Here is a 57,671-nt window from a genome sequence, read left to right on the forward strand (position 1 = left end):
AAGCCACGGGATGATAATAGTCTTAAGGAGTTAATTAGTGGATATTAAGTTAGGAAAATATAAGCCGACAAAGGAAGAATATATAAAAAGCTTTAAAGATATGCTCTTACTGCGTCGTTTTGAAGAAAAATGCGGTCAGTTATACGGAATGGGAGAAATCGGTGGTTTTTGTCATTTATATATAGGGCAAGAAGCAGTAATTTCTGCGGTAGATATGGTTAAACAAAAAGGTGATAGCACTATTACTAGCTATCGTGACCATGCTCATATTATTTTAGCAGGAACTGAACCTAAGTATGTTCTTGCCGAGCTTATGGGGCGTGCTACAGGTTGCTCAAAAGGTAAGGGTGGCTCGATGCATTTATTTAGTGTACCAAACAAATTTTACGGTGGACACGGTATAGTAGGGGCCCAAGTACCGATAGGCACAGGGCTTGCGTTTGCTGAAAAATATAACGATACGCATAATATCTGTTTTACTTTTTTAGGTGACGGTGCCGTTAATCAAGGTCAGGTATATGAAGCTTTTAATATGGCTGCTTTATGGGGTTTGCCGGTAGTTTATATTATTGAAAATAACGAATATTCGATGGGGACGTCTGTAGCACGTTCTACCTTTATGCGTGATTTATATAAGAAAGGGGCATCGTTTGGGATTAAAGGATTTCAGCTAGACGGTATGGATTTTGAAGAAATGTATGACGGCTCTAAGCAAGCAGCCGAGTATGTTAGAGAAAATAGCTTCCCGCTGATATTAGAGGTAAAAACTTATCGTTATCGTGGGCATTCGATGTCCGACCCAGCAAAATATCGCAGTAAAGAAGAAGTTGAGCAATATAAAGAGCGTGATCCGTTGGTAATAATAAGAAAAACGATACTCGACAATAAATATGTAACCGAAGCGGATTTAAAAGAAATAGAACAGTCGGTAAAAGAAATTGTGAAAGAAGCAGTAGAATTCTCAGAAAATTCACCGCTACCTGATGAAGGGGAGTTGTATACACAGGTGTACTGTTAAGGCGTCATTGCGAGGAAAAACTGTAAGTTTTGACGAAGCAATCTCAGAAATTTGTTATTATTTCGTGAGATTGCCACGCAGCCTACGGCTGCTTACAATGATGTTCACGCAGGCAAGCCTCCTTGCAATAACGTTTAATTTAATCAAATAAAAAAGAAAAATGCAAATAACGGTACGTGAAGCGTTGCGTGATGCAATGCAAGAAGAGATGATAAGAGACGACAAGGTTTTTGTCATAGGCGAGGAAGTTGCAGAATATCAAGGAGCTTACAAGGTAACTCAAGGATTACTCGAGCGATTTGGTCCTAAGAGGGTAATTGATACACCGATAACGGAATATGGTTTTGCAGGGCTTGCAGTCGGAGCAGCTTTTGCAGGACTTCGCCCGATCGTGGAGTTTATGACCTTTAACTTTGCTATGCAAGCATTCGATCACATAGTTAATTCAGCTGCAAAAACGCATTACATGTCAGGCGGGCAGGTCAAATGTCCGATAGTATTTAGAGGACCAAATGGAGCAGCAAGTAGAGTAGCTGCACAACATAGCCAAAATTATACAGCTTGCTATTCCCACATTCCGGGATTAAAAGTAGTAGCTCCTTATAGTGCAGAAGATCATAAAGGACTTATGCTTACAGCTATTAGGGACGATAATCCCGTTGTTTTTTTAGAAAATGAAATTTTATACGGTCATAGTTTTGACGTGCCGGAAATAATCGAGCCTATACCCTTTGGTCAGGCAAAAATTTTAAGAGAGGGTAGTAGTGTCACTATAGTAACTTTCTCGATTCAAGCAAAACTTGCCTTAGATGCTGCAAATGTTTTGCAGAATGATAATATTGATTGCGAAGTTATTGATCTTCGCACTATTAAACCGCTTGATACTGAGACAATAATAGAATCAGTGAAAAAAACTAATCGTTTAGTTGCAGTGGAAGAAGGGTGGTTTTTTGCAGGTGTTGGTGCAAGTATAGCTTCTATTGTTATGAAAGAAGCATTTGATTATTTAGATGCTCCGATAGAGATTGTAAGCGGTAAAGATCTTCCCCTTCCTTATGCTGTTAATTTAGAAACACTAGCTCTGCCGAGTGAGAGCGATGTAATAGAAGCCGTTAAAAAGGTTTGTTATTATAGTATTTAATGTATTAGCTTAGTTTTTTCGTCATTGCGAGCAATTGAAAGGAGCGTGGCAATCTCATAAAGCAAGATTCCAGAGATTGCTTCGTCAAAACTTATAGTTTTTCCTTACAATGACGATGTCAACGTTTTTAGGTATATCTACTTTGCAGCTCTTTTACGGTCGTTAGGGTCAAGTAGAGCTTTACGTAAACGAATAGATTTTGGTGTTATTTCAACTCGCTCGTCATCTTGTATATAGCTGATTGCCTGCTCTAACGTTAAAAGCATGGGCGGAGTTAGCCTTATGGCTTCGTCTTTACCTGCTGCTCTAACGTTGCTCAGTTGTTTCACTTTTAGTGGGTTTACCTCTAAATCATTATCACGATTATGTTCGCCGATAATCATGCCTCTATATACTTTGTCACTAGGGTTTATAAACATTTTCCCCCTTCCTTCTAGATGCCATAGAGCATATGCAACCGCTGTTCCGTCACCGTTAGAGATAAGCACGCCGTTACGTCTTCCCTCGATATTCCCTTTATAATCAGCATATCCGTGGAAAATACGATTCATAATCCCTGTGCCTCGTGTTTCAGTTAAAAACTGGTTGTGATAACCGATTAACCCTCTAGACGGTCCGATAAATGTAACACGGCTTTTACCGCCGCCTGACGGCCTCATATCAATCATTTCGGCTTTTCTCAGTGCTAAAGATTTTACGACTACTCCAACATAATCATCATCAACGTCAACTTGGATTTCTTCCATTGGTTCTTGTTTATTACCTTTCTCATCAGTTTGGAATAATACTTCGGGTCTGCTAATAGATAGCTCAAACCCTTCACGACGCATAGTTTCAATTAAGATACCAAGTTGTAATTCACCACGCCCTGCAACTTGGAAAGCATTTTTTTCGGCAGCTTCAGTAACTTTTAAGGCAATGTTACTTTCAAGCTCACGCATTAACCTAGCTCCAATTAAGCTCAACGTAACTTTTGTCCCTTCGCTTCCTGCCAGCGGTGAGTCATTAACGCTAAAAGTCATGGATAAAGTCGGCGGGTCAATAGGTAGAGATGGTATGGCCTCGGTTACCTCAGGGGAGCAGATAGTATCAGCAACATTGGCGTTTTCAACGCCTGCTACGGCAATAATATCGCCGGCTGTAGCATCATTTATAGCAATTCGCTCTAAGCCTCTAAAGGCTAATATTTTAGTGATACGTCCGGTTTCAAGTACCTTATTCTCACGATTTAATACTTTTACGTTTTGGTTAATTTTAACAGTGCCGCTTTGTACACGACCTGTTAAAACCCTACCGAAGAAAGAATTATATTCTCTAGTAGTAACAAGCATAGAAAACGGTGCTTTGTCATCGGCTAAGGGTTTTGGTACATGCTGTACTATAAGGTCAAAAAGCGGTGCTAAATCATCTGCTAAATTGTCTAAAGGATTAATTTTATCATCAAAGGTTAAAGATGCTCTACCTGCTCTACCTGATGCATAAACTATAGGGAAGTCAAGCTGACCGTTGTTTGCTTCAAGTGCCACAAATAGCTCAAATACTTCATCGATAACTTCTTTAATTCTTTGGTCATCTCTATCGATTTTATTAATAACGACAATAGGTTTTAAGCCGAGATTTAACGCTTTAGAAAGCACGAATTTTGTTTGCGGCATTGGTCCTTCTGATGCATCGACAAGTAGCACTACACCGTCAACCATGCTAAGGATGCGTTCTACTTCACCGCCAAAATCGGCATGTCCTGGCGTATCAACTATATTGATACGGATATCGTTCCACATAAGAGCAGTGCACTTGGCAAGTATCGTTATTCCACGCTCACGCTCAAGATCGTTAGAGTCCATAGCACGCTCAGCAACTGCTTGGTTAGCTCTAAATGTTCCACTTTGTTTAAGCATGTTATCAACAAGCGTAGTTTTTCCATGATCAACGTGGGCAATAATTGCTATATTACGAATAGATGTCATCTTTAAAAATTCTCACAAGTTTACAATAGTTTTTCGTATTATACACTAAAATACCAAAAATTGGAATATAAGTTCTTGAAAAAGAAACTGATTTAACTGTAGAATAAAAATTACTAAGAATTTTTAAACTTTAAAATAAGAGAAATTAATAAACGATAATACAGCTTTATTTATATTTGATTGTGACAATACTTGAGTTGGACATTCGCATAATTATATCGGAGAGAGGTTAGGAGGTTTAATAGCACATAATATACAAAATCGCTTTTTTAGCTCCTATAAAGAACGAGAGCAAGAAAAAGTTAGGCTTGAGCAAAAATTTTCTATAGAGTTGATGGAGAAATTCCTAGATAATGAAAATTTAGATTGGAAGAATGAAGAGCAAATAGCACGCCTTTTTAAGAATATTATATTATCCGATCATAAATAGCTATAGCATTATTTAATGATTATCCTCATGCTGTAAAATATGCATTAGAAAGGTTACTAGGAAAGGAAGATGCAGCAAAAATTTATATAAAATCAGCTTTACCTTCTAATAATTTTGAAGAAATACAAAAATTGTACTAAAAAAGAATATATAAGAGCAATAATTAATAATACCGAAATAACTAATAAAAAAACGTATTTTTCATGGATGATGATATTAAACATGTCAATGCTGCAAAAGACTATGGTATTACAGTAGTTTTGGTTAAGAACAAAGGAACAGAGCATATTCATGAAGCTTTTAATTTTTTATATGAATTTAATGAACAGCATGAAATTTATGTTGAGCTAGAAGAACCGGCTACTGAATCTTTACTTAGTGATGAAGAGAGTACCTATTTCAGTCCTGAAGCAATAAAAGCTATTTCGTTTGAACCTATTTCTAGTGATTATTATTCGGATGGCGAATATACCCCATGCATGGGGAGACGGGAATGTGCCAATGTTAGGTAAAGGTTAAGTTTTTAATTATAGACAAATTGCTTGATGTTATTTATTCTTAGATTAATAAGGGTGTTGCGCCAGTGTCATTCCCGCGTAGGCGGGACTCCAGTCATCTTGAATGTCATCCCGCGACTTGATCGCGGGATCTCAGGATACTGCCTGTGGTACAAGATCCTGTGGTCAAGCCACGGGATGACAATCCTAGCCGACACCGTTTAACCTAAAAGGGATCAAAGATGATATACCGAATATTATGTTTATGCATATTCATAATAAATTTCTCAACGATTACGGAGGCACAAAATGTGCCAATTAAAGAAGATAATTTTAAAGTTAGAGTAGCTGTTGCTGATGTACAATCTATATTGGAAGGTTCGATCGCTATAAAAGATTTGCGTAATAAAATCGAAAAGCTTAATCATAAAATTCAAGAGGATATTGCTGTAAAAGAAGCAGAATTTAAACCGCTGGAAGAGAAGTTGTTAAATGAGCGTTCTCATTTAAGTGAAACCGAATTTGAGCATAAAGTAAATGAATTTAATGCAAAAGTTAGCTACGTTAGAAAAGAAATTCAGATTAAGAAAACAAAGCTTGAACAAGCCCACGCTGAGGCTATGAGTAGAATCCATGAAACAACTATTACAATAATTAGTGAACTTGCCGAGAAATATAACCTTAATTTGGTAATTCCAAGTGCTCAAGTCTTATATGCCAAAAATAATTTGAATATAACTTCCGAAGTGACTTTTCTGTTGAATGAGAGATTAAAAGGAGTAACGATAAACTATTGATAGTGTTGTATGGAAAAATAACTTCAATATTGATACAGAAGTTACATATCTGATAAAATAAATCTATAAAAACTAGTTTTTATAGGTTTTACTGGATTCCCGCCTACGTGGGAATGATATAAACAATAGAGTATTGAATATGGCAGAATTTACACCGATTACAATTGCATACGGGGACGGTATAGGTCCTGAAATAATGGAGGCAGTGCTTTATATATTACGTAAAGCTGAGGCTCGTATTCGTTTAGAAACCATTGAAGTAGGTGAAAAGCTTTACAAGAAGCATTATACTTCAGGCATAAGCGAGGAAAGCTGGGAATCAATACAACGCACTGGTATTATACTTAAAGCCCCGATTACTACTCCGCAAGGTGGAGGATATAAAAGTTTAAATGTCACGATTCGTAAAACATTACAGCTCTTTGCTAATATTCGTCCTTCCGTTTCGTTTCATCCTTTTACTAGAACATTACATCCAAATTTGAACCTAACTATTATACGTGAGAATGAGGAAGATTTATACGCAGGTATAGAATACCGCCAAACGCATAATATGTATGAGTCAATGAAGTTGATAAGTCATACAGGATGTGAGAAGATTATTAGATATGCTTTTGAATATGCAGTAAAAAATAACCGTAAAAAAGTCACGTGTTTAAGCAAAGATAATATTATGAAATTTTCTGATGGGGTTTTACATAAAGTATTTAATGAGATTGCAAAAGAATACCCGCAAATTAATAACGCGCATTATATTATCGATATCGGGATGGCAAGGCTTGCTACCAAACCGGAAATATTTGACGTTATCGTAACTTCTAATTTATACGGTGATATCATATCTGACGTAGCTGCTGAAATGTCAGGCTCGGTAGGTCTTGCAGGTTCTGCAAATATTGGGCAGCATTATGCGATGTTTGAAGCGGTACATGGAAGTGCTCCCGATATTGCCGGTAAAGATATCGCAAATCCGTCAGGGCTTTTAAATGCTGCAATAATGATGCTAGTACATATAGGGCAGGGTGATATCGCTACATTAATCGAAAATGCTTGGAAAAAAACTATAGAGGATGGCGTTCATACAGCCGATATATATAACGAGCAGAGTTCTAGTAAAAAAGTCGGTACAAAAGAATTTGTCAAAGAAGTAACGAAAAGATTAGGAAAGTTACCGACAAAGCTACCTAAAGCAGATTATCCCTTAATTGCTGAGAAGCAAGAAAGCAATATAGATTATAAAATTGATACTAAAGAAGTTAAGAAATTGGTCGGTACGGATATATTTGTGAATATGAATGTATCTTCCGCTCACGATATAGCAAATAAAATTAATAAACTTGATCTTGGTAATTTTGAGTTAAAAACAATCTCGTCAAAAGGATTAAAGCTGTGGCCTCGTGATACAAGGTTTGAAACTGTTTCCGATCATTGGTGTTGTCGTTTTATGAATAAAGACGGCACAGAAATAAAGCATTTAGATATAACAAGATTGCTTGAAGCTTTAAGCACAGCAAATATCGATTTTATCAAAGTAGAGAATCTGTGTGAATTTGACGGGGTTGCAGGTTATAGCTTGGCTCAAGGTGAGTAAAAACGTCATTGCGAGTGAACTTTAGTTCGTGCGGCAATCTCAGGACTTTTGCATGAGATTGCTTCGTCAATTATTTCATAATTTCCTCGTAATGACGAAAAAAGGATAAACACAATGACACTATACTATATAGGAATTTTATTAGTAATTATTGGATTATTTGCTATATTTTCAGGAATAATCGGTTTTTTTAGATTTCCTGATTTTTATACTAAATTACATGCAGCGAGTGTTATTGAGAGTTTTGGTGTGCCTATTTGCTTAATAGGTTTTGCATGCATTGAAGCAGATATTGTGAACTCTGTTAAATTAATTTTAGCGGCTTTATTGATTTTTATACTAAATCCGGTAGCAACTCATGCACTTGGTAAAGCATCTTTATTTATGAAAATTAGAGCTGATAGTACCGTCATTGCGAAGAAAATTACGAAGTAATTGACGAAGAAATCTCAGGATGCTTGATAAGATTGCCACGTCGAAATTACGTTGCTCATCGCAATGACGTTAAATTTTAACAACCATATGACAAAGACAGCTTTAAATTTTGATCTCAGCAATTACCTACTTAACTTAATTGCTTTTTTATTGATCTTAATCTCGATAAAAATAATTTTTGCTAAAGATTTACTAAATGCAGTGATTGCTGCTTCTATATTTAGCTTATTAATTGGTGTATCCTATCTTATTATGGATGCTCCTGATGTCGCAATGACTGAGGCAGCACTTGGAGCTTGCTTATCAACATGCGTATATTTGAATTTGTTGCGTAAATTACCTTCGGATTTAAAGAATATTGAGAGAACTAATATTATTCCAGCAAGTTTAATATGTTTATTGTTTGTAGTAACTCTTGCTTATATGGGGCTCGAATTACCGAATTACGGTGATGATAATGCTCCTATTCATATGCATTCAAGTAAATATTATATCGAAAATACCTCTAGAGATATAGGTGTACCTTCTTTTGTTGCGGCTATTCTTGCAAGTTATCGTGGATATGATACTTTAGGTGAAACTAGCGTAATTTTAATTGCAGGAATTGCCGTGCTATTGATATTTTCAAGAAAGTCTGATGATGTCATACCGCGACTTGATCGTGGTATCTCAGGACACAGCAGGCGATACAAAATCCCGTGGTCAAGCCATGGGATGACAAATCCAATAATAAAATATATTACTAGTTTTATAATACCTTATATAATTTTATATAGTATATATATTCAGCTTAACGGTGAGTCTTCGCCGGGTGGTGGGTTTCAAGCAGGTGTTATATTTGCATCTAGCCTTATTGCTTATGATTTAGTTTACGGTAATCGAAAATTAAGCCGATATTTTCCTCCTAACGTGCTAGTTTGTATTGCGGTTTTAGGTGTAGCAATATATGCAATTGTAGGAATAATATCACTCTTTTTTAACGATAATTATTTAAATTATTATTCACTAACAAATTTTATCAATGATAAGCTACTTGTTCAGCATATTGCGATAGTTATTGTTGAAATTGGTATAGGTTTAACTGTTGCAGCTATTATGTACTTAATTTATAACGTATTTAATAATTATGAATAGTCTATTTGTACTAATTAAGCGTGAATTGATAGTGCAGAATCGCATTAATAATATAATTAAATATCTAGTTATATTTTTTTTATTTTGCATAATTAGTACTGTTTTAATTAACAGTGAAAGGGATATTAACAAATTCGGTTTAATTTTTTCGGTAATTTGTTTATTAATTTCATTAATCGGTTTTTCTTCGGTTATATTTAAATCTGATTTGGAAGACGGAAGTTTAGAGTTATTATTATCAATTGTTAGTCATGAAAAAATTATATTGGCTAAATTTTTTGCTATATTTATCAGCAGTACGATAGGGCTGGTTTTTGTTTTACCCATTATTTATGTTTTTTTTGATCAAACTTTGCTTGAGATAATATTTTTCTTTATTAGTGTATGGATGATATTAGTGTTATCAAGTAGTTTAGTAGTGTTATCCGGTAGCGTGCAATGTTATTTTAAGAAGAATGCTAATTTTGTCGGTACGTTTATCATGCCGTTATTAATTCCGAATATTATAATGACAGGTTTAATATTACAAGATAATAACTTACAATTAATTTTTATTATGATAGGAATTAATTTAGTATTTTTACCAATTTCATTCTTCTTGAGTTCCTGTTTAATTAAAAATATTTATAATATTACGTGATTTTGCTTTATTTTTACTAATGTAGTGATATAAAATAAGATGAATATTATTAATAAATTTTTTTGAGCAAAATATATGTGGTATGCTTTACGAAGGTTAATGGCAGCAAATCCTATGGGATTTTTTCTGTGGTCTATTATCACTAAATGGTATTTAATTATAGCGGTTGCTTCCTTAATTACTTTATATTATACAGTATTGGGCTTAAAAAAAATTGGGTTTATAGATTATTTTACTGAAACTACAGTCGAGATATTAGATACAACTAAAGCAGTTGCTCAAAATTGTACTACAAAACTCGGTCCTAATTGGGATCATTTAGTTAGTTTTTGGAGTTGCTTAAGTGATCCTGGCAAATATAAGCATGAAGCAGGGACAGGAGCAAAAGTGTTAGAAGATGAAATAAATAAGCTGACGCCAAAACAAGCAGATAGTGCTGCAGACCCTGAACGTCCTATAATAAATCCTTATGAAGAACTAGAAAATCCAAATCATCTTAATAATACCCCAAGCGGTAGTAATAATAATCGTTAATTTATGTCACTTTAATATTATATGTCGGATACTGAAGATAATAAAAACAAACAAACAACACGTCGTGATTTTATGGTTCTAACGGCTAGTAGTGTTGCAGCAGTTGGGGCAGTATGTACTCTTTGGCCTCTTGTTGATTCTTTAAACCCTTCTGCGGACGTGCTAGCTTTATCATCAATTGAGGTTGATTTATCAAATATTGTGGTAGGTCAAACAGTGACGGTTAAATGGCAAGGTAAACCAGTTTTTATCACTAACCGTACGCCTGACAAAATAGCTGAAGCAAGAGCCGTTAAAATGTCAGAGCTGCTTGATCCTGAAGCAGATGAAGCACGTGTGAAAGCAGGGCATGATAATTGGCTGGTGACGATCGGGATCTGCACGCATTTAGGTTGTGTGCCGCTTGCTAATCAAGGTGAATATGATGGATGGTTCTGTCCGTGCCATGGTTCACAATATGATTCTTCAGGTAGAGTTAGAAGAGGTCCTGCTCCTTTAAATTTAGCTGTGCCGCCTTACACTTTTATTAGCGACAAAAAAATTAGAATCGGGTAATTAATTTATGAATGAAGATATTACCCCTAAAAAGCCTAATGCTATTATAGAATGGATAGATTATCGTCTTCCTATTTTTGCGTTCCTAAAGCATTTTAGTCATTATCAAACTCCGAAAAATCTTAACTATTTGTGGAATTTAGGCTCTATTGCCGGTATTGCGTTAGTGATTCAGATAATCACCGGCGTCATACTTGCTATGCACTATACTCCGCATGTTGATCATGCTTTCGATAGTGTTGAGCGAATCATGCGTAACGTGAATTACGGTTGGTTACTGCGTTATACTCATGCGGTAGGTGCATCGATGTTTTTTGCTGCCGTATACTTACACATAGCAAGAGGTTTGTATTACGGCTCTTATAAAGCGCCTAGAGAACTGCTTTGGCATATCGGTATCATCATTTTTCTAACCATGATGGCTACTGCTTTCATGGGTTACGTGCTTCCTTGGGGGCAGATGAGCTACTGGGGAGCAACGGTTATTACTAATTTATTTTCTGCTATCCCGTTAATAGGGGAATGTATAGTTACGTGGTTATGGGGTGGTTTTTCTGTTGATAATCCGACATTAAATAGGTTCTTCTCACTGCATTATTTATTGCCGTTTATTATTGTTGCTTTAGTGATGCTGCATTTAGTGGCCTTGCATCAGCATGGTTCAAATAACCCAAAAGGTATAGATGTTAAAAGCCCTAAAGATACTATTCCGTTTCACCCTTATTATACCGTAAAGGATTTTGTCGGTTTCGGAGTTTATTTCATAATATTTGCCTATTTTATTTTTTACGAACCTAATTATTTAGGACATCCCGATAATTACATTCCGGCAAATCCGTTAGTTACGCCTGCCCACATTGTCCCTGAATGGTATTTTCTGCCGTTTTATGCAATACTTAGAGCCGTGCCGTCTAAGCTCGGTGGGGTGCTATTAATGTTCGGAAGTATATTTGTGTTATTCTTGCTACCTTGGCTTGATACTTCAAAAGTTAGAAGTAGTAATTATAGACCGATATACCGAATTGCTTTTTGGATATTTATGGCAGATTGTTTATTGCTTGGTTATTTAGGCGGGCAGCCGGCAGAAGAGCCGTATATTACCATTAGCCGTTTTGCTGCTTGTTATTACTTTTTTCATGTCTTAGTAGCTTTGCCGCTGATAGGTAAATATGAAAAACCGCTGCCATTGCCGGAGGAGTTATAAGAGTTAAGTCATTGCGAAGAGATGTCATTGCGAGGAAATTGCATAGCAATTGACGAAGCAATCTCAGGAGTTTGTTATTATTTCATGAGATTGCCGTGCAGCCTATGGCTGCTCGCAATGACGTTTTTTGTATTATACAAATTTATGAAGTAACCAATAGTATATATAGTAACTAACAAGAAAAATGGTATATACACTCTATACTGGTGTTACTTTTAATTTAATAAAAAGAATATATCAACACAAAAATGATACAGTTAAGGGGTTTAGTAAAAAGTATAATTGCAAAATTTTAGTATTTTATGAGATTCATCCACTATGAATTCAGTAATAAATAGAGAAAAACAAATATAAATTGGGATGATTTGTATAATGAAATTATTCTGTAATAAAAACATCCTTGCAAGGCAAGACAAAATCTCAACACGACAATCTTATAAAATAATATATAAACTCCTGAGATTGCTTCGTCAACATTTTCAATTTTCCCTTGCAATGACGACTCAAAAAAAATTATGAAAACTAAACTACTTATCTCTATCATCATACTACTAGCTTCGTGCTTAAGTTTAGCCAACGAAGCAGTATTACATCCAAAAAAGATGAAATGGTCATTTGACGGCGTATTTGGTACAGTTAATCGTGAAGTAGCACAAAGAGGTTTTCAGGTCTATAAAGAAGTTTGTAGTGTTTGCCACGGTTTAAACAATTTATATTACCGTAATCTTAAAGATATCGGCTTTTCGGATGACGAGATAAAAGAGATTGCCAAAGGCTATACGATAAAAGACGGACCTAATGATGAAGGTGAGATGTTTGACCGCCCCGCTCTTCCCTCTGATCGTTTTGTACCTCCTTACCCTAATGAGCAAGCAGCAAGAGCAGCTAATAATGGTGCTCATCCTCCTGATTTATCGTTGATAATAAAAGCACGTCATGATGGAGCTAATTATATATATTCGCTACTTACCAGCTATACCGAACCGCCGGTAGATTTTAAGCTGATGCAGGGAACTCATTATAATCCCTATTTCCCTGGCAAGCAAATAGCAATGCCGCCGCCGCTTACAGACGGGCAGGTAACCTATATGGACGGTACTAACGCAAGTGTAGAGCAGATGTCGCAAGACGTTGTGGTATTTCTACAATGGGCAGCTGAGCCGGAAATGGAACATCGTAAATCTATGGGTCTTAAAGTTATGATGTTTTTAGCAGTATTTACTATCTTTTTCTATATTGCAAAAAACCGCATTTGGTCTAATTTAAAGTAATTGTTGAGTGGATCAGTTTCCTATTATTGGCGTTGTTGCATGGATCATTAAACATGTTCGATGTTATTTCTACGAAAGCAGGAATCCAGTTTTTTAATCTAATTATATACTAAATTTTTATAGTAGTTTGCTGTGTTTTTATCATTTTTGACCGAATTCCTGCTTTCTAGAAATGACATAAATAATCAGTCCATGCTGCCCCTTTTTGCCTCTTTCTTAGTATAATGACTTATCTTTGCTATACTTATCCTAAAATTTATATAGATAGCTATTTATGATTACTTTACTTACGGCGATCACAGGATTTATTAGTTCAATAATTCCTGAAATTTTGAAAATATATAAAGATATTAACGACAAAAAACACGAGATAAATATTTTAGATCGTCAAATTGCTAATAACAAACTTAATCAGTCTAAAACTTTTACAGAGCTTACCATATCACAAGAAATGGCAGAGCAATATTCTCTTTACTCCACTTATAAATCTTATAAATCAGATGTTAGTTGGGTTGATGCTTTAAAATGGTTCGGTAAGACCCGTGCTTGCCTATAGCTTTTTTGCAATGTATAGAGGAGTTAAATATGTTCAATATAAATCGTTAAAAAGTTCTGCTCTGCTAGTTGAATATCTAGATATATTATGGAGCATAGAAGATCAAACTATTTTTGCGGAGATTATTAGTTTTTATTTGGGGCAGCGTATTTTCAGCAAATTATGGAAATATAAGACTTGAATTTTAAATAGATAATTTTATATATTTAAATATATAACTAACAAAATTAATGGTGGTTTTATGTTAAAGAGTGTAAGATTATATATTCCGTCTATAGCAGCTATGATTTTATCTAGTAATATTGCAATAGCTAATAAGAATTATGATTCCGGTAATGCAACGCCACTGCGTCAGGTAGCAGATTTAATAGATAATCAAATTACAAATATTGATAATTTATTTAAAAATAGATTGCCGCTTTATGAATCTAATAGCATAAAAAGCAATTTTATTACTAAAGATAAGCAGTATATTATTGTTATGGAAGTACCTGGCTTTGATAAAAGTCAAATTAAGGTTAAAGTAAACGGTAATAAATTATTTATTACAGGGAATATAGAAGAAAAAAATAAAGCTGATGATTCAGATAATTATATGAATAAAAATTTTAATTATGTAATATCATTATATGAAGATGTAGATCAGGCAAATATCTCTTCAAGCCTTAAGAATGGAATACTTACTATTATTCTACCTCGTATTGAGATTAAAGAACAAGAAGCAAGAGAGATAGTAATTGATTAATCAAGCATTGCTAAATATTAGCATTTAATTTTTCTGAAATAAAACCTTTCTCTATATAGTTAGGTAATTTTATTAGCTCCTGTTTTAGTTCATTATCTACTCCTATGGTTTCAAATTTTCGATCGACTAAGAAAATTATAGGTTTAGTGTTATGAATAAAGAAGAAGTCAAAATTCGGTTTGTTATCAAAATATCGATTAACACGAGGGAAATGATAAGCATGAGTGATAATAGCAATTTTGGCGTTACTTAAAAATAACTTTTAGTCATTTATTCGCTTTTTAGCTTTGCTAGATCTTGAGAGGTAGGCAGAAATTTTTCAAGCTTTTTAGGTAATGTTGTTGTAAGCTTAAATTGTGATACTCCTATTAGTTTTTGGATGCCTTCTATAGCGTATTCTACAGTAATACCTTGTTTTTCTTCGCACAAAATTAACCCAATTGTAGGATTATCCGCATTATCTTTAATTGTGCGATCCATTAAATTAAGATAAAAATTTAGTTTACCGGCATATCCCGGCTTAAACTTGCCAGTTTTTAATTCAATAACAACATAGCATTTGAGTTTTATGTGATAAAAAACTAAATCCAAATAATAATCTTCTCCCTCAAGTTCTATGATTGCCAACAAATGCAAAACCTTGTCCTAACTCTAATAAAAAGTTTTTAATATTATCTATCAATTTATTTTCTAAATCTCGTTCTATTATTTTACCTTGAATATCTAAAAATTCTAAGTTATACGGGTCTTTTATAATCGACCTTGCAAAAGTTATTTATACCTTTCGCTGACCTTTCATGTAAATTACTTTTAATTTGCAAAGATAATACATTTCTGGACCAACCGTTTTCAATGGTTTATTGTGCATACCAAATTCTTTGATTTATATTTTTTAGTTTTGAAAAAATAATAATATTATGACTCTATGGGATTTCTCCAACTGCCTGTTGGAGAATTTGGTCATTATTATATTCTGCAAAAAACTGATGCATATAAGAAAGGTTTTGATATGATAATCCTTTCATTTCAGGAAATTCTTTACGCAAATCATCAGAAATATTTTGAATAATTTTTGATCCCCATTTTTCTTTATTCTGACGTTCTAAAATTAATTTTCCTATATTCCAATAAAGAACTATCAATTCTTTATTTACTGCTAAATGGGCTCTAATGCGAGCTTTGCTAATTTCTTGTTTTAAATTTTTAATTAAATCAGTATATGATTCATTACTTAAAGTATTGTTCATTGATTTTCACTACTTCTTACCACCTGCATTCATAGCAAGGTTTGCGGAAACAAATTCTTCAAGGTCACCGTCAAGCACTCCTTTAGTATCGGAAGTTTCATAATCGGTACGTAAATCTTTTACCATTTGATAAGGTTGCAAAACATATGATCTAATTTGATGTCCCCAGCTATTATCGGTTTTAGTGGCATTCTGCTCGTTAACGCTATCGGTACGTTTTTGCATTTCAAGCTCATAGAGTTTGGCTTGAAGCATTTTCATAGCTTGAGCTTTATTTTTATGCTGCGATCTATCGCTTTGGCATTGTGTTACCGTACCGGTCGGTATATGAGTAATACGTACAGCTGAATCGGTAGTATTAACGTGCTGCCCGCCGGCTCCCGATGCTCTAAAAGTATCGATTCTTAAATCTTTATCCTCAATAGTAATTGCTATATTATCATCAATTTCGGGATATACCCAGCTACTTGCAAAGCTAGTCATTCTTTTACCGGCTGCATTAAACGGAGAAATACGCACTAATCTGTGAACGCCAGCTTCGGTCTTAAACCAGCCGTAAGCACGCTTTCCTATTATCCTAATCGTGCATGATTTAATGCCTGCCTCTTCGCCGTTAATCATATTGATTATTTCGGTTTTAAAGCCGAGTCGTTCGGCAAAACGCAAATACATACGCATCATAATAGACGCCCAGTCATAGCTTTCAGTCCCCCCGGCTCCAGCATTAATCTCTAAAAAGCAATTATTACCGTCTGCTTCACCTGAAAACAAACATTCCGTTTCAAATTTGGCAGTAATGATGCTTAAATTTTTTAAGTCCTGTTCAATTTGTGCAAGTGTTTCTAAATCGTTTTCGGCTTCAGCCATTTCTTCAAGTTCTAAAGCATCTTTTAAATTGGATTTGAGTTTATTAAAAACGTTTAGTTTTTCTTCTAGATTACTTTTTTCTCGCAGTAATTTTTGAGCATTAGCCTGATCATTCCATAAACTAGGATCGGCTGTTAACTCTTCTAGCGCGTTCAGTCTTTCAGTTGATGCTTCAACGTCAAAGTGACCTCCAAAGTAGTTCTAAAGACTGCTCAATTTTTTTTACATAATTTTCTATTTCAGCTCGCATTATTTTTTCCTGTTATAAATTTCGATTGTGTTATATATTATCGTGGTTTAGTGTTATCCCGCGACTTGATCGCGGGATAACAGACAATAAACAAATGCAAATTATATCACAATAATTATGAATCATCAAAAATATATAAGGAACTTCTCAATAATCGCCCATATTGATCACGGTAAATCTACGTTAGCCGATAGGTTAATTGAACATTGCGGCGGCTTGCAGGCTAGGGAAATGAGCCAGCAAGTGTTAGATTCGATGGATATTGAAAAAGAGAGAGGCATAACTATTAAGGCACAAACCGTGCGGCTTGTATATAAAGCTAAAGACGGTAATACCTACTATTTGAATCTAATGGACACTCCCGGGCATGTCGATTTTGCTTATGAAGTTAGTAGGTCACTTGCTGCTTGTGAAGGCTCGTTATTGGTAGTTGATAGTACGCAAGGAGTAGAAGCACAAACGCTTGCCAATGTTTACCAAGCAATCGAGAATGATCATGAGATTGTACTAGTGCTTAACAAGCTTGACCTCCCGGCTTCAGAACCTGAACAGGTTAAGCAGCAAATAGAGGATATAATCGGAATCGATGCAAGTGAGGCTGTGCTAATCTCTGCTAAAAGCGGTATAGGGATTGATTTAGTTTTAGAGGCTATAGTCAATAAATTACCTCCGCCAAGAGAAAGTAGTTCTGATATTTTGAAAGCTTTGCTTGTTGATAGTTGGTATGACCCATATCTTGGCGTGGTTATTTTAGTACGTGTTATTGATGGCTACTTACGTAAGAATATGCGTATTAAAATGATGGCTACTAACTCGGTTTATACCGTTGAGAATGTTGGCTATTTTACTCCGAAAAAACATATTTCGGATGTTCTGCATGCAGGAGAAATCGGCTTCTTTACTGCGGCTATAAAGCAAGTAGCGGATTGTAAAGTTGGGGATACTATCATTGATGAAAAAAAGCCTTGTGAGCAAGCTCTACCGGGTTTTAAACCAAACTTACCCGTAGTGTTTTGTGGTCTTTATCCAACGGATAGCTCGGAATTTGAGCATCTAAAGGATTCACTAGCTAAATTACGCCTTAATGATGCTAGTTTTGAGTATGAAATGGAAAGCTCTTCGGCACTCGGAGTAGGTTTTAGATGCGGCTTTTTAGGGTTGTTACATTTAGAGATAATCCAAGAACGTTTAAGTAGGGAATTCGATTTAGATTTAATCACTACCGCTCCAAGTGTGGTATATAAAATTCATATGCGGGACGGTGAGAACTTAGAGATACATAACCCGGCAGATTTGCCTGATTTACAAAAAATCGAATCAATGGAAGAGCCTTGGATTAAGGCAACTATAATGGTACCTGATGAGTTTTTAGGTGCGGTACTATCGCTTTGTACAGAAAAGAGAGGGGTGCAGCTTGATCATAGCTATATAGCAAATAGGGCTAAAATAATTTATAAATTACCGCTAAATGAGATAGTTTACGATTTCTACGATCGTTTAAAAAGCTGTTCTAAAGGTTATGCAAGTTTTGAATGGCAAATGGATGTTTATGAACCTGCTGAACTTGTTAAGCTGGGGATTTTGGTTAACGCAGAGGCGGTTGATGCACTATCCACAATCGTACACCGCTCACGTGCCGAGCAAAGGGGAAGGGCCTTATGCGTAAGGTTAAAGGATTTAATACCAAGACAGCAGATTGATATAGCAATTCAAGCAAGTATAGGTAGTCGTATTATCGCTCGTGAGACTATTAAAGCCCTACGTAAAGATGTTTTATCTAAATGTTACGGTGGTGATATAAGTCGTAAACGTAAATTACTTGAGAAACAAAAAGCAGGTAAAAAGAGAATGAGACAGTACGGTAATATCGAAATTCCGCAATCTGCGTTTATTGCAGCTTTAAAAATAGGTGATGAATAAAACTTTTTTATTTTATATAAAGAAAACGCTAGACGTTATAATAAAGATTTGTTATAAGGAAGTATCTGAATCTTCCAGATGCTTCTAATGTTCCTCGGTAGCTTAGTGGTAGAGCAAACGGCTGTTAACCGTTCGGTCGCTGGTTCGAGTCCGGCCCGGGGAGCCATTCCTCGATTTTTGACAAATTTACGAATGAATCAAACGGCGAGTGCAGCATAAAGTCAAGCTTTGTGCCTGTTAATTTAATTGTCGAACACACAGTTTTTATTAGGCGTCTTTTTCCCTCAGCATTCGACAAAACAAAATATTTTGCTCAATAAATCAGGCTCAATATACATTGATGCAAAAACTTTTTCTATTTGTTCTATAATTCTTTAGTAACAATAGGTTTGTAAATATGATGGTAGTATTTGTTGCCTTTTTTATAATGTATTACTCCGTGATAAAAAGTATTATTTAATTTATGTCAGGCAATGGGGGGCGTATTAGACGTGTTAGTTAATCCTTATGCACTTGGTACAAGCGACAGTATAAGAATAAGCTTTATGCAGGATATCGATATTGCCATAAGACATCCTAAATCTTTTGCCGTTGCTAGGAAATAATCAACTAGCTTTTCTTGCTACTTCCATAGTACGAAACGGATACTGGGCTGAAGTGTGAAAATATTTACCTAATCTCAGTGCCGTATCAGTCGTAAGAGTTCGTTTGCCATGCACTATAGCGTGAATACGGCTAGGTGGTACATCAATATCACGAGCTAGCTGGTTTTGACTTATATTCAAAGGCTTTATAAATTCTTCATATAAGATATCACTAGGGGTTATAAGGTCAAGTAATTGGGGCATAAATATTCTCCTAATGATCATTAACAGCTATGGTTAATGGGTATCTGTATGATACATGAAATCATAATCAGAATAGCAGGCCCCAGTTTACTCTTACTGAAGTTTTATATAAGACAGTTGCAGAAGTAGAGCAAATAACAGTAGATGAATGGTATCATTGGCTTGCTTATTTTTTTAGACTGCAAAAATCTAGAAAACAGAACAACCTAAGAAAATAAAGGTCAAAATATTTAATTATTTTTTATTTAATAAGCTTTAATAAGCGTTTTTGGTTATTTTGTATCTCAGAATTTATTGAATCAAGTTCAAGTGCCTTATTATAAGCATCAAGTGCTAACCTATATTGACATAGCTTTTCTAAAGTTAGACCTTTATTATTATATATTTTTGAAAATTTAGGATTGAACTCAATAGCTAATTCATATTTTCCTAAAATAGCTAAATTAGTACCTTTATTATGATAATATACTGAAGAGTCTCTCTTATCCTCTAATGCTACAGCTGGATTAATGTGAATAAAGATTAATATAAGACTTAAAATTAAATATTGTCGGTAGTTTTGCATATTTTTCTTGTGAATTAAATTTTAGTATAAAAATACACTGAAAATAAACTATTAGAAAGAATAAAAATTCTTGTAAGTAAATAAGACTATTAAAGAAGTTAGAGTAACTTTTCGGGGGATCTTTATATATAAACTGTGATGATATATTGAATGAAAAAAACGATATATTTTTTAGAAGAAGATAATATAAAGAAGAAAGTTTTTGGCAGATAAGCTTTATACGGGATAAGCAATAACAGCACTAATAAAACATAATGAAGCTGCTTAAAGACCAAAAGGTTAAAATTATTATGCTTCTTTAGGGCTAAAAAGCTATTTATTATTGCAATTTTTTAATTTTTATTTTAATTGTAATCAACTATTATTAATAAAAAATGTATATAGAGGCACATGAAATAAAACAACAATTAATTAAACTGTGCTACAAATAAATTCTGATGAATAATTTCTACAGGGCTATAATTAAAAGTATTTTTTAATATATTAGCACAATAAATATATGATATATAAAATGCTACAGGACCTGTACAATCTAATAAAAAAAACATAGTTTTAATATTACTTTTATCTTTTTAGGATCAATATTAGCTTGTTCTAAAGTTTTTCTTAAATATCGTTTAGCATTCACAAATTCCGGTGTCTCTCTAAGTGAAGTTCTTCCAATGATTCCTACTATAGTGATTCCAGCACCGATTAAAAAAAAGCTATAAGCCAACTAAAACCAAATGAAGTAACTAAAGAAGCTAAGTATAATGCTCCAAAACCACCTAATATACAAAAACTATCTAAAGTTGCTACAGTTGGATATTGTATAGGTGGTTTAATAAATTCAGTTAAATATACATCTGCTCCTATTACTTTTCCCATTGAGGACATGCCTTGTGCTATACGGCATGCTATCGTAACCCATGTAGCTACAATTCCTATTTCATCATAAGTTGAAGATTTGCCATAATAAAACAAGCTATAGCCATAAGCAACGTAGTTATTATTATAGTTGATTTTCTTCCTATATTATCACCAAGCCAACCAAAGATTAATGCTCCTATCGGTCTAAATACATATGTTGAACATAATGCAGCTGCTTCATAGATTAGAGCAGTCTGAGGATCAGCTTGAGGCAAAGCTCGTTGAGAAGCACTGCCATATGTACATATCAATATAAATCAAAATATTCAAGCAAAGTTCCAATAGTACCTCATGCTTGTTTTTGTTCTCTATTTAAACTTGTTTGGGCTTTCGCATACTCGAGCATAAATTCTTTATAAAAAATTAAATTGTAGAGAAATCTATACTGTTTTATATAAAAGTCAACAAGAAATTTCGCTTTATACGATAAATGAAATATAATGCAACTTATTATTAATTTATGTTATCCATTTTGTAAATATAATTGTACTAGTTTAAAGCGGTATGTCCGTGTACCTGAGCATTCATCACAAGCCCAAAGCCGATTAGCATGGATGCGATCATTGTTCCGCCGTAAGAAATAAACGGTAGCGGTACGCCTACTACGGGAAGTAAGCCCATAACCATAGCTATATTAATAAATACGTGACTAAATAAGATTGAAGTAATACCTATTACCATTAATTTACTAAAAATCTCTCGGCAATTTGCGGCAATTAATAAAGAAATAGTTATAAGTGCCAAATATAATATTAGTAAAAACATTCCTCCTATAAAGCCGAACTCTTCAGCGAAGGTAGCAAAGATAAAGTCAGTTTGATGTTCGGGAAGAAAAGCCAAATGGCTTTGGCTACCTTGATTTAAACCGCGTCCAAATAGGCTACCTGAACCTATAGCGATTTTAGACTGAATAATATTATAACTAGCACCGAGCGGATCATGTTCGGGATCTAAAAAAACCATTACCCGTTTTTTTTGATAATCATACATCATATTCCAAGCAATAGGTAGGCTAATAAGAACAGCAAGACCTAGTATTATAAAATATTTTATTCTAAAACCTGCCGCAAAAAATATAATTGCTGAAACAATTAAAACAATCATTCCCGTACCTAAATCTGGTTCTCTAATTATTAGCAAAGCCGGTATTAAAACTCCTATAATCGGTATAATAACTTTATGAAATTTTGTAAGATCATCAATTGTTAGTGAATGGAAGTATCTAGCAAGCATTAGTACAACGGCGATTTTTATCGGTTCGGAAGGTTGAAGCTTAACTATACCGATATCAATCCATCTTTTACCGCCCATGGCAGTTGAGCCGAAAAGCTCCACGGCTACTAGTAAAGCGAGTATGCACAAATAAAAGATATACGATAACCTAAATATTATGCGTAAATCAATTAATGCAATAATAATAGCTAAAGGCAAGAATATACAAAAATTTATAATTTGTTTGTAAGCCCAGGGCTGCAAATTGCTATTTGCTGCAGAATAAAGCACAATGAAACCAATACAGCAAATTAAGCTAATTAGTAAAATTAAAGTAATCGGTAATTTTTGTAATTGTTCTAGATAATTTTTATGCATTGTTTTTGTATTCAGTAGAGGTGTTGTATGTCATTCCTGCGAAAGCAGGAATGACATAACAGGATTCCAGCAACAAATCTGCTAACTACACCCCAACATCAAACACCTTAAAAATAAATACTAATTCGTCAGCTATCTCTTTCAGATAATCAAAACGACCGGTAGAACCTTTATGTCCTGTATCCATATTTGTTTTTAATAATAAGGGATTATTGTCCATTTTTAGTTCTCGTAATTTTGCTACCCATTTAGCAGGTTCCCAGTAACCTACACGTGGGTCGGATATACCGCAAGTAACGAATAGAGCAGGGTAGTTTTGTGCTTTTACGTTATCATAAGGGGAATATGATTTAATATATTCAAAATATTCTTTCTCTTTCGGATTACCCCACTCATTATATTCCAAGAGAGTTAATGGTAAGCTTTCGTCAAGCATGGTACTCAACACATCAACAAACGGTACATGCGCGATTGCTGCTTTATAGATTTCCGGTTTTTCGTTGAGTACGTAACCGATTAACATACCGCCGGCACTACCGCCCATTATTACTATATTGTTATTACTTGTATATTGCTCGTTAATTAAAGCTCTACTACAGGCTATGAAGTCTTCAAATGTTCTTTTTTTTGTTAAAAACTTAGCAGCTTCATACCAATCATGACCTAGATCATCGCCACCTCTAATATGGGCAACTGCGTAAATAAAACCGCGATCGGCAAGTGTCACTGCTATATTTCTAAAATTGACGGGCATAGCGATGCCATAAGCACCGTAACCCATTAGATATAAAGGATTTGAACCGTCTTTTTTAAATAAAGATTTTTTATAAAACAAGGTTATAGGTACTTTTGCATCTTCATTATCTGCAAATATTCTCTCTACTTTATATTCCTCCGGGTTAAAGCCTGAAGGTATTTCGTGGCGCTTTAATATCGTTAATTTATCGCTATTAAAATCGTAGCTATAAGTGGTATTGGGTCTTGCTAGAGAAGAGTAATCTATTCTGATATCGTCTTCCTCAAAGTTTGTAGAAAAACTACTTGCTTGGAAACTTTCGTCAGGAAAATGAATTGTGTTTTCTTGTAAATCTTTAAATCGCTTTATTTTAATTAGCGGTAAACCTTGGTCACGATAGTTTAAGATTAAATAATTATTTGTAACATTAAAGCTTTTTAAATATTTGTCTTGTGCTTCCTTAATATAAATATCATCCCAATCATCCCAGCTAGTATTTTCAAAATTATTTACCGGCAGTTTTATAATATGGAAATTTTTAGCTTTATAATTAGTTTTAATATAAAAATAATCGCCATTATGTTCTATTGCATAGAATATTTTGTTTTCTGCAGCTCGTACTAATTTAGGCGTAAAACTATCATCCTGCATAGAAATTACGTAAATTTCATTTTCATTATGATCGCCTGAATTTATAAAAATATATTCATGACTTGCTGATTTCTCACAGCTGATAAAATGAAGAGGGTTTTTTACCTCGAATATTAATTTATCCTGAGTGACCTCTTCACCTAGAAGGTGAAACATTACCTTATCCCAGCGTTGATTCTCATTAATAGTAATATAGAAAAAGCCGTTTAAGTGTTCATGCCAAATTATAGTAGGAGCTACAGCTGCTAAATCTCGATCGCTTGATACAAGCGAATTTTGCGGTATTCGCCTATGCTCACGTACATTTGTACGTTCCGCAGGCTCTTCCTGAAATGCATCTTGTCTGAAGCGATCGAGATTTAGCTGTACATTGCCTAATTCATCAGGTAAGTATTTTTGCTCTTTAAGGTTGTATATTTTGATATTGTATTGTTCATTACCTGTAAAATTAACACTATAAGCCATTAAATTGTGATCAGGTGACATTGCAATTGTAGCAACATCAGTAAAACCGCTATTTGGCGCAAAAAGGTTGACATCTAATATTACTTCTTCCGCTGAATCCATATTATTATGCTTTCTGCAATATATCGGATAATTTTTATTCTCCTCTACTCTATGGTAATAGTAATAATTTTTGTTCTTAACATAAACCGATTCATCGTCTAATTTAATCCGTCCTTTTAATTCTTTAAAAATTTGTTCCTTATCATTTTGCAGATCGGCAAAGAAATTTTCGGTATATTGATTCTCAGCTTTTAAATAATCTAAAATTTTAGAGTCTTCTACATTTGGCCACTTAGGATCACGCAGCCAGTGATAATCATCGTTTATTGTTGCTTCGTGAACTTCAAAGCTATAATTTTGTTTGTCTGTTATTGGTGGTTTCATGTTTTTTATTTTTTTGTGTTGTTATGCCTAAAGTCGTCATTGCTAGGAGCCGTAGGCGACGCGGCAATCTAGTAAAATAATAAAAAAAATTCTGTAATCAGAATTGTTTACTGGATTGCTGCGTCGAAACTTACAGTTTCTTCTCGCAATGACGATTTTGGTATCTATACAACAATGACATCGAATTATTGTAGTGTTAAAATCAAACTAATTAATAGGAATAATACAATCAATATAGCAGTTTGCTGATTATGCCAAGCAGATATTTTACTTAAAATATTATCCCAAATAACCTTAAAATTAAGATATTCTGCCGTATCTTCTTTATTGTCTGCCGTTTCTTTATATTTATCGATACTGAAATATATAAATTTTTCAATATATTGGTATAGGTCAAGGTTTATGTTTTCTGTCGAAATGCGTGGTATTTTTCTAAAAATTACAGCCAATAACAGTGAGATTGCAAGGATAACTAGCTTAAAGTTAGCAGTATGTGATATTTGAATAGGGTAGAATAAACATATGCATAAAGTTATGATGCAGAAAGAGAGGTAGGTTATAGTTCTTATCTCATTCCCGCGAAAGCGGGAATCCAGAAATATTATAAGGCTTTTATTTTTGAGGTTTTTACTGGATTCCTGCTTTCGCAGGAATGACGTAGAACTCTCCATCAACAACCCAAATAATACGGTACAAGTCGTTATCTTGGAAAATAGCATTACACTATTCTCGTTTAAAATATTAGCTATTTCATCTTTAATATAAGAAGAACTAATAGGCAGTATAGATGTATAGATCAATATACTAATAACAAATCCGCTTAATAAAATAAAATTAATTTGAGTATTCTGAAGATCTTGGTAATTTTTAATATCATATTCATCTTCTATATAAGCGAAATATAAAGCAAATAACCCGTTATATAATATATGTATGAATATAAAGCTTGTAATAAGATAAGCTATATTTGGAGAGTTTATGCTAATAGCCGTTAATATAAAACCAAGCTGTGATACGGTAAGATAACATATTAATCGTTTAAGTTTTTTTTCAATTAGAGAAAATACTAATCCGTAAATGATCATTGATATCCCAAAAAACTTTAATATCTCAAGACCGCTAAATAATTTTAACATGATAATTAAAATAACTTTAGTAGTAAAACTAATTAAATATACAATACCGCTACTTGAAGCTATAGGATAGCAATGAACCACCCAGCCGTTTACAAAAATAGCCGAGGCATTAATTAAACAGCCTGCAAGTATGAATATTGCTGGTAACTCAAAATTATTTACTGATTCCGTTAAAGAAGTAAAAGTCGTATTACTTGTTGTTTGGATTAGAAGAGTCATACCGATTAAGATTAGCCCGCTGCTGAATAAATGAGTGAGGAAATATTGACGTGCCGGTTTTATCTTTAATTGGTCACAAAAAATAATTATGCAGGCAAAAATCGTCATGAATTCAAGCGAGATTATCATGGAAATAAAATCAGCTGCAAATACGCATATAATAGAGGATAAACAGTATAAACTACCTATTAAGCATTCTAATTTTCTATTTTGGGAAATTGTATAAAGATTTAAGATAGTAGTAACAATTAGAAATGCTAGAGCTATTAGCTGATTTTGTGGGTGAAAATCAAACATAAGCTCAAAATTAGTAAGCGGAAATGTACACTTGGTATTTTGAATAAACATTTTAATCGTTAGAAGACACTGTTAACACCTCTAGTCCCGGGATTCTTTTAAAGTCTTTTACATTTAGAGTTAATATCGGAAAACCTTTTGTAATAGCCGTTGCTGCAATAAGTATATCGTGAGTTCCTATAGTTATACGTTGTGTGTATAAAGCATGAGTAATACGTGCATATGTATATACTTCTTCAATACCGAAAGGTAATATAGTAAACAGACTTTTTACGTATTCTATAAAAGCTAAACATTTTATACGTTTATTCTCATTCTTGACTCTATCTACTCCTATTAATAGTTCAGTTAACACAATAGGGCTAATATAAGCCTGACCGTAATGTGACCATTGCTTAGTACTTACCTTCCCTCTTTCTAAAGCTATGATTATAGCAGTATCAATAATTAATCCCATCTTTCTAACCAATTTTTTAATATCTTGTTTAGTATTGCGTCTTATTTCTTCAGATTTTTCATGAATTGATCAGCATCTTCAGGATCAAGATGTGGACCATTTTTAAAAGCTTCCTCTAAGTCTCTTACTGCTACAGAAGGCTTGATTTCTGCAGGCGTAATCCTTGCTACGATATGATTACCTTTTTGAACGTCAAAGCTTTCGCCTTTATAGTAAACTCTATTCATAATATTTGAAAAAGATCGTACAAATTCTGTGGCTCTAATAATTTGTGCCATATTTATCCTCAAAAATAATTACCATATTTATACATTTGATACTTCAAGATTTGGTACGTCAAATTTCAGGATTCGCCTGTGCTCAGGTACTATTGTACGCTGTGCAGGCGCACTGCTTATTTGACTTCCAACTTTTGAAGTATCTGCGGTATACATATTATATGATTATGTGTAGATTATGTAAATATGTTTATGTAATATAAGCTAAAAATTCTTTGATTAAGATTTGAATAAAATAGAAAAGAGTTACGGCACAGCAGCACATTATTATACTAATTTGCATAGAGTAGGGGAGTGGTTTTATTACGCTAGATTCTACTAAAGAAGGTTTATAAATAGAGCTTAATATTTTGAGCAGGTAAAGGCTTGAGAATATACTACTAGCTATTATGACAATCATAACAATGATTTGATTCTGTTCGCTTGCGGCAAGTAATATTGAGAATTTGCTAATAAATCCGCTAAAGATAGGTATACCGATTAATGATAGTGAAGCGATAGATATAATAAAAGAAATTAAAGGAAATTCTTTGGATGTACCATGTAAATTCTGTACTTGATCAGCCTTCTTTAAACTGTAAATACTTCCCATACTATAAAATAAGCAGATTTTTGTAACAGAATGTGAAACTAAATGGAGTATTGCGGCTCCAAGTGCCTTAGGTGTTAACATGAAAGCACTAAGCAATGCAAGGCTTAATTGGTTCATAGTGGAGTAGGCGAGTATTTTTTTGATATTATCCGTGTCTAGGGCTTTGATTGAGCTATAAAATATGCTTACTATCGGTATAAAAATTAACCAGTTAAACTCGGCAAATATCATTTGTAAATACGATAAACTGAATATATATAATAGGATTTTGTAAATACAAAATAATCCAGTTTTAACCACTATTACGGCATGCAGCAAACTACTAATGGGGTAATGTGCAACCATTGCAGCAGGAAGCCATGAATGCACCGGAAAAATTGCAGTTTTAGCAATACCGCAAATAAACATTAACAATAAAATAATTGACTGGTTTTTGGAAAAATAATTTTCTACTAAACTCCCACTTGCAAAATCTCCGTTACCGGCTTTAGTATAAATAATTATCACTGCCGGTAAAAATAATATTGTGGCAGAAATCATCAGAATTTTTAGATATTTATATAACCCGCTAAGTACTATATTATTTTTAGTATGTCCTATTAAAAAAGCTGTAGAAATAGTTAAAAGCTCATAGCAAATAAACATCGTGAATAAGTTGCTAGATAAAGCAATTAAAACACCGATTAGAATAGTTAAGTTAAAGAAAAATAAGAATCTAGAAGAATAGTCTATATTATTAATAGCAAGATATTTAGGAGTGTAAAGTAAAGCACAAATCCATAAAAAGCCTATTAAGCTTAAGAAAACAAGTCCTAAAGGTTCAAGATGGAATCCTATAGAGTAATTACCGAATATATTAAATTCAAATCCTGCTCTAATACCTTTTAAAAACAACCAGTCTATAATTAAAATATTACCGAAGAAAAAAATAGCGATAGTAATAAGTAAAAAATTACGTATAAAGCTATCTTTTTGAGTGGCATATGGGCTAGTTAAGTTTAATGCACTAACTAGCAAAGTTGATAGAATCAAAAGATTCGGAGTAGTAAATTGTGTAATCATGATAAGCTATTATACTTTTTTTGATAGTATGGTTAGAGCATTACCTGTATGGTTTTCTATGTCATGCCTAGCTAAAAGTGGGAATCCAGAAAAAGCGAGATAAATCGTGCTTTTAGTTTTAAAAACTTACTGTGTTTATATTTTTTAATTACTGGATTCCCGCTTTCGCGGGAATGACAATAGTACCATTTTATAATGGTAAAATAACGATCCTACGGAGCTAAGTAAAATTATAATAAAATCTAATAGTAGATTTTGTGTTAATAATAATTCAAGAATATTTACTTTGATAAAAAATAATGGACTGATAGGTAAGCCACAGCTGCAAATAATAGCAATTATTATTAAAACTTTGTTAGGCTCTCTTTTATAGCTTTCATTATAAGCATCTATCAAGAAAAGAGCTATTTTATTTATACTATCCGCAAGTAATAAACTTGGTAAAACTATTATACCGTTTTCGGTTACGTATAATAAAAATACGTAACCTATTTGAGTGAAACATGAATAAATTATAATATTCTTGAAATCTTTTGCTTGGTAAGCAAAATACGGGGCTATAATAAGAGTAGCTAAAACGATAGGTTTTATAAAATTTGTAATAGCCGTTTTAATTGTCTCATAGCCTATAATAATATAAGTAAATTTATATATTATATATATTCCTATTATAGTAGAAATCCCTGCTAAATATACTAGAATAACTGAAGTCGTGTTATTATAAGCTCTCATCATCCAAAAATGCATAGGGAAAAAAGCTGTTTTTAAAATAGCACCTATTAAGAAAAAACCGATAGCTATAGTGATTATACGGGAATTAGTATGTTCTTGTAAAGACGCTGCAATTTCTGCCATATTCAAACGACCTGTAATGTTTAGCAAAAATCCTATAGATATAAGAATAAGAGTTGCACCGATATTACCTATTATCAAATAATCAAAAGCTCCGATTAAAGATTTTGGATTATTACCTGAGGCTATCAGGACATAGCTACTAAGTGCTGAAATCTCTATAAATATATATAGATTAAAAAAATCGTGAGTAGCAATCATCCCTAAATAGCCTGTATGAGCGAATAATAATATACCGTAAAATAAAGATTTTCTATTATTGTTTATATATTTTAAGATAGTTTGATTAGTAATCTTATGACAAAAAACTAAAAAGAATAATAAAACCAAGTTAAGATAAATAATAATAGCTTGGTTTAGTGCATTTAGCCGATATTCTATTCCTATTGTTGAAGCCCATCCTCCCATGGTGTAAGATAGCTCCGTATTTTGTATAATGCTATATCCATAAACACTGACCAAAAGGCTAGATAAAATGCAAATCGTAGTAATTATTCGTGCAAAGGTAATAAAGCGAAAAGATATTATTGAGAGTAAAGCCCCAAATAAAGGGAATAATATTTGTATGATAGGGACATGGTTAGCTAGAATCATTTATCAAAATTAATTTCATTTTCTGATATTGTACCAAAATGTTTATAAATTTGATATATTAAACTTAAAGCTACGCTAAGAGTAGCAAACCCAACTACTATAGCAGTTAGCATTAATACATGCGGCAAAGGGTTAGTGTAAGTAGTGACGCCCTCTTGTAAAATAGGTACACCGCCTGTTTTAATTTTTCCGATACTTAAATAAAATACTAACACCGAACTTTGAAAGATTCCAAGCCCGATAATTTTATGAATATAATTACGACTTGTAAGCATTATAAATAAGCCGCTAGTTAGTAAGATCAAGGCAAAGAAATATATTAAATGATGCATAATTATATCGTTATTGTAAGAAAAACATTGTTACGTGAATCAGTTTCATCGTCATTGCCACAATGACGTTGGTAGACATTAATACGCTTTGAAAGACTGATTAAATACGCATGTGACTTTTTTGCCCTTACGTATAGCAAGCTTAGGAAAAACCTGTTCAAGGATCACCATATTAGGATTATCTTGAGCAAGGCGATAATTTACTAAAGATTCTCGAAGTGAATCATCTACAGCAAAAATACCAGAAATTTCAGCGTTTTTATCTCTAAATTGCAGATAAGTAAACTCGCCGTCATCAAAAATTTTAATAGGAGCTATTTCTTCGCTACCGCTAATATAGTAATTAAAGTTATATTTTTCAGGATGAGTCAGGTCGGGACTTGCTAGGGCAGCAGAAAAAGTTTGCATATGACCGCTCATATTGTCATTTTCGTCATCCGGATAAAGAAACTTTACGTTAAAGACCATTTCAGGATCACGCATATCAAGAGTTTCAGCAGCATATAGTTCAAAGAAGTAAGTCCGTTTATTAGTAATTAAAGTCATATTAGTAGTAGCATCCGGTTCCATCGGTTTAATAAAAATCCTATGACCAGCAGGTACTATTTGCCATGAAGTAGTATCTCCCATAGAAATACTTACTATTTCCTCGTCTCTTGCTAGTTCTATACTTGCTTGATAGCCGTAATATCCTGTGAATTTGAAAACATCATCAGGGTTATAAGTCATAACTCTTAGACGTGGGTCTCGACCTAGAGGTCGTGATATAGTCAGAGCAAATACATCTAATGTAAGTATTATAAAAGTACAAAATATTATTAGTTGCTTCATATTATTTCTGATTTTTATTCCTTAATAACTTTAGCTTGTAACTAGTAACGGTAAAATTGAATGGCATATTAGGTGATATATTTGTACTGATAGAATCCATTATAAATCCGATTCTTGCTTCCCATACCATATTTTCTAAAATTGCACCCGTACTATTTTTTGCCAATGATTCAAAAGTAACAACTGCCTCGTTATCGTTTATATTGTTAATTGATAATATATTAATTGAGCGTCTATATAGTTTTTGATATCTTATGACCGGTGATAATGGGTTATCAATATTCATAAAATGAGCAAATTGCATATAAACAATACTTGTAGAAGTATTTTTGATAAAGGTAAATTGTTCTTTTAATATATCGTAATTGTATTCTTCTCGTTGGTTTACATAATTCTGAAGCATAATATTTGCAATAGAGATATAAGGACTTGCTAATGTTGAATGTTTAGTATTAGTAACGGTAGCTTGTTTTTCGGCATCATCTTTTATTAAGTAACTTACTTTTTTGTTTATAGGTAGTAATATGTAGATATTTATACAAATTAAGGTTAATAACAAGGTAAAAATCGTGCATATTAAAAGCAGAAGACTTCTATGACTTAACGGTAAGATATACTTAAAATTATACCATTTTCTTGCATCAATAAAATATTCGCCGGATTTTATATATTCTTGTATTGTGTTGGTTAATGGGTCCATAATTACTAGCTTAATATCTAATTTTATTCTATTTTAACTCTATCATTATTATAATATGATTATGATTTGTTAATTTAATGTTATTTAAGCTATAAAATAAGTTTATTAAGTTTATATTGTTGCTACAATATCAAATATTGTTTAACTTTAAAATTAAAATAAATTATAAATTAAAATTATACAATAACAATTATTGATGGTAGTTATTATGTTATACTCGTCCTACTTGAAAAATTGGCGACAATGTCTTTATAAGTCCGCAGGTAGCCACGTATTAAGTATACGTTCTGCTCCCAAGCTGAATTTCGTATAACTACTCTTTATTTACTTCAGAGTATAATAGTTTACAATCTTTTTAATATTTTTTTATATTTATAAATAGATTTTTTCAAAAAATGCTTGTGAACTATTGTATAGTAAGGTAATTTTAAAATAGTAACAAGATTATTTAATAATGTATAATTAGAATGTTAAAATCATTAAAGCTTCTATTAGTATTAATTATGCTGGCTCAATTGTTGTCGTGTACCCCTTCAGCTCCTTATGAAATTAAAAGCCCGTGCGTTTCTGCTGATATAGATGATGGTTCGAGTGTAAGCGTAAATCCTTGTATAAGAAGACCTGTTAATTCAGTAAATTTAGTATAAAAGTAATAGTTTTACACAATAACAATGTAATATAAAAATACCTTTGATATTGATATGGATAATATATTTGGCTTCTTTAAATCAAGTAATAACTCGCAAAGCGGTTCAGGAGATACACACACGCAAAAAAGTGTTAAATCGGCGAATCCTTTAAACATTACTCAGAATTGGTATGAAGAGCGATTTGATAAGTTACTTGTTCAACGTAACTTACTTATCATATTAATAATACTACTAACCATTTTTATGGTTATATCAATTTTAGTAATAGCATTTGTAGTAAAATCTAAACAGTTTGATCCTTTTGTTATTCAGCTTAATAGTAATACCGGACGTGCCTCGGTGGTAGAACCTATTTCATCACCGGTGTTAACGGCGGATGAGGCTCTTGCAAGGTATCTTATAAAGAAATACATAACGGCACGGGAAACATATAATCCGGTTGATTTTGCGACGACAGCTCGTACGACAATAAGATTATTTTCAACAAGCAGTGTTTATTACAATTATCTTGGCTATATAAGAAATAAAGATTTTGATCCTACTTTAAAATATAAAGAAGAGAATACTACATTTTTAGTAATAAAATCATGGTCAAAAATCGCAGAAGATAAATATATAGTTAGATTTTCCGTAAATGAAACATCAGGAAACCAATTAGTTTATAATAAAATAGCGGTAGTAAGTTATGCTTATGTGCCTATGAAATTAACAGATTCAGAACTTGATATAAATCCGGTAGGGTTTCAAGTTAACGGATATAGGGTAGACGATGACAATAGTTAGATTTTATTTTTTAGTTTTTATATTATTAAGCGGTTTTACAGTACAACGAGAATGTCCACTTGTAGATGATCCATGTAATAGTAGTAATAATTATGTAGATGATTTATCTATAACTAAAGATAATAGGATAAAAACTTATATATATAATCCAAATGAAGTTTATTTATTAGTTTTGCATTTTGGCTTTCAATCGCATATAGAATTTGCTAAAAACGAAGAAATCCAAAATATAATTCTTGGGGATGCTTATGCTTGGAAAATAACTCCTTTGGCAAATAGATTATTTATTAAGCCTCTTGAAAAAGATATTCGTACAAATATGACTATTATAACTAATAAAAGAATATATGAATTTGATATCGCTTCTACGGAACTTATGATGGGTAACGAAAGGGATTTAGTATATGTAATTAAATTTTACTACCCTAAGAAAAATAGTAATTACATGGCAAGATTTTAATCGATGTCATTTCTGCGTAGATACGTTATTGCAAGCAGCCGTAGGCTGCGTGGCAATCTCATGAAATAATACAAACTCCTGAGATTGCAGACGAATTGCTCTGCGATTCCCTCGCAATGACGGAAAAACCGATCCACACAACAATGACAATAAAAATACTTTAACTAATATAATTTAGATATGGCTGAAGAGCAAAATAACAATCATGATACCGGTTCTTTATCAGGAGCAGATTCTCCTGAAGTACAAAGAGAATTATCAAAAGTTTCGGTTAGCTTTAATAAGAGTATTGCGATAGTAGTCGTAATTTGTGGTATTTTTATATATATTTTTTATACTCTTTTTTTCGGTACTGGAAAAGAAGAAATACCGGAGACTCAGATACCGAGTAATATTGTAAAACCTGTTACGGAGGTTGATGATAATATTCCGGAGATTCCAAAGTTACCTGATCCGCCTAAGCTTGAGACTCCCCCCGCTCCTCCACCGCCTCCCCCTCCGGTAGTAAAAGTGCCACCGGTCTTACCTCCTACTACTCCTGTGGAAGAGAATAAAGACAAAACGCTTCCATTGTCGCCGGTTTCGTTGCCTTCGACTTCAGGAACGTTAGTTGAGAGCGATGCAGAGAAGCAACGTCGTGAAGCAAAAAGAAAATCAGCTATAGTGTTAATTGGTGGTGTAGAGCCTAAAAAGACACCGGAACAGATTACGGCAGAAGCGACTTTTAAAGATCGCGGTGATATGTCTTTGATTCTCGGACGCGGTAAATTAATTGATGCAGTCCTTGAGACGGCAATAAATAGTGATCTTGGCGGTGAAATAAGAGCCATTATTAGTAGAGACGTATTTTCTGAGAAAGATAAAGTGATATTGATACCGAAAGGGTCAAAAATATTCGGTAAATATGCAACCTCAACTTCGTCAGATAGTTACGGTAGAGTTTCTATAATATGGGATAGAATCGATTTAACTAACGGTTATACTATAGAATTCGACTCACCTACAGTTGATAATTTAGGTAGACCAGGATTACAAGGAAGAGTTGATAATAAATATAAAGAACAATTTGCAAATGCCGTATTACAATCCAGCTTTAATATAGGGCTTGCTAAAGTCCTTGATAAGTTAGTGCCGCCTCCTATAGATTCTCAGGCAGCGGCTACCAATAGTGCTACGGCAACACAATTGTTAAATACTGCTCAAACTATTGCGTCTAATACCGCTATGGATGCAAATACTAAGATAGTTACAATTTGTACTAATATACTTGCTGCTATTACCGATAAAACTTCGACTGCTTATACTACTATGACTCAAGCATGTACAACCGCACAAACTGCTTCTTCAGCGAATACTGCTGAGCAGAGACTTCAAACCTTAGTACAGGCAGTTAATACGGCAGCTTCAAGTTTGCTTACTACTACCTCTATAGCATCAACGCCAACGCAAGCACAACAAGCTTCTACTCAAGCTTTTACGGATGTGACGAATGTTGTACAAAATATGATAACTCAGCAGCAGTTTAAGCCGACGACAACGGTTAATCAAGGTACGCCGGTTAGAATATACGTTAATAAGGATTATAAATTCCCAAAAGCCGTTTTATTAAAATCGAAGGTAATGAAATGAATGAAGAATTTGCAGCCTTAGAGACGTTTTTACTTCCTTTTAAAAATTTATTTGCTGAAGACGGTATTAACGAAATTATGGTTAATAAGCCCGGAGAAGCATGGGTTGAAAAAAAAGGCGATATATATTCTAAGCAAATACCAGAACTGGATAGCGAACATCTACTTGCATTAGGGCGTTTAGTCGCTCAATCTACCGAACAGATGATTTCAGAAGAAAAACCGCTTCTTTCGGCAACTTTGCCGAATGGCTACCGTATTCAAATAGTATTTCCTCCTGCTTGTGAGATAGGACAAATCATTTATGCTATAAGAAAGCCTAGCGGTATGAATCTAACTTTAGATGAATATGCTAAAATGGGGGCATTTGATGATACTGCAACAGAGAGTTTAGTAGATGAAGATGCAGTAATTTTAAATAATTTCTTAGCTGAAAAAAAGATTAAAGAATTTATTAGACATGCAGTTGTTTCAAAGAAAAATATCATAATTAGCGGCGGTACTTCAACTGGTAAAACTACTTTTACTAATGCGGCACTCACTGAAATACCTACAATAGAAAGATTAATTACTGTAGAAGATGCTCGTGAGGTTGTGCTATCAAGCCATCCTAACAGAGTGCATTTACTGGCTTCCAAAGGAGGACAGGGGCGTGCCAATGTTACTACTCAAGATTTAATAGAGGCCTGTTTGCGTTTAAGACCAGATAGGATTATAGTAGGTGAGCTTCGAGGTAAGGAAGCTTTTAGTTTTTTGCGGGCTATTAATACAGGTCATCCCGGTTCAATATCAACACTGCATGCTGATAGTCCCGCTATGGCTATTGAGCAGTTAAAGCTTATGGTTATGCAAGCAGATCTTGGTATGCCGCCTGAAGAAGTAAAGAAGTATATTTTAACCGTTGTAGATATCGTTGTGCAGTTAAAACGCGGTAGCGGCGGGAAAAGATATGTTTCGGAAGTATATTATAAGAAGAACAAGAACGCTGAGGGGATAGTTTAAAAACGTCATTGCGAGGAAATTACGAAGTAATTGACTAAGCAATCTCAGGCCATAATCCTGAGATTGCCATGCTCCTTTTAGTCGCTCGCAATGACTAAAAATTACTCCACACAAAAACTAATATATAAGCATAAACTAGGAATATCAATTCATGGAATGGCATAAGATACTTAAAGTGACTAGAAATATATTCGGTCATGCTATAATTCATCCGGTTGTTATTTTTTGTACCATGTGGATAAGCGGTGCATTTGTTGCAATTTTTACTAATGAGGTTGGAGCTTTAGGTGTAAATATAAATGCTATAAATATTGCTTATAAGTGGGCTTACTGGCTTATTAACGTTTGGGGGCAGTTAAAAATTGCCGACTATAATTATTTAAAATTGAAGTTACTTGCTTCTCTTCTCGGTCCGGCTATTATTGTTATAATATTTTACATTAAAAATTTTGAAAGAATAAAATCATTACAATTTTTCAAACAAGATGAAAAAGTATATGGAGATGCAAGCTGGGCTAATCCGTCAGATATAGAGGCTGCAGGTCTTAGATCTAAGAAAGGTATGCTGATCGGTGTTGATGCTGGTGGATATTTTGTTGCAGACGGGTTCCAGCATGCTTTATTATTTGCTCCTACCGGTTCAGGTAAAGGTGTAGGGTTTGTGATACCTAACTTGTTATTTTGGAGTGATTCGGTAGTAGTGCATGACATAAAGCTCGAGAATCACGGGTTGACAAGTGGTTGGCGTGAGAAGCAAGGGCAGAAAGTTTTTGTATGGGAGCCTTCTAATCCTGATGGTGTTACTCATTGTTATAATCCGATTGATTGGGTTAGTACTAAGCCTGGGCAAATGGTTGATGACGTTCAAAAAATTTCAAATCTTATAATGCCAGAAAAGGATTTTTGGAATAATGAGGCACGAAGCTTATTTTTAGGCGTAACTCTATATTTAATAGCTGATCCTACTAAAACTAAATCTTTCGGTGAAATAGTGCGTACTATGAGGAGTGACGACGTAGTTTATAATCTAGCGGTCGTACTTGATACGCTTGGTGGTGTAATACATCCTGTTGCATATATGAATATTGCTGCATTTTTGCAAAAAGCCGATAAAGAGCGTTCCGGCGTAATATCTACAATGAACTCATCGCTTGAATTATGGGCAAATCCACTTATTGATTCAGCTACAGCATCTTCTGATTTCAATATACAAGAATTTAAAAAAGTAAAAACAACTGTATATGTAGGGTTAACACCCGATAATATACAGCGTTTACAAAAATTAATGCAGGTGTTTTATCAGCAGGCGACAGAATTTTTAAGCCGCAAGATGCCAGATTTAAAGGAAGAGCCGTATGGAGTAATGTTCTTACTTGATGAGTTCCCGACGCTCGGAAAGATGGATACTTTTAAAGCCGGTATAGCTTATTTTAGAGGTTATAGAGTTCGTTTATTTTTAATTATTCAAGATACACAGCAGTTAAAAGGAACATATGAAGATGCAGGGATGAATTCTTTCTTATCTAATGCAACATATCGTATTACTTTTGCCGCTAATAACTATGAAACGGCAAATTTAATATCGCAGCTTGTCGGTAATAAGACGGTAGAACAAAGATCATTTAGTAAACCTTTATTTTTTGATCTTAATATTTCTACTAGAACCCAAAACGTTTCTCAGGTTCAAAGAGCTTTACTTTTACCTCAAGAAGTAATACAGTTACCGAGAGATGAGCAAATTGTTTTAATAGAATCCTTTCCACCTATAAAATCTCGTAAAATTAAGTATTACGAAGATAAGTTTTTTACTAGTAGATTATTACCGCCGACTTTTGTACCTACTCAAGTACCTTTTGACCCTAGGGCAAATAATAATGAGGCTTTTGAAGAGACCGAAACAATAACTGTTCCGGAGAATAATGAGTAAGATCCAAAAATGCGTTCAGCTATTATTGATATCGGTTCAAATGCTTTAAGAGCTGTAGTTTATGAAAGTGATGAGCTTGGAGCGCCGGAAATTTTTAATTATAAATTTAGAAATTATCTTACAAATTTACTTAATTTAGATAATTTAGACGTAAAACATCAAACATATTTATCTCTACAATATCTTATTCATATTTTTACCAAACTGTCCGTTACTAATATTAGATGTGTTGCAACAGCTATACTTAGGGGGCATCCTAAAGCAGATGAATTTAAAGCTATAATTAAAAAGAGATTCAATATTGATATTGAAATTATCTCAGGTGAACGTGAAGCTTATTTAACTGCTGCCGGATTAATTTCCGGTATTAGTGATGCTTTCGGTATTGTAGCCGATCTTGGAGGTGGAAGTCTTGAGCTTGCACAGATTGGAAATAAAAAAGTCGGTAAATTAAAATCATTGCCGCTTGGTACAAAAATTATTGTTAGTAGCAATTTTGGTGATGTCGGGCTGATTACTAAAATGCTAGAGGAAGAATTTGGAGCTGAACATTATCCTAATTTATATTTAATTGGTGGTGCATTACGTCTAATGAGCCGTATATACATGGAGTCTATAAATTATCCCCTTAAAAATTTACATAATTTTGAAATAAATCGTGTAGAGTTTGAATTATATTTAGAGAAATTATCGCAAATCGATAAATTAAAGCTGAGTTATTACGAGCAGAAAGCCATAAATTATAATGCAGTTTTAGTAATAAAAGCAATGATTAAGGTATTTTCACCGGAAAAAATTATTATCTCAAATTACGGTTTAAAAGAAGGAGTAAGATTTGACTCGTTGCCGTCTCATGAAACAGAAAAAGATATTATTTATGAGAGGGTGAAGAGATTAGTAAAATTTGATAGAAATATATGTAAAATTGAAAAATATATTGAAGCAGTACAATATCTTTTAATTAATTCTGATGCCACGACTCTTATTATTATTGAACTCGCTATAATGCTAGCACAATATAATAAAAATATTGATAAAACGCTTAGAGCAAATTTTGTTTCGGAATTTATATTATCTTCAGACATTCCTTTTAGTCATAGACAGCGTCTTATGCTAGGTATTGCCCTTACAGTTACTTATACTGCTAAAACTGACATGCAGATTAATAAAATAGCTAAGAAAATGATTAGTAAAAGTGATTATTACAACAGTCATATAATCGGTTATTATATAAAAATTGCTAGAGAAATTGATGGGCCGGAATTTCAAGAGCCTTCTTTTTCGATTAAATTAAAAGACAATAAATTTTTACAAATTAATGCTTCAAATATCTTGCCTAAACAAGTCTTTGAAAAGGTTTGTGAACGTTTAAAAGATATAAGCTCTGCTAGAAAAAATATTAGGTATAATTTTAGTGATTAGGATTTTTTTGTTATAGTGCCGGATAGTTTTCGAAAAGCCAGTGATGTCATACCTGCGAAAGCAGGGATGACATAAAAAGCGCTACACAACAATAGCTAAATTAATTGCGCTCCATCAAAAATGTGTCACAATTATATTCTATTGTACATTCTATAATAGTAGGTTCCATTTTAGGGACTATGTGCCCCTGCTAAAAATCTACCAACGGTTGAAGTGCATTAATAATACGTGAATCTTCGATGGGATGCAATAAATTATCTATACTAATTCTAGATACCCTAACTATGAACTCTGCAGCTCTATCATCTGATTCTCTGTGTATAAGATCTCCAATTCTTTCTAAGTATTAAACTTACTCGCTAGTAAGATCTTTATCTTTTATTATTTGCGGTAGAATCTTGGTTAATATACATTGCAATTGAACTTTTTGATCAGTTGCAAATTATTCATAATAATCCTGTTCTTTTACACAAGGTAATTTTAGTAAATTAATAATTAAATTGGTCATAATATGGGCATGAGAATTAGTTTTTATAACTTCCTCTCATTCTCTTGTCTGCGCTTTTCCGGTCTATAATTATTAAAGTAAAATATAGGTAATATACGTTTTTTGAATATTTAATCAATTCTTTACTATCGTTATATTTACTACTAATTTCATTTTTTCCCTCTGGTATTAATATTAAATTTGCTGTTAAATCAAGTATTGGTTTTGCCGCTATACTAATTCATATGAACTATTAATTAAGCGCTTTAAGCTTTCAAAATTTTTAGGCAAAAATATTTTATCATCATTTTGATATGGTGCATTTTTTACGAAATCTGTTTTCAAAATTTGAAAACTATTATTTAGTGGGATACTTACATTGTAAAAATTTTCTCTATTGCATAATGTCCAAATTCATGTGCTATTATTGATTCTAAATTTAATTTTTCTGTGCCTATACATATTAGGTTATTGTCTCAATCGTAATGAGAAAATGATTTATTATCAAATATTATTTTTAGGCTATCTTGCACTTTAATATTAGCCGCTATATAGGCTAATAACTTAATTTGTAGAGGTCCCCATTGCAAAAGCTTTGTATAGTTATGAAGAATTATATTGTCATTTAAATCGCTTATATTGTAAGTCCTTGTCATTAAAATAGTAATATCAGAGTTTGCGCTATAAATTACTTCTGTAATCGGTGATAATTTTTCTATTTTAAATTTTGCAATATTAAGTTCTTCAATATTTATCTTAATTTTATTATCTTCAATAAAGCTTTTAAACTCTTGAAAACTTAGCTAATTTTTTAATTCAAATCCTTCTATTTTAAGTTCGCTAATTGCATTGTTATTTCGCTCCTCAATTGCTTTCTTCTTAAACTTGATCCACTCTTGCAATATGCTGCTTTTTGTATCTCTATATTGTATAGTATCAAAATTTATAAATGCTGCTACATCAAGCATAGATGTATCATCGATGTTATGTATAATATCTACTATCGTATTCAGCAGAAGTAAAGTGGCTAGGGTTAGCATAAGAAATAATAAGCTTATATGCTGCTAGATCAAATGACGTAATGGCATGATGTAACCATAACAAATTATAGCTGTTCTTAGATGCTAAAATTGATTTTATTTCGTCATATTTTTTAGTTTTTATAAAATTTTATTAGCTTATTCAAAGCTGTTGTGGGACATTGTGAAATAATATTCAGATGGTAAAGACATGTTTTATATCCTATCAAGTTGCTATATTTCATGGTAATATGTTTTATAATAAATAGTATATCTTTCTATTTGTAAAGAAATAATTTTAATTACATTAACGAACATTAACATCTTATTAAGTTCTCTGAGTCTACCTCCCAAATCATTATATAATCCTGAAAACAACAAATATATTAGGATATATAATAAAAAATTATTGGAAAAAGTTTTGGAAGAATAGTACTACCAAATCACAAAATTTTATTGAACTAAACGACATTGTATATGGTAATTTAAAAAGATTTAGAGTCGGCATAGAAGCTTTTATCGAGAAATATAGTATATAGATGTATTAATTTAATTGCACAATCGGCAGGACATGTCCCGTGGAAAGTGCTTAAAAGTAAAACCGGCGAAGTAATATTAAACCATCCAGTGCATTATTTACTAAAAAAACTGAATCCCAAAAAAGCTGGAGCGGATTTTGTTAGTGAGCTAATTGCAAGCAAATATTATTCGGTAATAGTTATATTTTATCAGCTCTAGACTCGTACCCTAACCCTAAAGAGATTTATTTACTACCGGCTCTTGCTACGGAACTGGTTATAGAACATAATAATTTAGTTGCTTATTTTGATTTGCCCAAATTATTTTTCCGTTAACTCTTGCAGTACTGAAAATTAGTGGTATAGGTTCGCTGTAGTTTATTTAAAGCTTTCTTTGAAATTTTTAATATTGTCATATTCTATCGGTTCGTGATTTAGTTGATCTAAATACTCACCAAGCATTTGGCCGACAAATCTTCCCACGCTTGAAAATATGCCGCCGCCAAATGCATTTTCAACAGTACCGCCAAGCGCACTAAAAAAACTTCCAAACATATTTACCATATTATAATTTAATATAGATTGATATTAGCAGTATAATGTGGTAACACCTAATATATGTCATGCCTGCGAAAGCGGGAATCTAGGAAAATATATAAAAAAACAAGATTTTATATGTTTATTTTGTCAAACATGTACCAATTATTAAGGTTATTTTTTCTGGATTCCCGCTTTCGCAGGCATGACATAGAAAATCACAGGGTGATATGCTACCTTTAAAAAAATGGAAATCATAAATGTTTAAAAAATATATATTTATTTTAATATTATTTATTGCTTCTATAGCTCGTGCAGAAATTATAGAAGTGGATAGTTTAAATAAAATAAAACAAGATTTTAAAGAAAATTATAATAAAAATTATGTACCTCAGGATTTATTAGTAGTAACGGTTCTAGATAAATTTTTGTTTAAGTCTTTAGTGCCTATTGTTGAACAGCTTGATAAAGACATTTATCTTACACTAATTCCTCTTTTATATAATATTAATAAAAGTTCAAAAGCTATTTATATACATCAATTGGTTTTAACTAATGATAGTTATAAGAAAGAATTACAAGAATCTGATTTTCCAAATTTTGTAAATGAAATGAGTAATAGTAAAATTCCCATAATAGCAGTAAATAATGGGTTTACCGGTAATTTTAATAATATTCCTAAATTTGAGATATGGTTTGCCGATTATTTAAAGAAAAATTTCGATATTGATTTTTCAAATAGTTTTCCAAACAATAATTATATTATTTTTAATAATTTAGACAGTTTTGCTAATACTTATCCGGTATTTTATAAGGGTATATTGACGAGTAATAATATATCGGAAGCGGAAATGATGCTCAATTTCCTTGTTCAAATGAATTTTATACCGAAATGCTTTATAATGATTAGTAGTAGTATAGAATTGCTAAGCTTAATGGAATTGCAACTTAATAGTTATAGTTCTAATATATTATTTATTGGTTATCATTATAATAATAAAAATACTCCGAAAAATAAAGATGTTGCATATTATACTAAACTGATTAATGATTTAATATCTCAAATCAATAAGCTAAAAAGAAATAATCCACCTTTAAAGAATAATAATGCAAAAGGTAAAAATCCTTATGACACGAATAAATAAAGTTTTATTGAGTTTACTTTGCTTAGTTATTTCGTATGCGGGCTACGGTCAAATTATTCCTACTTACTCCGTAGATTCAGTAACAATGAAAAACTTATTACCGAAGATAGATGCAGATACGCTGGTACTTATAAATATAGATAATACTGTCATAACACCGAAATCCAAATTATTTCGATATCAGGATAATTCTTATATAAATTTTACTAAATATTTATATAGTCTTGCAGCAGATAATGCATCAGTTAATAAAATTATTGCAAAATTGATAGTGCAACGTCAAATGATGCTTGTTGAATCTAAATGGGTAGATTTAATTAATAAGATGAAACAGCAAGGTGCAACGGTTTTAGGTCTTCAGGAAATAACGGCCCCATGTAATTTAATTGAAAATTATGAAGGATGGTTATATACCTTACTTTACGGACTCAATATTAATTTTACTAATAAAGTTAATGATAAAGATGTATTTAGATTTAATCCAAGCGATGCTGAAGCCCCTATTTTTTATTTAGGTATCATATTTACCGGTAGTATAAATAGAGTAAAAGCTCTGATAGAGTTCTTAAAAATTATACCGAAACAACCTAAAAAAATAGTAATTTTTGCAAATAATAAAAAAGATTTAGAAAATATGGACTCTTATTTAAGTATGGTTGATATTCTATATTATGGAATTGAATATTTGGGGTGGCAAATGTTACCGGGGTCACCTGATCATCAAATCGCTGAGTTGCAGCAATCTACGTTTTTAAATACCGGTCAGTGGTTAGAAGATGATACAGCTGCAAAGATGTTAAATAAATAATTATGAATGACAATTTAATTAATGCTTTAAAAGATTTAATTATTAATACCGGCAAGATTGCACTAAATATAAAAAAGGCAGGAATATTGACTGATATTAAATCAGATGGGTCAGTAGTCACTAATGCCGATAAGGAAATTAGTAAAATAATTTATCAAACTCTACAAACCTTAACCTCGCAAATAGCTATAGTATGTGAAGAGCGGCCGCTACCTATATTCAGCAGTGATACTTTTTGGTTAATCGATCCTATTGATGGGACATGGAGCTATGTAAACGGTAAAAGTACATATACGGTCAATATAGGGCTTATTGAAAACGGTTTTCCAACCATCGGCTTGATATATCACCCTGAAACAGCAAAGCTATATTATACCGATGTAAACGGTCGGTTAAAAATCGAACAGAATTCTAAAGAAATATTTGTTAATCATGAACCTAAACATGAAGAGCTTAATGCGGTAATAGGTTTTTATAATTCAAATAAAGCTACTCAAGAATTTTTAAGTAAGTATTCATTCGGTCAAATAAATGCAATAGGCAGTTCAATTAAACTATGCTTAATTGCTGAAGGAGCAGCTGATATATATCCAAAATTTGGTCAAACTATGGAATGGGACATAGCGGCAGGTCATGCTTTAATTAAAGCCGGTGGTGGTAATATTTTAGATACGCATGGACAAGAAATTACTTACGGTAAAGAAAGTTTCGCTAATCCTAATTTTTTCGCCTGTAGTAAATATTGGTTGGAAAGGGAGGCAAGGTTGCGTAAATACTAGATAGTCATTGCGAGCAGCCCTAGGCTGCGTGGCAATCTCATGAAATAATAACAAACTCCTGAGATTGCTTCGTCAAAATTTGCAGTTTTCCCTCGCAATGATGAAAAAAACTGAGCCACGCAGGCACTGCCAAACTCGCATCAAACCAACTTCTTTAACTCATAAATTAACTCAAGTGCTTCTTTAGGGGATAATTTATCAGGATCGATAGTGCTGAATTTTTTATCTAATTTGTTGCTTATAGTAGTTTTATTAGGTTCAAGGTAAAACAAACTCAAATTATTTGATTCCGTTGATAAAATATTTTTTCCTTTACCTTTAGAAGTTTTTTCAAATTTAAGCAGAATCTGCTCAGCTCTGTTTATAACACTCGCAGGAAGACCGGCAAGAGCCGCAACATGAAGACCGTAGGACCTATCGGCAGCACCTGATATAATATTATGTAAAAATAGAATATCTTTACCTGACTCCTCAATAGCAATAGTATAATTTTGCAAACCCGGCAGGAAATTACTCATAACGGTTAGCTCATGATAGTGCGTTGCAAATAAACAGCGACATTGCAGCTTATCATGAATATATTCAAGCACCGACCATGCTATAGATACCCCGTCATAAGTGGATGTGCCTCTACCTACCTCATCAAGTATGATTAGTGAGTTTTTTGTAGATTGAGCAAGAATTGCTGAGGTTTCAAGCATCTCTGCCATAAAGGTCGATTGTCCCTTAATTAAGTCATCAGCAGCACCTATTCGGCTAAATATTTTGTCGACTACCCCTATTTTAGCACTTTTTGCCGGCACAAACGAACCTATTTGAGCAATGATTGCAATAATGGCGTTTTGACGTAAAAAAGTACTTTTACCTGCCATATTAGGACCGGTAATTAACCAAATACGCTCAAGCTCCGATAAATGACAATCATTATATACAAAGCTTTTGCTTTCTCGCTGTAGTGCTTTCTCTACTACAGGATGCCGTCCTTTAACGATATCAAAGCTTAAATCATCGGTAAACTCAGGCTTAACATAATCATATTCATCAGCGATGTAAGCAAAATTACAAAATACGTCAAGCCCGCTTAAGGAGCTTGCAAGCATTCGTAAATAGGAAGCTTTTTCGATTACTTGGCTACAAATATCCGCATATAATTCTTTTTCTAAGCTTATTATTAAGGTTTTAGCGTTGACTAACTCACTTTCAAGCTTTTGTAGTTCAGCAGTAGTGTAACGAACATGATTAACCGTTGTTTGACGGTGAATAAATTTGGGATCAAGGATTTTATTAACATTTTTAGCGGTGATATCGATAAAAAGCCCTATAACATTATTATGAGATATTTTTAAACTGTCTATTCCCGTTTCTTTGCGATATTGATCTTTTAGCTTTTCAATATATAATTTCCCATTATTAATTAAATCATGTAATTGGGCTACTTTCGGATGATATTCATGTTTTATTATACCTCCGTCATTTAAATTATTCGGTGCATCTTCTCGTATTGTTTCGTCTATTAAATTATATAATTCTGCATCGCCTGATAGAGGTTTAATAATTTTTTCGATAAAATCAGGTAAATTAAAACCGTAAGCGTCAAAGAATACTCCTTTAATAATCGTTGCCGTTTCTAAAGTATATTTAATGCTAAGTAAATCACGACCTGAACTTCTGTTCATCGTAATACGTGTTAAGCAGCGTTCTATATCACTAGTTTTTTTTAGAAGTTCTCTAATTTTTTTTACTATTTCTAAGTTGGAATAAAAGAACTCAGTAATATTTAGACGATGATTTATTTTAGCAATGTTGGTTAAAGGACTTGAAAGAAAATTATATAGTAAACGTCCGCCTTGTTTAGTAACCGTATGATTAAGGGTGCTTAATAAACTTCCTTGCGAGCCGCCTTGTGAGTTTGTTACAATTTCAAGGTTGCGTCTAGTAGAGAAATCAATAGTCATATAGCTATGAAAATTGATAATTCTAGGGATTGGCAAATGAGGAATATTTTGTTTTTGCGTTAACGATAAATATTCTAAAACGCTACCTATGGCACAAATTTGACTACTAGATATCTCGCCGATTCCTTTAATATCTTTCATTTTATAAAAATCTAAAATGATTTTTTCGCATTTATTAATCGCAAAAAAACTATCAACTTGATAGGTAATACGAAAATTTAATTGTTTGAAAATACTATCCGCAAGATTAGAAGATCTCAGATTTTCGCTAAGCAGAATTTCACGAGGTTTTAAACGAGCTAGCTCATTAAGAATTTCTGTTCCCGGTACATTAACTACAACAATTTCGGAAGTAGAAAGATCAACATAACAAAGGCTAGCTGTTTCTTTATTTTTCGGTATTACGAGACTTGCTAAATAATTAGGTTCGGCTGAAGCAATTAAATTTTCTTCAATTATAGTTCCCGGAGTTATAATACGTGTAACATCCCTAGTAACTACCGCTTTATAACCGCCTCTATTCTTTGCTTCTTCAGGTGTTTCTAGTTGATCACAAATAGCAACCTTATAATTTCCTTCAATTAACTTAGTTAAATAATTCTCAAGGGCATGATAAGGTACTCCGCACATCGCAATTTCTTCTTCGCCGTTTTTGCCGCGCTTTGTTAAAGCAATGCCCAGTACATTGCTTGCTAGAATTGCATCTTCATAGAACATTTCATAAAAATCACCCATTCTAAATAGTAGTAAACAATCTAAATGAGCAAATTTAATGTCTAGATATTGCTGCATCATTTTCGTTGCAACATCGTAATTATATTTTTGTTTCAACTCTTGAAGATTCATATTAAGCAGCATAATTTATATTATATATAGTTTGGCTTTATTGCATGGATACAAAATCGTCATTGCGAACGACTGCAAGGAGCGTGGCAATCTTATGAAATAGTATAAAATGCCTGAGATTGCCAAGTCGAGGCTTTGCCTTTCCTCACAATGACGGATAATAACAATGTTTAACAGTTTATACAACTATTTTATCTTTGATAGGCGGGTGCTATGTCTGCCGCCTTCAAATTGGGTAGTTAAAAACTGATCTATAATATCAAATACTATTTTTTGGTCTATGGTTTTTGCTCCGAGTATCAAGATATTAGCGTCATTATGAGCTTTAGCATTTTCAGCAGTTAATATATTGTTGCACAAAGCGGCTCTTATTTCCGCGCTACGATTCGCAGCTATAGACATACCAATACCCGTATCACTAATTAAAATACCGATAGGTGCTGATTTTTCAATAATAATATCTACTACTTTCTTGGCATAATCAGGATAATCAACGGTTTGTGTATTATTTGTTCCGCAGTCATAAATCTTTAGAGATTTCTGCTCTAAATAATTGATAATTTTAGACTTAAGCTCATAACCTGAATGATCACTAGCTATGACAATATTATAAGTTTTCATAGTTAATTTTTTGATGGAAAATAATGATAAAAATTATATACTATGTAAGATTTGTTTTCTAATGTAAATAATAGTTTTGTTAAATATATGAAACATCCTGTTGTACTTAGTATCGTTATATGTTTTTGTTTAGTTGCTTGTGTTGATCAGCCGCCGGCTCCAATTGAGTATAAAGTAGGAGATGTTACTGCGAATAATAATTCTACTGAACTAGATCACGATGAGGGTATGATAGTTCAAAGAACTATGGAAGACAATCCCGCGTCAGAAAAAGTTAGCGTTAGACTCGAAGAGCCAAAGGCAAAAATGATAGAAGATGATAATGATGATATTGAGATCCCTATGTCTCGGAATGAAGATGAAGAAGCGATAGAACAATTAAACTTTGTAAAACCGTTAAATGGGGTAATTATTACCGAGTTTAAAGCTGGTAAAAGTAAAGGGATAGATATTGCAGTTAAAGAATATAGTGAAGTTAAATCGATAGCTGCAGGAACGGTAATATATTCAGGTTATAATAAGCAATTTGGTAATTTAGTAATAGTTAAATTAGATAAAGACGATCTAGAAGTAGCATATGCGAGTTTAGATGATTTATTACTGAAAAAAGGTGATAAAATTGCTAGAAATAGTGTTATCGGACATGTAGAACATAAATTATATTTTGCTATGCGTAAAAATAAAATAGCAGTTGATCCTAATAAGTATATAGAATTTTAAATGGAAGATGTTATTACTCTTACCAAATATGGTGAATCTCAAAATGTTATAGTAAGAAGGAGTAGCAAAGCTAAAAATATAGCCATCCGTATTACGTCTAAAGGTGCAGAGCTTGTATTACCTCTTAAGGTAAAAAAAAGCTGAAAAAGGTCATAATTTTTTGTTCAGTCAAGAATATTGGGTTAGGCAAAAATTACGTCGTAATGTAACTGCGATACCAAAAGATGAAGATAAGATTTCTATTTTGGATAAATCTTATGAAATAATACATATTGATTTGTCTAAAAATCAGATAAAATTAAATGATTCTACGTTAGAAGTGTATTGTAGTCAGGTACTAAAAAAACTTAGTATAGCAGTATTCCTTAAAAAGAAATTATTAGCAGAAATAAAAATAATAGTAGAGAATATATCTAAAAAACATAATCTGACTTATTCCAATATTAGAATAATAGAAAATGCTAGCCGTTGGGGGAGTTGTTGTAGCAAAGGGAATCTTGTTTTTAATTGGCGGGTAGTTTTTTCCCCCTTTGAAGTCCTGAAATATTTAGTAGCTCATGAAATGGCACATTTAAAAGAAATGAATCATAGTAAAAATTTTTGGGAGCTAGTTGAGGATATATATCCCGAATACCAACCGGCAAAATTATGGCTAAAAAGAAACGGTAAGAATTTATATAGTTATTTGCCATAACTTTTATGTCATTTTTGCAGAAGTGTATGGGTGGCAACTTAAGGATCGATGTCATCCCCGCGAAAGCGGGAATCCAATCCAATACTTTAAAGCTTTTTAAAAGCTCGATTTATCTCGTTTTACGCTGGATTCCTGTTTTCGCAGGAATGACATCGGAAAGGTTAATTTAAAGAAAGACATAAAGGATAAATAGAATGCATAACACCACAAAAAGAGTCACAGTCCCGGCACTTGAAGAAATCTTATATGAGCCTATAAAAGTGTTAGATTACGGCTTTATTAGAGTTATCGACTATATGGGGGATGATAGTGCTATAGTACAAGCAGCTCGTGTTTCTTACGGTAAGGGTACGAAGCAATTAAACCAAGATAAAGGTCTGATAAACTACTTGTTTCGTCATTATCATACCACTCCTTTTGAGATGTGTGATATCAAGTTCCATATTAAACTACCGATATTTATTGCAAGGCAATGGATTAGGCATAGAACAGCTAGCGTTAATGAATATTCGGCAAGGTATTCTATTTTAGGTAATGAATTTTATCTACCTGAACCGGCAAATATTGCTTCCCAATCTGCTGTAAATAAACAATGTAGGGAAGGGGATAGCTTACCGCAAGAAGTGGCGGAAAAGGTCCTTGCAATTTTAGAGGAAGATGCTAGACAGTGCTACGGGCATTATAAGGAACTGATGAATGCCGATGAAGAGGGTAATATTATAGATGAGAACGCCACAGGGATAGCAAGAGAGCTTGCTCGTATGAATTTAACTTTAAATTATTATACGGAATGGTATTGGAAGATTAATTTACATAATTTACTTCATTTTTTAAGATTGCGAGCTGACCCTCACGCTCAATATGAAATTAGAGTTTATGCTGAAAAGATGCTTGAGATAGTCAAAGCTTGGGTTCCTTTTACTTACGAAGCTTTTGAAGAATATCGTTTGCAGGGAGCAAATATTTCACGTAAAGGTTTGGCTGTAATTAAAAGAATGATAAACGGTGAAAAAGTTACCCATGAAACTAGTGATATGACTAAGAGAGAATGGGAAGAACTGATGAAGATTTTTGGGTAATGTATGTCATTCCTGCGAAAGCAGGAAGGAATGACATACAACAACCATAACGGAATTGGATAAAAAGGAGTATTTTAAGTGAGAAATATTATATATTTTATACTATCACTATTATTTAGCTTTCCCAGCTATGCACTTGAAACAATAAACATTGAGCATGGGCGAGCTGACCCGACACCTATAGCGGTCAATAAATTTGATGCCGATAATTCTGCCGCTGATGTATTAGGTCACGATATGGTTAAAGTTATCTCTAATGATTTAAAGTTTTCGGGGTTATTCCGTCCTATTTCTGCTGCCGCTTTTATAGAAGAGAAGACAGGAATAGAATATAAACCTCTTTTTGCTGCATGGCGTCAAATTAATGCTAGTCTTTTAGTAAACGGTGAAGTTAAAAAACTAGAAAGCGGTAAATTTAAAATTAGCTTTATATTATGGGATACGTTGCTTGAAAAACAGCTCGCCGGTGAAATTCTTGAAGTACCGGAAAATCTATGGAGAAGAGCAGCACATAAAATTGCCGATAAAATTTATGAAAAAATTACCGGTGATGCCGGTTATTTTGATACTAAAATAGTGTATGTATCAGAAAGCAGCTCTTTACCGAAAATAAAAAGAATTGCTTTGATGGATTATGACGGGGCTAATAATAAATACCTTACCAATGGAAAGTCACTAGTCTTAACCCCAAGATTTGCTCGTTCGGCGGATAAGATTTTTTACGTTTCATATGCTACTAAAAGAAGAGCACTCGTTTATGAAAAAGATTTAAAAACAGGCAAGGAAAGTGTAGTAGGTGATTTTCCCGGTATATCTTTTGCTCCTAGATTCTCACCGGACGGTAGAAAAGCTGTAATGTCGATAGCTAAAAACGGCTCGACGCATATTTATGAAATCGACCTTGCTACTAAACGGCTTCATAAATTAACTGACGGATTCGGTATTAATACCTCTCCTAGCTATTCACCGGACGGTAAAAAAATTGTATATAATTCCGATAGAAACGGTGTGCCTCAATTATATATCATGAATTCAGACGGAAGTGACGTTCAGCGTATTAGTTTTGGCAGTGGTTCTTACGCAGCTCCTAGCTGGTCGCCTAGAGGAGACTATATAGCATTTACTAAGATTACTAGAGGAGACGGAGGAAAAACTTTTAATATCGGAATTATGAAAGCATGTCCCCAAGATGATGAGAATATTGAAAGGATAATAACAAGCGGATATTTAGTCGAAAGTCCTTGTTGGTCGCCTAACGGACGAGTTATTATGTTTGCTAAAGGTTGGCCGTCGAGCGCTAAAGCTCCGGGAAAAAACAAAATTTTTGCAATTGATCTAACAGGTTATAATGAAAGAGAAATTATGACACCGGCAGATGCTTCTGATCCAGAATGGTCAGGTGTACTAAACTAATGTCATTTCTACGAAAGCATTGTTGGGTAGATCGTTTTTCCGTTATCATACCGTGACTTAATTTCGATATCCAGTTAAAATGCTATTAGTTGTTTTTTTAAATCCTGTGGTCACGCCACGGGATGACAGTCCAATAAGGCATTAAGCTACTTCTCTACTATGGTTTAAAATAAACTTCTTTATTTTTGCAAAAGCCGTATTTTCTATTTGTCTAATACGTTCCTTAGAAATATTATACTCATTGCTTAGAATATCTAGAGTTTTAGGAGTATCCGTTAATTTACGCTCTGTTAAAATACGAAGCTCCCTATCGTTTAAAATCTTCATAGCATTTGATAGTAACTGCCTTTTACTGGTAGAATTTTGCTTATTAATAGCCATAGCTTCAGGAGTAGGGCGTGTTTCCGCTAATAGTTCTATTAATTCTCTGGATTCTGCATTGTCACTATTTATAGAGTTATTTAACGATAAATCAGGACCTGAAATTCTAGTATTCATTTCAGAAACTTCATTAACCGAAACGCCTAGCTCATCTGCTATTTGTGCAAAATCATCGGTAGTAATAGCCCTTGAGTATAAATTAGTAATTTTATGCTTAACTTTATTAAGACTAAAAAATAATTTTTTTTGTGCGGCTGTTGTTCCCATCTTTACTAATGACCAAGATTTTAATATATATTCTTGTATAGCTGCTTTAATCCACCACATCGCATATGTTGATAGGCGAAAACCAAGTTTGGGATTGAATTTTTTTACTGCCTGCATTAAACCTATATTACCTTCTGAAACCAATTCGGTAATAGGAAGACCGTAAGTCCTATAGCCGCTTGCAATTTTTGCAACAAGTTTAAGATGGCTTGTTACTAATTTATGTGCAGCTTGTAAATCATTCCCTTCTAAATAGGATTTTGCTAATAACAATTCTTCTTCTTGCGTAAGTGAAGGAATTTTATTGATTTTCTGTAAGTAGCTATAAAATCCTGATTCGCTAGAAATTGCTAATGCATTAATATTATTAGTCATACTAACCTTAAAAACTATTTTTTTTATACTAACACATATATGATCTAAAATAAACTTTTTCTAGAGTATTTTTAAATAAAATCAAATAATGTCTAAAAAATCCAATAAAAATTTAGCTTTTTCCTTGCTGGGATTAATAATTAGTATGGTGTTACTTAGTTTTGCTTCCGTACCTATCTATAATTTATTTTGTAAAGTTACAGGATATGGTGGCACTACTGCAAAAGAAACGGTGAGTTTATATTCTAAGGTAAAAGGCACTAAACCTATAATTATCGAATTTGATGCTAATGTTGATAAAGATTTACCTTGGCGGTTTATTCCAAGGCAGCAAAGAGTGCAAATTGTTCCGGGGCAGAATACTCTAGTGTTCTATGAAACGGAGAATCTAAGCGATAACGATATAATAGGTACTTCTGTATATAATGTTACTCCAAATAAAGCAGGAAAATATTTCGTAAAAATTCATTGTTTTTGTTTTGAAGAACAATTATTAAAAGCCGGCGAAAAAGTCTTAATGCCGGTTACATTTTATATAGATAAGGATTTTGAGCTTGACCCTGAAATGCAAGACATTAAAGTACTTACTTTGTCTTATAGTTTTTTTAAAGTACGAGAGATGTTGTCATTGCGAGGAAATTACGTAAGTAATTGACGAAGCAATCTCAGGAGTTTGTTATTATTTCATGAGATTGCCACGCTCTCTACGTTCGCTCGTAATGACGGCTTTGGAATTATGCAACAACACCGGCTCATTGAGTATACTCAATAACCCATTTACGAAGTCTAACAATCGGCGGAGTATTTATAAGAGCAGTAGAAGGTAAAACTTTGCCGTTAGTATTAAAATTAATTATAGGATCTATACCGTATATGCTATACCAAGGTTTTAACGGTGAGCTATTTGAATATTTACGGTGGAACCAAGATAAAGAAGGTGTTGTTTCTTCATATTTTATTACTTTAACCGATTGTGGATTTTTATGATATATAAGGCTAAGTACCGATTGATCGGAATGATGCCATTTATATTCATCGTAATTAGGATGGATATTATAATCTTTGCCTGAAAGAATTCTAATATCTTCACAACTTTTTAGCCATTTTTCAATGAAAGAACGAGAAAGCTTGGTATTACGCACAATAATAACGGCACTCCAAATGTGATCGTCATTTCTGCATTCGTCTGTAAGGCAATCCATTAAAGCAAAAGTTTCACCTTTAACAAAACTACCGTTTTTACGATTGCGATCATGTACCAGTAATATATCATTATCGCCTAAAAGATTTGTTAAATTACTGATATGCTTTTTAATAACAAATGCTGAATCTAAATATACTATAATAGCTCCTTCTGGTGCATTTTTCATTGTTTCAAGTATAATATAAGGCTTCCATAGCCATAATCCTGCTCCTGCAGGTTCATTAAAAATTTCTTGGTTTTTTTCTATAAACGCTTGATTTATGTGCTTTTTCTTATAGTTAAATATAAAGTCTATACCTTTATTAATTGCATAATGAGTGGTTGCATTTTGATTACGATAAACATACTCTGGACCGTCGGCATAAGAAACTAAATAAATTGGTTCTTTTATAGAATTCTGAATAGATAAATCTACTTTTTGTAACGATAAGTCATTAATAAAACCTTGACGTGCATATTCTAAAATAATCAGTATGAAATAAATTAGAGCTAATGTAATAACTGTTTTGTATAATATTTTAAATAACATATAATTTGTGCATTATTTGAAGCATTTTGTCATTCCCACGTGGATTAGTAAATCGTCAGTGCGAGGAAATATGAAGTATTGATGAAGCAATCTCAGGAGTTTGTTATTATTTCATGAGATTGCTATGCAGCCTACGGCTGTTTGCAATGACGAAATCGATAATTATTAGACAACGCCAATTATAGCATTTTAATATCTTAAAAGATAGTGTTGTAATTTAATTATAAATTTAGTATAATTTACTGTTTGTGTAAGGTTGGTATGATTAATTTAGGGGGTAAGCAGTCTACTATAGTTGTTGCAATGTCAGGCGGGGTTGATAGTTCGGCGGTTGCTGCAATATTGCATGAACAAGGACATAATGTTATAGGTATTACCTTGCAGCTATATGATCACGGTATGGCAGTAGGGAAGAAAAATGCCTGTTGTGCCGGTCAGGATATTTACGATGCTAAAATGGTAGCAAATAAGCTAGGTATTCCCCATTACGTGCTTGATTATGAGAACAAATTTAAACAGTCGGTAATAGATAATTTTGTCGATAGCTATTTACAAGGTGAAACACCGCTTCCATGTGTGCAATGTAATAAATCGGTAAAGTTCAGGGATCTCATTAAAACAGCTAGAGAACTTGGAGCAGATAAGCTTGCTACCGGTCATTACGTACGAAAAATAAACGGTGATAACGGAGCGGAATTACATACAGGGCTTGATCCAACAAAAGATCAAAGTTATTTTTTATTTACGACAACTAAAGAGCAATTAGAATATTTACGTTTCCCTCTAGGAGGGCTTACTAAGGATGAAACACGAAAGCTTGCTAGTAAATTTGGGCTTGAGGTAGCGGATAAGCCCGACAGCCAAGATATTTGTTTCGTACCTGACGGAAATTATAAGAGCGTAATAAATAAAATACGTCCAAATAGCAGTGAAAGCGGTAAAATTATTCACGTAAACGGGTTTGAGCTAGGAGAGCATAACGGTATAATTAACTACACCATAGGGCAACGTCGTGGTCTTGGTATAGCTTATAATGAGCCTTTATATGTAGTAAAGATTGATCCTAAGGACAATATAGTATATGTAGGACCGGAGTCCGCATTAAACGTGCAGGAATTTATCATTAGAGATGTGAATTGGCTTGCAGATGAGATTAAAGATAACAAAAAGTTAGAAGTAGCAGTTAAAATTCGCTCGACAAGACCGCCGCGTCTAGCCGAAATAAGTAAACTCGATGATGATAAAATGAAAGTAAAATTTTTATGCGAAGAAAAAGCCGTTGCCCCTGGGCAAGCATGCGTTATTTATGCCGGCGCAAGAGTACTAGGAGGCGGATGGATTACTAGAGAGATAAGGGGTAATTACGTCATTGCGAGGAGCGAAGCGACGTGGCAATCTAGTTAGAACTTCTGAGATTGCCACACTCCTTTTAGTCGCTTGCAATGACACAAAATAAGCTCACTAAAATAGGAGAAACTAATGAGTTTGTTAAGGAAGAAAAGTTTTGAATCAGTAAAAGAGATAGGCAGCTCAAGCGGTCTTAGCAAGACGCTTGGAGCATTCGATTTAATATTACTAGGTCTTGGTGCGATGATCGGCACGGGCGTATTCGTCGTTACCGGTATAATTGCTGCTAAATATTCAGGACCTGCAGTAATGTTATCTTATGCGATTGCAGGTATTACCTGTATCTTTGTAGCGCTTGTTTATACTGAACTTGCTGCGATGCTTCCGACATCAGGCAGTATTTACACTTATTCCTATGTAGCATTTGGCGAAGTATTTGCTTGGATGATCGGTAGTGTTATAATATTAGAACTTGGTGTTGCTGCAGGAATAGTAGCTGCAGGCTGGTCGGGCTACGTACAAGGAATACTAGCAGCAGGTGGAATCACTTTACCGAAAGAATTAACTACTGTACCGACAAACGGCGGTATAATAAATTTACCGGCATTTTTAATCTCGGGATTTATTGGATTTATTTTATATTTAGGTACTAAAGATAGTAAGAGACTAAATGCAATTTTAGTTTTCATAAAAATGGCTGCAATATTCGTATTTATACTCGCTGCTGCCCCTCATT

General features: G+C 33.3%; 56 protein-coding genes, 1 tRNA gene and 8 pseudogenes (1 of these 65 cut by a window edge). 38 read left to right on the forward strand and 27 right to left on the reverse strand.

The features are described from left to right. The first annotated feature begins 37 nt into the window (after window positions 1-37). Entirely contained in the window at window positions 38-1,018 is a 981-nt protein-coding gene (gene pdhA, locus ACPKKV_RS03160; RefSeq protein ID WP_392506147.1) for a pyruvate dehydrogenase (acetyl-transferring) E1 component subunit alpha, read from the forward strand. Window positions 1,019-1,178: 160 nt separating this feature from the next. Beyond that, window positions 1,179-2,159, forward strand: coding sequence for a pyruvate dehydrogenase complex E1 component subunit beta (locus tag ACPKKV_RS03165; RefSeq protein WP_392506148.1), 981 nt, complete (start codon window positions 1,179-1,181; stop codon window positions 2,157-2,159). Window positions 2,160-2,296: 137 nt separating this feature from the next. Here the strand turns inward: ACPKKV_RS03165 and typA are convergent, their stop codons facing one another. Further along, window positions 2,297-4,126 (reverse strand): translational GTPase TypA, encoded by a 1,830-nt coding sequence (typA, locus tag ACPKKV_RS03170; protein WP_392506150.1) that lies wholly within the window; start codon window positions 4,124-4,126, stop codon window positions 2,297-2,299. Window positions 4,127-4,274: 148 nt separating this feature from the next. On the opposite strand from typA, the pseudogene ACPKKV_RS03175 reads away from it, so the two are divergent. The 15 genes and pseudogenes from ACPKKV_RS03175 to ACPKKV_RS03245 all read left to right on the forward strand — a co-directional run bounded on the left by ACPKKV_RS03175 (window position 4,275) and on the right by ACPKKV_RS03245 (window position 14,515). After that, a pseudogene (locus tag ACPKKV_RS03175) lies at window positions 4,275-4,556 on the forward strand (hypothetical protein). A 335-nt stretch (window positions 4,557-4,891) separates the two neighbouring features. Beyond that, window positions 4,892-5,075 (forward strand): annotated as a pseudogene (locus ACPKKV_RS03180) (hypothetical protein). A gap of 220 nt (window positions 5,076-5,295) precedes the next feature. Then, a complete protein-coding gene (locus ACPKKV_RS03185) occupies window positions 5,296-5,850 on the forward strand; it encodes an OmpH family outer membrane protein (protein WP_392506151.1) in 555 nt (184 codons plus the stop codon). 139 nt (window positions 5,851-5,989) lie between these two features. Further along, window positions 5,990-7,441, forward strand: coding sequence for an NADP-dependent isocitrate dehydrogenase (locus tag ACPKKV_RS03190; RefSeq protein WP_392506153.1), 1,452 nt, complete (start codon window positions 5,990-5,992; stop codon window positions 7,439-7,441). A gap of 114 nt (window positions 7,442-7,555) precedes the next feature. After that, window positions 7,556-7,876, forward strand: coding sequence for a Na+/H+ antiporter subunit G (locus tag ACPKKV_RS03195; RefSeq protein ID WP_392506154.1), 321 nt, complete (start codon window positions 7,556-7,558; stop codon window positions 7,874-7,876). Between the two features lie 63 nt (window positions 7,877-7,939). After that, window positions 7,940-9,010: a DUF4040 domain-containing protein gene (locus tag ACPKKV_RS03200; protein WP_392506155.1), complete on the forward strand. Its 1,071-nt coding sequence runs from the start codon at window positions 7,940-7,942 to the stop codon at window positions 9,008-9,010. Continuing rightward, complete coding sequence (locus ACPKKV_RS03205) at window positions 9,003-9,650, forward strand: heme exporter protein CcmB (protein ID WP_392506156.1); 648 nt, start codon at window positions 9,003-9,005, stop codon at window positions 9,648-9,650. The genes ACPKKV_RS03200 and ACPKKV_RS03205 overlap by 8 nt, the downstream gene beginning before the upstream one ends. A gap of 75 nt (window positions 9,651-9,725) precedes the next feature. After that, on the forward strand, window positions 9,726-10,184 hold the full coding sequence (locus ACPKKV_RS03210; protein WP_392506157.1) for a DUF2670 domain-containing protein: 459 nt from the start codon (window positions 9,726-9,728) through the stop codon (window positions 10,182-10,184). A 21-nt stretch (window positions 10,185-10,205) separates the two neighbouring features. Next, window positions 10,206-10,739 (forward strand): ubiquinol-cytochrome c reductase iron-sulfur subunit, encoded by a 534-nt coding sequence (gene petA / locus ACPKKV_RS03215; protein ID WP_392506158.1) that lies wholly within the window; start codon window positions 10,206-10,208, stop codon window positions 10,737-10,739. A gap of 7 nt (window positions 10,740-10,746) precedes the next feature. Continuing rightward, window positions 10,747-11,943, forward strand: coding sequence for a cytochrome b (locus ACPKKV_RS03220; protein WP_392506159.1), 1,197 nt, complete (start codon window positions 10,747-10,749; stop codon window positions 11,941-11,943). Window positions 11,944-12,127: 184 nt separating this feature from the next. Then, window positions 12,128-12,265, forward strand: coding sequence for a GIY-YIG nuclease family protein (locus tag ACPKKV_RS03225; protein WP_392506160.1), 138 nt, complete (start codon window positions 12,128-12,130; stop codon window positions 12,263-12,265). A 193-nt stretch (window positions 12,266-12,458) separates the two neighbouring features. Then, window positions 12,459-13,214 carry a cytochrome c1 gene (locus ACPKKV_RS03230; protein WP_392506161.1) on the forward strand — a complete coding sequence of 252 codons (756 nt, stop codon included), beginning with the start codon at window positions 12,459-12,461 and terminating at the stop codon, window positions 13,212-13,214. 274 nt (window positions 13,215-13,488) lie between these two features. Beyond that, a complete protein-coding gene (locus ACPKKV_RS03235) occupies window positions 13,489-13,770 on the forward strand; it encodes a hypothetical protein (RefSeq protein ID WP_392506162.1) in 282 nt (93 codons plus the stop codon). A 10-nt stretch (window positions 13,771-13,780) separates the two neighbouring features. Further along, on the forward strand, window positions 13,781-13,951 hold the full coding sequence (locus ACPKKV_RS03240; RefSeq protein WP_392506163.1) for a hypothetical protein: 171 nt from the start codon (window positions 13,781-13,783) through the stop codon (window positions 13,949-13,951). A gap of 60 nt (window positions 13,952-14,011) precedes the next feature. Continuing rightward, window positions 14,012-14,515, forward strand: a complete 504-nt coding sequence (locus ACPKKV_RS03245) for an Hsp20/alpha crystallin family protein (protein WP_012736569.1) — start codon at window positions 14,012-14,014, stop codon at window positions 14,513-14,515. A 273-nt stretch (window positions 14,516-14,788) separates the two neighbouring features. On the opposite strand, the pseudogene ACPKKV_RS03250 reads toward ACPKKV_RS03245, so the two are convergent. From ACPKKV_RS03250 to prfB, 3 genes and pseudogenes are all read right to left on the reverse strand, one after another. After that, a pseudogene (locus ACPKKV_RS03250) lies at window positions 14,789-15,369 on the reverse strand (PDDEXK nuclease domain-containing protein); the annotation flags it as partial. A 69-nt stretch (window positions 15,370-15,438) separates the two neighbouring features. Further along, window positions 15,439-15,762: a DUF1016 N-terminal domain-containing protein gene (locus ACPKKV_RS03255; RefSeq protein ID WP_392506164.1), complete on the reverse strand. Its 324-nt coding sequence runs from the start codon at window positions 15,760-15,762 to the stop codon at window positions 15,439-15,441. A 9-nt stretch (window positions 15,763-15,771) separates the two neighbouring features. Further along, a protein-coding gene (prfB, locus tag ACPKKV_RS03260; RefSeq protein ID WP_392506165.1) for a peptide chain release factor 2 occupies window positions 15,772-16,879 on the reverse strand; the annotation gives its coding sequence in 2 pieces (ribosomal slippage) (window positions 15,772-16,809 and window positions 16,811-16,879; 1,107 coding nt in all). 117 nt (window positions 16,880-16,996) lie between these two features. On the opposite strand from prfB, the gene lepA reads away from it, so the two are divergent. The 3 genes from lepA to ACPKKV_RS03275 all read left to right on the forward strand — a co-directional run bounded on the left by lepA (window position 16,997) and on the right by ACPKKV_RS03275 (window position 19,404). Beyond that, complete coding sequence (gene lepA / locus ACPKKV_RS03265; protein WP_392506166.1) at window positions 16,997-18,799, forward strand: translation elongation factor 4; 1,803 nt, start codon at window positions 16,997-16,999, stop codon at window positions 18,797-18,799. A gap of 91 nt (window positions 18,800-18,890) precedes the next feature. Beyond that, window positions 18,891-18,965 (forward strand) — tRNA-Asn (locus tag ACPKKV_RS03270). Window positions 18,966-19,272: 307 nt separating this feature from the next. Then, window positions 19,273-19,404: a hypothetical protein gene (locus ACPKKV_RS03275; protein WP_392506957.1), complete on the forward strand. Its 132-nt coding sequence runs from the start codon at window positions 19,273-19,275 to the stop codon at window positions 19,402-19,404. Here ACPKKV_RS03275 and ACPKKV_RS03280 read toward each other — a convergent pair whose 3' ends face one another. The 16 genes and pseudogenes from ACPKKV_RS03280 to ACPKKV_RS03355 form a co-directional block, all read right to left on the reverse strand. Beyond that, the gene (locus tag ACPKKV_RS03280) at window positions 19,405-19,647 is read right to left on the reverse strand and encodes a HigA family addiction module antitoxin (protein WP_392506167.1); all 243 of its coding nucleotides are present in this window, start codon (window positions 19,645-19,647) and stop codon (window positions 19,405-19,407) included. 241 nt (window positions 19,648-19,888) lie between these two features. Then, window positions 19,889-20,212, reverse strand: coding sequence for a tetratricopeptide repeat protein (locus ACPKKV_RS03285; RefSeq protein ID WP_392506168.1), 324 nt, complete (start codon window positions 20,210-20,212; stop codon window positions 19,889-19,891). Between the two features lie 407 nt (window positions 20,213-20,619). Next, window positions 20,620-20,760, reverse strand: a complete 141-nt coding sequence (locus tag ACPKKV_RS03290) for a hypothetical protein (protein WP_424492226.1) — start codon at window positions 20,758-20,760, stop codon at window positions 20,620-20,622. A gap of 145 nt (window positions 20,761-20,905) precedes the next feature. Next, the gene (locus tag ACPKKV_RS03295; protein WP_392506170.1) at window positions 20,906-21,079 is read right to left on the reverse strand and encodes a hypothetical protein; all 174 of its coding nucleotides are present in this window, start codon (window positions 21,077-21,079) and stop codon (window positions 20,906-20,908) included. A gap of 56 nt (window positions 21,080-21,135) precedes the next feature. Continuing rightward, window positions 21,136-21,336: an MFS transporter gene (locus ACPKKV_RS03300; protein WP_392506171.1), complete on the reverse strand. Its 201-nt coding sequence runs from the start codon at window positions 21,334-21,336 to the stop codon at window positions 21,136-21,138. A gap of 274 nt (window positions 21,337-21,610) precedes the next feature. Then, entirely contained in the window at window positions 21,611-22,711 is a 1,101-nt protein-coding gene (rodA, locus tag ACPKKV_RS03305; RefSeq protein ID WP_392506172.1) for a rod shape-determining protein RodA, read from the reverse strand. A gap of 85 nt (window positions 22,712-22,796) precedes the next feature. Next, window positions 22,797-24,989 carry a prolyl oligopeptidase family serine peptidase gene (locus ACPKKV_RS03310; RefSeq protein ID WP_392506173.1) on the reverse strand — a complete coding sequence of 731 codons (2,193 nt, stop codon included), beginning with the start codon at window positions 24,987-24,989 and terminating at the stop codon, window positions 22,797-22,799. Window positions 24,990-25,174: 185 nt separating this feature from the next. Further along, complete coding sequence (locus tag ACPKKV_RS03315; protein WP_392506174.1) at window positions 25,175-26,692, reverse strand: proton-conducting transporter transmembrane domain-containing protein; 1,518 nt, start codon at window positions 26,690-26,692, stop codon at window positions 25,175-25,177. A 1-nt stretch (window position 26,693) separates the two neighbouring features. After that, entirely contained in the window at window positions 26,694-27,098 is a 405-nt protein-coding gene (gene vapC / locus ACPKKV_RS03320; RefSeq protein WP_392506175.1) for a ribonuclease VapC, read from the reverse strand. Further along, window positions 27,089-27,376 (reverse strand): annotated as a pseudogene (gene vapB / locus ACPKKV_RS03325) (type II toxin-antitoxin system antitoxin VapB). The gene vapC and the pseudogene vapB overlap by 10 nt, the downstream one beginning before the upstream one ends. Before the next feature lie 30 nt (window positions 27,377-27,406). After that, a pseudogene (locus ACPKKV_RS03330) lies at window positions 27,407-27,535 on the reverse strand (palindromic element RPE5 domain-containing protein); the annotation flags it as partial. 31 nt (window positions 27,536-27,566) lie between these two features. Further along, window positions 27,567-29,030, reverse strand: coding sequence for a proton-conducting transporter transmembrane domain-containing protein (locus tag ACPKKV_RS03335; RefSeq protein WP_392506176.1), 1,464 nt, complete (start codon window positions 29,028-29,030; stop codon window positions 27,567-27,569). A 144-nt stretch (window positions 29,031-29,174) separates the two neighbouring features. Then, entirely contained in the window at window positions 29,175-30,476 is a 1,302-nt protein-coding gene (locus tag ACPKKV_RS03340; protein ID WP_392506177.1) for a proton-conducting transporter transmembrane domain-containing protein, read from the reverse strand. Continuing rightward, a complete protein-coding gene (locus ACPKKV_RS03345) occupies window positions 30,473-30,808 on the reverse strand; it encodes a Na+/H+ antiporter subunit C (protein WP_392506178.1) in 336 nt (111 codons plus the stop codon). The genes ACPKKV_RS03340 and ACPKKV_RS03345 overlap by 4 nt, the downstream gene beginning before the upstream one ends. A 78-nt stretch (window positions 30,809-30,886) precedes the next feature. Beyond that, window positions 30,887-31,639, reverse strand: coding sequence for a P-type conjugative transfer protein VirB9 (gene virB9, locus ACPKKV_RS03350; protein WP_010977039.1), 753 nt, complete (start codon window positions 31,637-31,639; stop codon window positions 30,887-30,889). A gap of 1 nt (window position 31,640) precedes the next feature. After that, on the reverse strand, window positions 31,641-32,339 hold the full coding sequence (locus ACPKKV_RS03355) for a VirB8 family type IV secretion system protein (RefSeq protein ID WP_392506179.1): 699 nt from the start codon (window positions 32,337-32,339) through the stop codon (window positions 31,641-31,643). Between the two features lie 467 nt (window positions 32,340-32,806). On the opposite strand from ACPKKV_RS03355, the gene ACPKKV_RS03360 reads away from it, so the two are divergent. From ACPKKV_RS03360 to ACPKKV_RS03390, 7 genes are all read left to right on the forward strand, one after another. Beyond that, window positions 32,807-32,986, forward strand: a complete 180-nt coding sequence (locus ACPKKV_RS03360; protein ID WP_392506180.1) for a DUF2706 domain-containing protein — start codon at window positions 32,807-32,809, stop codon at window positions 32,984-32,986. A gap of 54 nt (window positions 32,987-33,040) precedes the next feature. Next, on the forward strand, window positions 33,041-33,772 hold the full coding sequence (locus tag ACPKKV_RS03365) for a VirB8 family type IV secretion system protein (RefSeq protein ID WP_392506181.1): 732 nt from the start codon (window positions 33,041-33,043) through the stop codon (window positions 33,770-33,772). Continuing rightward, window positions 33,759-34,232: a TrbG/VirB9 family P-type conjugative transfer protein gene (locus ACPKKV_RS03370; RefSeq protein ID WP_017443177.1), complete on the forward strand. Its 474-nt coding sequence runs from the start codon at window positions 33,759-33,761 to the stop codon at window positions 34,230-34,232. Before ACPKKV_RS03365 ends, ACPKKV_RS03370 begins: the two co-directional genes overlap by 14 nt. Window positions 34,233-34,412: 180 nt before the next feature. Further along, on the forward strand, window positions 34,413-35,861 hold the full coding sequence (locus ACPKKV_RS03375; protein ID WP_392506182.1) for a TraB/TrbI/VirB10 family type IV secretion system protein: 1,449 nt from the start codon (window positions 34,413-34,415) through the stop codon (window positions 35,859-35,861). Beyond that, on the forward strand, window positions 35,858-36,862 hold the full coding sequence (virB11, locus tag ACPKKV_RS03380; RefSeq protein ID WP_392506183.1) for a P-type DNA transfer ATPase VirB11: 1,005 nt from the start codon (window positions 35,858-35,860) through the stop codon (window positions 36,860-36,862). Before ACPKKV_RS03375 ends, virB11 begins: the two co-directional genes overlap by 4 nt. 151 nt (window positions 36,863-37,013) lie before the next feature. Then, window positions 37,014-38,789 (forward strand): type IV secretory system conjugative DNA transfer family protein, encoded by a 1,776-nt coding sequence (locus tag ACPKKV_RS03385; protein ID WP_392506184.1) that lies wholly within the window; start codon window positions 37,014-37,016, stop codon window positions 38,787-38,789. 9 nt (window positions 38,790-38,798) lie between these two features. Further along, window positions 38,799-40,211: a Ppx/GppA phosphatase family protein gene (locus ACPKKV_RS03390; protein WP_392506185.1), complete on the forward strand. Its 1,413-nt coding sequence runs from the start codon at window positions 38,799-38,801 to the stop codon at window positions 40,209-40,211. Window positions 40,212-41,174: 963 nt separating this feature from the next. Here the strand turns inward: ACPKKV_RS03390 and ACPKKV_RS03395 are convergent. Next, on the reverse strand, window positions 41,175-41,354 hold the full coding sequence (locus ACPKKV_RS03395; RefSeq protein ID WP_424492227.1) for a hypothetical protein: 180 nt from the start codon (window positions 41,352-41,354) through the stop codon (window positions 41,175-41,177). Window positions 41,355-41,501: 147 nt separating this feature from the next. Beyond that, window positions 41,502-41,738, reverse strand: a complete 237-nt coding sequence (locus tag ACPKKV_RS03400) for a hypothetical protein (protein ID WP_392506186.1) — start codon at window positions 41,736-41,738, stop codon at window positions 41,502-41,504. Window positions 41,739-42,112: 374 nt separating this feature from the next. Here ACPKKV_RS03400 and ACPKKV_RS03405 point away from each other — a divergent pair. Next, window positions 42,113-42,541 (forward strand): annotated as a pseudogene (locus ACPKKV_RS03405) (phage portal protein); the annotation flags it as partial. Here ACPKKV_RS03405 and ACPKKV_RS03410 read toward each other — a convergent pair. Further along, a pseudogene (locus ACPKKV_RS03410) lies at window positions 42,513-42,790 on the reverse strand (host specificity protein). The pseudogenes ACPKKV_RS03405 and ACPKKV_RS03410 sit on opposite strands and share 29 nt — an antisense overlap. Before the next feature lie 242 nt (window positions 42,791-43,032). On the opposite strand from ACPKKV_RS03410, the gene ACPKKV_RS03415 reads away from it, so the two are divergent. From ACPKKV_RS03415 to ACPKKV_RS03425, 3 genes are read left to right on the forward strand one after another with little or no spacing between them, the layout of a single operon-like run. After that, complete coding sequence (locus ACPKKV_RS03415; RefSeq protein ID WP_392506187.1) at window positions 43,033-43,917, forward strand: DUF2608 domain-containing protein; 885 nt, start codon at window positions 43,033-43,035, stop codon at window positions 43,915-43,917. Next, window positions 43,880-44,725 carry a DUF2608 domain-containing protein gene (locus ACPKKV_RS03420; protein WP_392506188.1) on the forward strand — a complete coding sequence of 282 codons (846 nt, stop codon included), beginning with the start codon at window positions 43,880-43,882 and terminating at the stop codon, window positions 44,723-44,725. The genes ACPKKV_RS03415 and ACPKKV_RS03420 overlap by 38 nt, the downstream gene beginning before the upstream one ends. Before the next feature lie 2 nt (window positions 44,726-44,727). Then, entirely contained in the window at window positions 44,728-45,504 is a 777-nt protein-coding gene (locus ACPKKV_RS03425; RefSeq protein WP_392506189.1) for a 3'(2'),5'-bisphosphate nucleotidase CysQ family protein, read from the forward strand. A 140-nt stretch (window positions 45,505-45,644) separates the two neighbouring features. Here ACPKKV_RS03425 and mutS read toward each other — a convergent pair whose 3' ends face one another. Continuing rightward, entirely contained in the window at window positions 45,645-48,317 is a 2,673-nt protein-coding gene (gene mutS, locus ACPKKV_RS03430; protein WP_424492228.1) for a DNA mismatch repair protein MutS, read from the reverse strand. Between the two features lie 174 nt (window positions 48,318-48,491). Next, window positions 48,492-48,926 carry a ribose 5-phosphate isomerase B gene (gene rpiB, locus ACPKKV_RS03435; RefSeq protein ID WP_392506191.1) on the reverse strand — a complete coding sequence of 145 codons (435 nt, stop codon included), beginning with the start codon at window positions 48,924-48,926 and terminating at the stop codon, window positions 48,492-48,494. Between the two features lie 87 nt (window positions 48,927-49,013). Between rpiB and ACPKKV_RS03440 the strand changes: the two genes are divergently transcribed. From ACPKKV_RS03440 to tolB, 4 genes and pseudogenes are all read left to right on the forward strand, one after another. Next, window positions 49,014-49,646, forward strand: coding sequence for a murein hydrolase activator EnvC family protein (locus ACPKKV_RS03440; protein ID WP_424492229.1), 633 nt, complete (start codon window positions 49,014-49,016; stop codon window positions 49,644-49,646). Next, window positions 49,647-50,340, forward strand: a pseudogene (locus tag ACPKKV_RS03445) (M48 family metallopeptidase). It begins immediately after the preceding gene. Between the two features lie 194 nt (window positions 50,341-50,534). After that, window positions 50,535-51,419 carry an FAD-dependent thymidylate synthase gene (gene thyX / locus ACPKKV_RS03450; protein WP_392506193.1) on the forward strand — a complete coding sequence of 295 codons (885 nt, stop codon included), beginning with the start codon at window positions 50,535-50,537 and terminating at the stop codon, window positions 51,417-51,419. A 78-nt stretch (window positions 51,420-51,497) separates the two neighbouring features. After that, a complete protein-coding gene (gene tolB / locus ACPKKV_RS03455) occupies window positions 51,498-52,832 on the forward strand; it encodes a Tol-Pal system beta propeller repeat protein TolB (RefSeq protein WP_392506194.1) in 1,335 nt (444 codons plus the stop codon). A 141-nt stretch (window positions 52,833-52,973) separates the two neighbouring features. On the opposite strand, the gene rpoH is transcribed toward tolB, so the two are convergent. Continuing rightward, window positions 52,974-53,855, reverse strand: coding sequence for an RNA polymerase sigma factor RpoH (gene rpoH / locus ACPKKV_RS03460; protein ID WP_392506195.1), 882 nt, complete (start codon window positions 53,853-53,855; stop codon window positions 52,974-52,976). Window positions 53,856-53,943: 88 nt separating this feature from the next. On the opposite strand from rpoH, the gene ACPKKV_RS03465 reads away from it, so the two are divergent. Beyond that, entirely contained in the window at window positions 53,944-54,510 is a 567-nt protein-coding gene (locus tag ACPKKV_RS03465; protein ID WP_392506196.1) for a cytochrome c oxidase assembly protein, read from the forward strand. Window positions 54,511-54,607: 97 nt separating this feature from the next. Here the strand turns inward: ACPKKV_RS03465 and ACPKKV_RS03470 are convergent, their stop codons facing one another. Continuing rightward, window positions 54,608-55,588 (reverse strand): hypothetical protein, encoded by a 981-nt coding sequence (locus ACPKKV_RS03470; protein WP_392506197.1) that lies wholly within the window; start codon window positions 55,586-55,588, stop codon window positions 54,608-54,610. Window positions 55,589-55,849: 261 nt separating this feature from the next. On the opposite strand from ACPKKV_RS03470, the gene mnmA reads away from it, so the two are divergent. Beyond that, window positions 55,850-56,992: a tRNA 2-thiouridine(34) synthase MnmA gene (mnmA, locus tag ACPKKV_RS03475; protein ID WP_392506198.1), complete on the forward strand. Its 1,143-nt coding sequence runs from the start codon at window positions 55,850-55,852 to the stop codon at window positions 56,990-56,992. A 75-nt stretch (window positions 56,993-57,067) separates the two neighbouring features. Then, window positions 57,068-57,671 carry the 5' portion of an amino acid permease gene (locus ACPKKV_RS03480; RefSeq protein WP_392506199.1) on the forward strand. It continues 794 nt past the right edge of the window, so only the first 604 of its 1,398 coding nucleotides appear in the window; the start codon lies at window positions 57,068-57,070; its stop codon lies beyond the right edge, outside the window.

The organism is Rickettsia finnyi (assembly GCF_049668125.1).
Lineage (GTDB): Bacteria > Pseudomonadota > Alphaproteobacteria > Rickettsiales > Rickettsiaceae > Rickettsia > Rickettsia kotlanii.

What these genes read in the sequence shown, in the direction of transcription:
- ACPKKV_RS03345 (WP_392506178.1), bottom strand. Translation starts at nt 30,808, where the DNA reads ATGCATCATTTAATATATTTCTTTGCCTTGATCTTACTAACTAGCGGC.
- ACPKKV_RS03205 (WP_392506156.1), top strand. Translation starts at nt 9,003, where the DNA reads ATGAATAGTCTATTTGTACTAATTAAGCGTGAATTGATAGTGCAGAAT.
- ACPKKV_RS03440 (WP_424492229.1), top strand. Translation starts at nt 49,014, where the DNA reads ATGAAACATCCTGTTGTACTTAGTATCGTTATATGTTTTTGTTTAGTT.
- ACPKKV_RS03335 (WP_392506176.1), bottom strand. Translation starts at nt 29,030, where the DNA reads ATGATTACACAATTTACTACTCCGAATCTTTTGATTCTATCAACTTTG.
- ACPKKV_RS03245 (WP_012736569.1), top strand. Translation starts at nt 14,012, where the DNA reads ATGTTAAAGAGTGTAAGATTATATATTCCGTCTATAGCAGCTATGATT.
- ACPKKV_RS03210 (WP_392506157.1), top strand. Translation starts at nt 9,726, where the DNA reads ATGTGGTATGCTTTACGAAGGTTAATGGCAGCAAATCCTATGGGATTT.
- virB11 (WP_392506183.1), top strand. Translation starts at nt 35,858, where the DNA reads ATGAATGAAGAATTTGCAGCCTTAGAGACGTTTTTACTTCCTTTTAAA.
- ACPKKV_RS03230 (WP_392506161.1), top strand. Translation starts at nt 12,459, where the DNA reads ATGAAAACTAAACTACTTATCTCTATCATCATACTACTAGCTTCGTGC.
- ACPKKV_RS03400 (WP_392506186.1), bottom strand. Translation starts at nt 41,738, where the DNA reads ATGCTAACCCTAGCCACTTTACTTCTGCTGAATACGATAGTAGATATT.
- mutS (WP_424492228.1), bottom strand. Translation starts at nt 48,317, where the DNA reads ATGCTGCTTAATATGAATCTTCAAGAGTTGAAACAAAAATATAATTAC.
- ACPKKV_RS03240 (WP_392506163.1), top strand. Translation starts at nt 13,781, where the DNA reads ATGTATAGAGGAGTTAAATATGTTCAATATAAATCGTTAAAAAGTTCT.
- ACPKKV_RS03310 (WP_392506173.1), bottom strand. Translation starts at nt 24,989, where the DNA reads ATGAAACCACCAATAACAGACAAACAAAATTATAGCTTTGAAGTTCAC.
- ACPKKV_RS03370 (WP_017443177.1), top strand. Translation starts at nt 33,759, where the DNA reads ATGACAATAGTTAGATTTTATTTTTTAGTTTTTATATTATTAAGCGGT.
- thyX (WP_392506193.1), top strand. Translation starts at nt 50,535, where the DNA reads ATGCATAACACCACAAAAAGAGTCACAGTCCCGGCACTTGAAGAAATC.
- ACPKKV_RS03360 (WP_392506180.1), top strand. Translation starts at nt 32,807, where the DNA reads ATGTTAAAATCATTAAAGCTTCTATTAGTATTAATTATGCTGGCTCAA.
- typA (WP_392506150.1), bottom strand. Translation starts at nt 4,126, where the DNA reads ATGACATCTATTCGTAATATAGCAATTATTGCCCACGTTGATCATGGA.
- ACPKKV_RS03275 (WP_392506957.1), top strand. Translation starts at nt 19,273, where the DNA reads ATGGGGGGCGTATTAGACGTGTTAGTTAATCCTTATGCACTTGGTACA.
- petA (WP_392506158.1), top strand. Translation starts at nt 10,206, where the DNA reads ATGTCGGATACTGAAGATAATAAAAACAAACAAACAACACGTCGTGAT.
- ACPKKV_RS03185 (WP_392506151.1), top strand. Translation starts at nt 5,296, where the DNA reads ATGATATACCGAATATTATGTTTATGCATATTCATAATAAATTTCTCA.
- ACPKKV_RS03340 (WP_392506177.1), bottom strand. Translation starts at nt 30,476, where the DNA reads ATGATTCTAGCTAACCATGTCCCTATCATACAAATATTATTCCCTTTA.
- ACPKKV_RS03425 (WP_392506189.1), top strand. Translation starts at nt 44,728, where the DNA reads ATGAATGACAATTTAATTAATGCTTTAAAAGATTTAATTATTAATACC.
- virB9 (WP_010977039.1), bottom strand. Translation starts at nt 31,639, where the DNA reads ATGAAGCAACTAATAATATTTTGTACTTTTATAATACTTACATTAGAT.
- ACPKKV_RS03395 (WP_424492227.1), bottom strand. Translation starts at nt 41,354, where the DNA reads ATGACAAGGACTTACAATATAAGCGATTTAAATGACAATATAATTCTT.
- rpoH (WP_392506195.1), bottom strand. Translation starts at nt 53,855, where the DNA reads ATGACTAATAATATTAATGCATTAGCAATTTCTAGCGAATCAGGATTT.
- ACPKKV_RS03365 (WP_392506181.1), top strand. Translation starts at nt 33,041, where the DNA reads ATGGATAATATATTTGGCTTCTTTAAATCAAGTAATAACTCGCAAAGC.
- ACPKKV_RS03315 (WP_392506174.1), bottom strand. Translation starts at nt 26,692, where the DNA reads ATGTTTATTCAAAATACCAAGTGTACATTTCCGCTTACTAATTTTGAG.
- ACPKKV_RS03390 (WP_392506185.1), top strand. Translation starts at nt 38,799, where the DNA reads ATGCGTTCAGCTATTATTGATATCGGTTCAAATGCTTTAAGAGCTGTA.
- lepA (WP_392506166.1), top strand. Translation starts at nt 16,997, where the DNA reads ATGAATCATCAAAAATATATAAGGAACTTCTCAATAATCGCCCATATT.
- ACPKKV_RS03290 (WP_424492226.1), bottom strand. Translation starts at nt 20,760, where the DNA reads ATGTTTTTTTTATTAGATTGTACAGGTCCTGTAGCATTTTATATATCA.
- ACPKKV_RS03225 (WP_392506160.1), top strand. Translation starts at nt 12,128, where the DNA reads ATGGTATATACACTCTATACTGGTGTTACTTTTAATTTAATAAAAAGA.
- mnmA (WP_392506198.1), top strand. Translation starts at nt 55,850, where the DNA reads ATGATTAATTTAGGGGGTAAGCAGTCTACTATAGTTGTTGCAATGTCA.
- ACPKKV_RS03195 (WP_392506154.1), top strand. Translation starts at nt 7,556, where the DNA reads ATGACACTATACTATATAGGAATTTTATTAGTAATTATTGGATTATTT.
- ACPKKV_RS03465 (WP_392506196.1), top strand. Translation starts at nt 53,944, where the DNA reads ATGTCTAAAAAATCCAATAAAAATTTAGCTTTTTCCTTGCTGGGATTA.
- ACPKKV_RS03285 (WP_392506168.1), bottom strand. Translation starts at nt 20,212, where the DNA reads ATGCAAAACTACCGACAATATTTAATTTTAAGTCTTATATTAATCTTT.
- ACPKKV_RS03165 (WP_392506148.1), top strand. Translation starts at nt 1,179, where the DNA reads ATGCAAATAACGGTACGTGAAGCGTTGCGTGATGCAATGCAAGAAGAG.
- ACPKKV_RS03355 (WP_392506179.1), bottom strand. Translation starts at nt 32,339, where the DNA reads ATGGACCCATTAACCAACACAATACAAGAATATATAAAATCCGGCGAA.
- rodA (WP_392506172.1), bottom strand. Translation starts at nt 22,711, where the DNA reads ATGCATAAAAATTATCTAGAACAATTACAAAAATTACCGATTACTTTA.
- ACPKKV_RS03385 (WP_392506184.1), top strand. Translation starts at nt 37,014, where the DNA reads ATGGAATGGCATAAGATACTTAAAGTGACTAGAAATATATTCGGTCAT.
- ACPKKV_RS03420 (WP_392506188.1), top strand. Translation starts at nt 43,880, where the DNA reads ATGCAAAAGGTAAAAATCCTTATGACACGAATAAATAAAGTTTTATTG.
- vapC (WP_392506175.1), bottom strand. Translation starts at nt 27,098, where the DNA reads ATGGGATTAATTATTGATACTGCTATAATCATAGCTTTAGAAAGAGGG.
- ACPKKV_RS03255 (WP_392506164.1), bottom strand. Translation starts at nt 15,762, where the DNA reads ATGAACAATACTTTAAGTAATGAATCATATACTGATTTAATTAAAAAT.
- ACPKKV_RS03190 (WP_392506153.1), top strand. Translation starts at nt 5,990, where the DNA reads ATGGCAGAATTTACACCGATTACAATTGCATACGGGGACGGTATAGGT.
- rpiB (WP_392506191.1), bottom strand. Translation starts at nt 48,926, where the DNA reads ATGAAAACTTATAATATTGTCATAGCTAGTGATCATTCAGGTTATGAG.
- ACPKKV_RS03415 (WP_392506187.1), top strand. Translation starts at nt 43,033, where the DNA reads ATGTTTAAAAAATATATATTTATTTTAATATTATTTATTGCTTCTATA.
- ACPKKV_RS03235 (WP_392506162.1), top strand. Translation starts at nt 13,489, where the DNA reads ATGATTACTTTACTTACGGCGATCACAGGATTTATTAGTTCAATAATT.
- ACPKKV_RS03470 (WP_392506197.1), bottom strand. Translation starts at nt 55,588, where the DNA reads ATGTTATTTAAAATATTATACAAAACAGTTATTACATTAGCTCTAATT.
- ACPKKV_RS03295 (WP_392506170.1), bottom strand. Translation starts at nt 21,079, where the DNA reads ATGGGAAAAGTAATAGGAGCAGATGTATATTTAACTGAATTTATTAAA.
- ACPKKV_RS03200 (WP_392506155.1), top strand. Translation starts at nt 7,940, where the DNA reads ATGACGTTAAATTTTAACAACCATATGACAAAGACAGCTTTAAATTTT.
- ACPKKV_RS03375 (WP_392506182.1), top strand. Translation starts at nt 34,413, where the DNA reads ATGGCTGAAGAGCAAAATAACAATCATGATACCGGTTCTTTATCAGGA.
- ACPKKV_RS03280 (WP_392506167.1), bottom strand. Translation starts at nt 19,647, where the DNA reads ATGCCCCAATTACTTGACCTTATAACCCCTAGTGATATCTTATATGAA.
- ACPKKV_RS03220 (WP_392506159.1), top strand. Translation starts at nt 10,747, where the DNA reads ATGAATGAAGATATTACCCCTAAAAAGCCTAATGCTATTATAGAATGG.